Here is a 57671-nt window from a genome sequence, read left to right as displayed (position 1 = left end):
ATAACTTACCCAGGAGGCAATATCACCGCCGGCCCCGGGCAGGATACCAATCAAAATACCGATAATAGAAGATCGCCAAATGGTATTCCAGATACTCTTAAACTCCTGCCAGGTAAGGAGCACGCTGCCCTTCAGTTCGCCGATAACCAGTTCTCCTTTCTCATGCATTTTCTCTACCTGGATCATCACCTGGGAGAGGGAAAAGAGACCGATCATGGCAGGGACAAGGGAGATTCCGCCTTCCAAGGCAGAGAAGCCGAAGGTATAACGGGGAAAGCCGGTCATGATATCTACACCGACGGTACCAACCAGTAAACCGAAGCACCCGGAAGCCAGACCTTTAATCATCGAGTCTTGAGCTAAGCTGGCGATTACAGTCAGGCCAAAGACAGCCATCAGGAAATATTCAGGAGCATTAAACTTCAAGGAAATCAAGGCTAAGGGCGGGGCTAAGAGTAACAAGGCAAAGGCACTAAGTAATCCGCCAATCATGGAAGATATTGTACTTACACCTAAAGCCTTCAAGCCTTTGCCCTGGAGGGTCATCTGGTAACCGTCCAAGGCAGTGGCGGCCGAAGCAGGGGTACCGGGAGTGTGAATCAGGATAGCAGAAATGGAACCCCCATAAACGGCCGAGGTATAGATGGCTGTAAGCATAGTCAGGCCGGCTACAGGGTCCATACCAAATGTCAGAGGTATCAAGAGAGCAACCCCCATGGTAGCACTTAGACCGGGCAGGGCTCCTATAATAATACCACCGACTACGCCCACGAGTAAGGCAAGTAATACTTCTAATGAAGCTAATCTTTCAGCTACATGGGCTAAAGCGGAAAAATTAATAAGCATCAACAACTTTCAAGCCCTCCCTTCTTTAGAAAAATAACCCTTTAGGCAGCGGGACATTTAACTGGTAGACAAAGAGAAGATAAATAAAAACATTGGTGCCAACTAAGGTAAGGAGTATTGTTTGCACTTTCCGCACCTGGTAAAAGTACATAAAGCCAAGGATAAACAGCGTTGTGGCTGTGAAAAAGCCGAGAATATTTATCAAGGCAGTATAAACAACAACGATCAGGAAAGTGGCCATGGGAAGGGTTAGTTGAGGAAGTCTGATAACCTTATCGGCTCCTGTACCGTCAGCATTAATGGCTTTAGTCTTCTTAATTCCTTCATATAAGGTCCACAGGGTAAAAACGATAAGGAGTCCTAAGATTAACCTTGGGAAATGAGCAGCGTCGGCAGGAAATACACTTGTCCTGGCCAGGGCAACTATAGCGAAGATAAGCATGGCGATACTCATATACACGTCTTGATGTATGAGCCGTTTCTTCATGTGTTTCCCCCTTTCAAAGTTTTAGATTGGGCCACATAGCTGTGGCCCAATCTAGATTATTTCTTCCAGCCCAGGAGATCGCTAACTTCGATAACACCCTTCTCGTCATCTTTGAGGAATTTTACGTATTCCTCACCTTTCATGAATTTGGGTGCCAGGCCCATGTCCTTCATCTTCTGGATGTGTTCCTCATTCTTCATAGCTTTTTCAAAAGCTGCAACCAGCTTTTCTAATTTAGCCGGGTCAATGCCTTTAGGAGCAGCCAGGCCGCGTCCGGACCAGGAAGTAACATCAGCGCCGGCTTCTTTTAATGTGGGAATATCAGGGAAGAATTCAGAGCGCTCCGGTGCCATAACACCAATGGTCTTCAACTCACCGCTCTTATGAGGAGCCAGAACTTCCCCAACGTTAGCGAAATAGGTGTCTACGTGCCCGCCCATAACACTGGCTTTGCCTTCAGCAGCACCTTTAGTATGCACAGGTACGAACTTGGTCCCCAGGGCCTTATTAATTTTTAAGATGGCAATATGGTCGTCACTGCCCACCCCTGTAGTAGTAGCTGTTACTTCATTCTTTTTAGCGTATTCCAGGAGTTCCTTCAGGTCTTTAAAGCGTGTCTCCTTGGGATTGATAGCAATGGCGCCGTAGTCAAGGACGTGGTTAGCGATGACAGCAAAGTCATCGATAGTTTTATCCCGCTTATACTGGGGGTCGAGGTAACCGGTCATTAAGTTGGGTGTGTTGATGTAGCCTATTGTATAACCGTCCGGATCTGCCTTAAGCAGGTCGGTCCAGCCTACCCAGCCGCCGCCACCTGGTTTGTTGATAACGTTTAGAGGAACACCTAATTCTTTTTCTACATAAGGTAAGAGGATGCGGGCGCCTACATCAGTTCCGCCGCCGGCAGCGTAAGAAACGATGACGTTAATGGGCTTAGAGGGGTACTTGTCATCTTTTTTCGCAGCACCTTTTTCTCCGCCGCCACAACCGGCTAAAATTGCTAACGTAAAAAGACAAATAACTGCAAGGGCCAATAACTTACTATTTTTCCTCATCATTTTTCCTCCTTTTACCCTTTTCACTTAATTGTTAAAAATTACAAATTCTCTGATCTCACCTCCGTTGTGGAACCTCTTATCGAGGCAACCCTTTGACTTTCGCGGGCGAAAAAAATGATTATAAAGCTCATATATATATAATACCTGTTAAAAGACATTAGAAATAATGTCTGTATTGCCTAAAAAAAAGGCCTTGTCCGGGGCATTTTTTTGTACATATTTTTGTAGGATGATACCCCTCCTTTCCAGAATAATAAGACATAATTGTTTGAAAGGAGAGTAAGTCATGCCGGTAATAAAAAACATGCATATTGTGGAACAAGCAGTAGATGATGTGATAATTCCTCGTTTTGTCAAGGTTCGTCAGGTATTTCCTGCCCCTGTATTAACGGATATACCAGGTACGTTAAGAAACGAGTTAGCAAAGCATGAAATCAAGGAGAGAATAAAGCCCGGCCAAAAGGTAGCTATCTGTGTAGGGAGCCGGGGAATTGCCAATATTGCCACAATAACCAGGGAAACCGTTTCATATGTGAAGGAGTTAGGAGCCACGCCGATAATCATTCCTACCATGGGGAGTCATGGTACAGCTACTGCAGAGGGCCAAAGGGCAATACTTGCTGAATTCGGAATTACAGAAGAGGCTATGGGAGCAGAAATTGTCTCCTGTATGGATGTGGTAGAAGTGGGCAGAATCGCCGATGGCACTCCTGTCTTCGTAGATAAGCACCTCCCCGGGATGGATGCCGTAATTATTGTAAACAGGATCAAACCACATACTTCCTTTAGCGGCCCTATTGAGAGCGGTATTATCAAAATGTCCGTAATCGGCCTTGGAAAGCACAAAGGAGCGGAAACATGCCATCAGCTGAGTTTTAAAAATTTTGCCAACCGTCTATTGGAAATGAGCAGGATTGTTTTCAAGACAGTCCCTATTGTTTTTGGCGTAGCCCTCATTGAAAACCCTTATGATGAAACTGCGGAAATACACTGTGTGCCCGCGGAAAAAGTTGAAGAGATAGAGCCCGTACTTTTGGAGAAAGCAAAATCGTATATGCCGAGAATTCTCTTCAACCCCCTCGATGTCCTGATTGTTGATGAAATCGGGAAAAATATCAGCGGCAGCGGAGCAGACCCTAACGTGACAGGTAAATTTACCTCAGAACATAAAAAAGCTGACTTCACACCGCCCCGGCGCATAGTCATACGAGATCTTACCCCTGAAACCGAAGGAAGTGCCGTCGGTATGGGACAGGCTGATTTTGTTACCCAAAGGCTTTATGATAAATTTGACCTGGCAAAAACATATATCAATTGTATTACTTCAACCCTAACCATAAATGGTCTCCTGCCTATGGTGATGCGCAATGATTATTACGCGATCAAAGCGGCTATGAAGACATGTAATCTACTCAATTTGAACGATGCCAGAATAGTCCGTATCAAAAATACTTTAAAAATTGAAGAAATCTATATTTCCGAAAACCTTTTGCCGGAAGCAAAGGTCAATCCTAACATTGAAATACTAACGGGTCCATTTGAACTTAAGTTTGATGAAGAAGGGTACATTGTAGATTGAAACTAATATTAATTACTGATGGAAAGAGGTCCTGGGCTGTGCAGCCCAGGACCTCTTTTTTCATACAGAAACTATGCTATTTTTCTAATAGGTCATCCCCAGAAGCTCGATGGTATGAACCACTTCAGTGGGTAAACCAGCCTCGCTAAAAGTATGAGACAACTGCATCATGCAAGTGTGGCCACCGGTGGCAAGGTATTGGACTTGGAGGTTTTCCACGGCCTTAATTTTTGCTGGTACAACTTTTTGAGTAACACAAGAACACTACCTTAATTAATTAACTCAACCAACAGTCTAAAGGTACAAATAGTGTAGTGTGACACAACAGTTTTATCTATTGCCTCACACTACCTGATCAATTTGTACTCTACTACCCTAATGCGCCTAGAGAAGTCCTCGCATTTTTACATTATCGAGATGTTTCCTCATAGCCTCACGTGCCGCTTCAGCTTCTCTATTTTTGATATGTTCATAAATCAGGCGGTGCTCCTCTAGAACTACTAATCTAGGCCCGTAACTGGCTCTGAAAATCTGGTGGCTGGACCTTAATCCTTCGTGAAACACATTAGCTATGGTTTCAAACACCTTTATAAAAAGTGGATTACGAGTAGATTGGACAAGAACATGATGGAATTGAAAATCTTCATTAGCAGCAGTACCGCCGGACTCTACTTCAAAACTCATTTTTTCTAATACATCTTCCATTTTGGCAATATCTTCCTTCCCGGAACGGATAGCAGAAAGATACGCTGCTTCTGTTTCCAGACCCATACGCAGTTCCAAAATATTTAAAAGGTTCTCCTTTCCGGTTAATAGTTTTAATGTTATTGGATTCGTCAAGTTCTCATTGATATCCCTAATATAGATACCCGAACCATGTCTAACCTCGAGTAAACCCACTGACTGAAGAGCACTTAAGGCCTCCCTTATGGCCATTCTGCTTACACCGAAAAGAGTTGCAAGTTCTTTTTCCGATTGCAGCCTATCTCCTTCCTTCATGCCGTTTGCTCTAATCATTTCTTCAATTTGCAGCATAACTTCTTCATAAAGTTTTGTTCGTTTAATACTTTTCAACTTGCATCGTTTCCTTTCTCATGTAACCAGGTGATAATATAAGAGTTTATTTTTAATTAATTCGCTCTAATTTAAAATTATCCTTTTTCCGATTCTTTTTTCAAGCATAACAGTAGTTAACAAACCTTTCCCTCTTACCGAATCATCTCCCTCTATAATCTCCTTATCTAATTTAGGGGACTCCGTCCCCTAACCTAAGAGAGTCGACGGGGACGGTTCTTGAAGGGGTCAATCGGAAGTTTTGCGTGCAAAAAAGGCTCAACAACCATATAGAGCTAATTGATGAGCCATCATTATACCGATATTCCTACTGACAAAATTTTCGATGGCCCCAGAACCGTCCCCTATGTCTCACGCTGACGTACCGCCTCCCCTGTCCATTACTTCCAGGTTGATGTGAATATGGGCATCGGCATAGACTTCATAGATTTTCTCTTTAATTTCCCGAGCCAGTTCGTTACCTTCTTTGATGGTGGTATCAGGGGAAAGACAGAGGTGAAAATCTATGAACCGCTGGTTCCCTGCTTTCCTCGTCTTAAAATACTTTATTTGCAGGCTTTTGTCTCTTCCATAATTTTCAAGAACCTCCTGGATAGGAGACTCTTCATCCTTATCCAACCGGGAGTCCAACAAGGGACTAAAGGCAACAATACAGAGGTGCCAGGCTTCCTTAATAATTAATAAAGCTACAAGGATGGCAATCAGGGGATCAAGAACCTGTATTCCCGTAAGCCTGATAGCCAATAACCCCACAGCAACACCTAAAGAAGTGTAAACATCGGTTTTGAGATGGAGAGCATCAGCTTCCAGGGCCACTGAATCTTCCTCTTTCGCGATTTTATATAACCGGTAAGCCACAAAAGAATTTAATACAGCGGAAAAGAGCATAACGCCCATACCCAAAACCGTGTCATCAATGGGAACAGGATGCAAAATCCTCTCCACAGCTTCTTTAATGATTAGCCCTGCCGCAATAAAGATCAGCACTCCTTCTACCACGCCGGAGATATTCTCAATTTTTCCATGGCCATAAGGGTGACTATCGTCGGCCGGTTTTCCGGAAATGCTGACAGAGATGTAGGCTATAAAGCTTGCCAGTAAATCCATCCCTGAGTGAATGGCCTCGGAAATAATACTTACGGAACCGCTCATAATGCCCGCGATTACTTTAAGGATAATTAAAGTAATATTCGAAGCTATCGACAGCGCCGCGACTTTTTGTTTTTTTGATAAACTCATTATGCATTGCCCCTTTACTTTTTAGCCAAAGATAAAAGCCTGCGGGACTCTTAGAAGTCCCACAGGCTTTTGCCTGCTGCGTAATGCCCAGCCCCACCACCGGACAGCCACATCCGGTGATCGCCTGCTCTTCATCAAAAAGCAAGAAAATTATCAGTTTTTACTTCCTTTGTATTATACACAAAACTATAAAGAAATGTCAAACCTAACGATGAGAACTTATAAAATTAACTGAAATTCCCAGCCCCATGAAAATCTACGAAACATGCTACCCAGTGTCCCGGTGATTTTTCTACCAAGGGCGGTGTTTCCAACCGGCACTGGTCCACAGCGTACTCACACCGGGGCTGGAAACGGCAGCCCGGCGCCGGATCCACAGGAGAAGGAACTTCACCCAGGAGAATTTTCCTCTCCCGTCTCTTGAAAGGGTCTTCCACAGGGACGGCATTCAACAAGGCTTCTGTATAGGGATGATACCTGTGGACAAAGAGTTCCTCTGTTTCTGCGTATTCTACCAGTTTTCCCAGGTACATAACAGCAATATGGGTGGCTAACCAGCGCACCACCCTGATGTCATGAGAGATGAAAAGATAGGTCAGGTCCTTTTCTTCCTGGAGGTCTTTCAGCAAATTAAGGACCTGAGCCCTCACAGAAACGTCCAAGGAGGAAATGGGTTCATCGGCCACCACGAATTCCGAATTTAAAGCAATAGAACGGGCCATCCCCACACATTGTTTTTGCCCGCTGGATAAAGTGTGGGGAAATTCCCTCATCAGCTCAGGTTTCAACCCTACGGTTTTCAAAAGGTCTGCTACTCTGTCGGTAAGTTCCGAACCGGAAGCGAGGCCATGGACTTTTAAGGGTTCTCCCACAATATCTCCTACGCACTTGCGCAGATCGAAGGAACTAAAGGCATCCTGGAAAATAAGCTGAGCTTCCCGGCGAAACTGTTTCTGTTCCAGCTTATTGAAATTAAAAATATTTTTTCCTTTATACTCCACTTCTCCTGAAGTTTTTTCTAACAGGCGCAGAACCAAACGGCCTATGGTGGTCTTGCCACAGCCGCTTTCCCCCACTAAACCCATAGTCTGTCCTTTTTTAATACTAAAGCTTACATCGTCCACAGCATGAACGAAGGACTTAGGCTTACCGAAAAAGCCCGCTTTCACAGGAAATAACTTTCTTAAATTTCTCACTACCACCAGGTTTTTATTCTGTATCATACTCTTCCCTCCTCTAATGTTTCCTGGAAAGGGGGTCAAATTCCTCTCTGACCCAATTACCGAAGAGGTTCAAGCATAACAGGGTAAGACCAATCATGATGCCGGGGAAGGTGACAAGCCACCAGGCCGAAGCAATATATTGCCGGCCTTCGCCAATCATTAATCCCCAGGAGGATTTGGGAGGCTGAACGCCAAAGCCCAAAAAGCTCATGTTGGCTTCGGCTGCAATCTGGTGACCTAAATCCAGTACAAATACGGTAATCAAAGGAGAAATGATGTTGGGTAAAATATGACCAAAAACCATACCCGGTACACTCACACCAATAGCCCTTGCCGACTCCACCATGGCCGATTCCCGTAAAGCAAGGACCTGGCTGCGGGCCATCCGGGCATGAATCATCCACCCGTTAACCGTCAGGGCAATAATCAGGTTACGTTCACTGGGCCCCAAGACCATCACAAAAGCCAAAGCAACTAAAAGCCCCGGAAATGAGGAAACAACGTCCACCACTCTCATCAGGACCATATCCACCCAGCCCCCAAAATAACCGGAGATGAGCCCCAGCACCGTCCCAAAGATGAAACAGATACCTACCACAGTAAAGGCTACGGTTAAAGAGACGCGCCCGCCGTACATGATCCTGGTCAAAACGTCCCGCCCCTGCTGGTCCGTACCGAAAATATGGGGAAAACCGCCGCCGGCGGGCCTTTCCAGGGTAGGAGGCCTTAATCGTTCAGTCAATACGCCCTTGGCGGGGTCGTAGGGAGCGATATAGGGGGCAAAAATACTGATGGCAAAAATGACTATTAAAATGATTAAAGCAACCAGGGCAATTTTATTATATTCAAAACGGGCAAAAAATCTTATTATACCCTTGGGTTTATAAATCTGCCGTCCGGGGGAAGGCATTGGCTTTAAGTCCTGTAGCCCGGTTTCACTCATTTCTCTTCCCCCTTAACTAATAGGTAATTCTTGGATCGAAGTAAGCATAAAGCAAATCAACAATCAGGTTGATTAAACAGATAATTACAGCCACCACAAAAATCTCGGCCTGCAGCAGTGGAAAATCCTGGCGGCTGATGGTATCCACCACCAGGCTCCCAAAACCAGGCCAGCCAAATACGACCTCCACGGCAGCCGCTTCACCCGCCAGGTACATGGCCAGATCCATGCCGCCAATGGTTAGGACAGCTGTCATAATATTCTTGAGCGCATGTTTTAAAAGCACGGCACTTTCTTTAACTCCTTTGGCCCTGGCTGTGACAGCATACTGAGCATTGAGCTGTTCCGCCATGGAAAAACGGACAATCTGGGCGATATGGCCGGCAGGCACCACAGCCAGGGTAACTGCCGGTAAAACAAGATGCCTGATGGTTCCATAGCCCGAAGTATAAAACCAGCCCAGTTTTACCGCAAAAAACAGCACCAGCATCAGGGCTACCCAGAAGGAGGGCAAGCAAATGCCTATTAAGGAAGCCGTCGTGAGTATCCTGTCTAAGAGGGAATCAGGCTTATAAGCAGCAATAATACCCATGGGAAAGGCGATAATAATGGCAATGACAAAACTGGCGCCTACCAATACCAGGGTTGTGGGTATTTTTGACAAGACAATGGACAGGCAGGATACCTGCTGCCACCAGGACACGCCGAAATCCAGGCGGATCATGTTTCCCAGAAACTCCGTCAGCTGTTCCCAAATAGGCTTATCCAGGCCCAGTTGATGGGCTAACTGGGCCCGCTGGGCATCGGTAGCCTGGAGAGGCAGCATGGCTTTAACGGGGTCACCGATCAGATGGGTAATGACAAAAACCAGTATGGAAACGCCAAATATTACCACAACGGTGAATAAGAGCCGCTGAATGACGTATTTGAGCATAGGTTAATAACCTCCAATCCCTGGAGGACATTGCTGTCCTCCAGGCTTTTGCACAAAAAGAGCATTAACTCTTGAAGGACATCTCATAAACAGTAATCATGGAGTCTTGCCTGGGAGTCCATTCCAGGTCTTTGGCCAAACCATAAATATCCTTGAGGGTCAAAAGAGGAATGGCAAAGGGATCGTCATAGAAGTAAAGGGCTAATTCATCATACATAGCCTGGCGCTTGGCAGGATCGGGCTCTTTTCTGGCAGCTTCAATCTTCTTATCCATCTCCGGATTCTTCATCACAGACTGGGAGCCTTTGGAATGTACGATGGTGTTATACATGAGTCCGATATCAAAGAAACCGTTTCCGTTGGAACTGAACTGGAGAGCAGGGGCCTTGGCCTGGGTGAAGAGGGTATCCAGCCATTCCTGCCAGCTTAAGAACTTAATCTTCACATTAAATCCGGCATCAGTAAGCATGGCGGCAACAGCTTCTGTGACCTCACCGTCTTTCAGCCAGCGGCCGCGCTCAGAAACCAGTTCAATAACCTCACCGTTGTAACCGGCTTTTTTGAGGAGTTCTTTGGCTTTTTCCTTGTCATAGGGATAGGTTTTTACCTTGCTGCTGTAACCAAAATATCCTTCTTTTCCCATCTGTCCTTGGGCCGGGCTGGCAGCACCTAAGAAGAGGGCTTCGGCCAGGGCCTTCCGGTCAATGGCATAGTTGGCGGCCAGGCGCATCTCTTTCTTCACCATAGGCCCGCGCAACTGGTTAAACCTGATCCAGTAGGTTTCCGCTCCTGTTTCCATTTTGACATTGGGGATATCCTTCATGTATTCAGGCAGCATGTTAACGGCAAAATCAATTTCCCCGGCCTTCAGGGCGGCCAACCGGGTGGAACCTTCCTGGATAAAACGGTATTTGACGTTCTTAATGGCGGGTTTTTTACCCCAGTAGCCGTCAAAAGCGGTGGCCTGAATATCCACACCGCGGTTCCAAGCTATTACCTTATAGGGACCAGTCCCTACCGGCTGGGTATTCACTTTGTCCTTGTTGGCTTCTACATATTTTTTGCTGACCATATCCAGCCTGGCCATCCGCTTGGGGAAGAGGGCATCAAAACCATCAGTAGCGACCTGGATTTTGTTTGGCGCTACCACTTTAGCATCTTTGATAGTGGAAAAATAACTTACCTGCTGTGATTTATAAGCCGGGTCAATGATTCTCTTAATAGAGAATACGGCGTCTTCCGCAGTAAAGGAGTCACCGTTATGAAATTTTACACCATCACGGATGGTTAGTTCCCAGGTGGTGTCATTGATCTTTTTAATGTCTGTAGCCAAACCGGGCTTGGGCTGGAGTGTCTTGCCGTCAAATTCCAGCAGTCTTTCAAAGACGTTATCTGTTACCGCCCTCATATTGCCGTCATCGGGAAATTGTGGATCCAGAGTAGTGGGTTCCCCCTGTAAGGCAATAATTACAGTATCTCTAACTTTGGCCGGGGCAGGGGCAGGGGCTGGTGCCGGTTTGGGCTCTTCTTTCCTGGCACCACATCCGGAGAGTACCAGTGTAAACATCAACATACAGACCAGCAATACCGTCAGGAAACGCTTCATCATCATCTCATCCTTTCTCAAAGTTAAATTGTCTTGTTTAGAAAATTATAAATTCCCTAAACAGGGGTGTTAGAGCAAGTACGTACGTGCTTTTGTTCATCTGTGAGGGGAAAATGACATTTCACCCATCTCCCTGCAGACCCCGGTATGTTTGTATAAACAGGTTCTTTTTGGGCGCAAATCTCCTGAACCTGAAAACACCGGGGGTAAAAGCGGCAGCCCTTGGGCGGGTTCAAGAGATTTGGCGGATCTCCGGGTATGACTCCCAGCCTCTTCCCTCCCTTCATATCCATAATTGACCCTATAATACCCCTGGTATAGGGATGGGCAGGATTACGGTAAAGCTCAAAGACATCTGCTGTTTCTACCATTTGTCCTGCATACATCACGGCGACCCTGTCGGCCATTTCCGCCACTACCCCCAGGTCGTGGGTAATCAAGATTACTGTGGTACCGATCTCTTTTTTTAACTGTTTCATCAGTTCCATAATTTGGGCCTGGATCGTCACATCCAGGGAACAGGTGGGTTCATCGGCGATTAATATTTGCGGGCGACAAGAGAGGGCTATGGCAATCATAACCCGCTGCTTCATACCGCCGGAGAGTTCATGGGGATAGTTATAGAAGCGCTTTTCCGGCGCCGGTATCCGTACCAGTTCTAACATCTCCAGGGCTTTTTTCCTGGCGACTTCTCCTTTCAGCCCCTGGTTTATCTCCACAGCCTCCATGATTTGCTGCCCAATGGTGTGAGAAGGATTGAGGGAAGACATGGGTTCCTGTAAAACCATGGCAATACCTGAACCCCGTACTTTCTGCAGCTCATGGTTTTTCATCTTTAAAATATCTTTGCCATTCAGCAGTACTTCTCCGGAAATGATTTTACCGGGCGGTGATTTAAGCAGGCGCAACATGGAAAGGGCCGTCACTGTTTTTCCACTGCCGCTTTCCCCCACAATAGCCAGGGTCTCTCCTTTCTCCACCCGGAAAGTGACCCCGTCTACCGCTTTTACTTCTCCTTCCCTGGTAAAAAAATGGGTGGATAAGTTTTGCACCTTAAGAATAATGTTCTTGTCTTCTGCTGCCTGTGCCAGTCCCATGAAGCAATCACTCCTTGCAAAGGTTACGGTATATTTATACGTCTCCCGACCTGTAGATATGAAAAAACCTGCAGGCCCAGTATGTACTGGTCATGCAGGTTTTCAATTGAATACTTATGTTATGCAAAAAAGGCATTTCCCAAAAGGTTAACCACTCATCAGGAAAAACAGCTTTTAGCTATTTTTGGCTATTATCCTTAGCAAACTCCCAGAAGGCCTGGGCAGTACATCCATGGTAGTGGTTTAACACCCTGGCACAGTAGATCAAGCGTTGAATCCCTTGCGCCACATAGGGAATCTCTTTCACCTTACCCAGCAGTAGGGCTTCTTCTGCGGCCCAATGGGAAACAAAACTAAACCCCCACCCGGCGGCCACAGCGTTGATAATGGCTCTGGTACTGCCGATTTCCATGGCCCCGGCAGTTTTCTCAACACTTCTTCCCTGCTGTTTAAAGAACTCCTCCACTACCTGCCTGGTCCCTGAACCTTTTTCCCTGAGGATCAGCTGATCCCAGGAAAGGTCTGTGACCCTGTCGGGATAGTGGGGCGGCGCTATGAGGATAATCCTGTCTTCACTAAAAGGGTAGGCCTCAAAGATGGGTTCAACGGGAGGAGCGCCCAAAAAACCTATCTGGACTTCACCGGACTTCAGGGCATTGATAATCTCCCGGGTATCTGCCACTTTGATTTCCACATCGATACCCGGGTATATTTTACGAAATTTACCCACCAGGGCAGGCAGCAGGTATTCGCCCGGGAGCGTACTGGCCCCTAAAGACAGTTTTCCTCTTTTAAGGCCTTGCAGTTCTGCAATGGCCCCTTTGGCCTGGGTTAAGGTATCCAGTATCCTTTTGGCCTCTGGATAAAAAAGTGCCCCTGCATCGGTGAGAGTTACCTCTTTCTCGCTCCTGTCCAGGAGAACTGCACCCAAATAATTCTCCAGGGCTTTAACCTGTTTACTGAGGGCAGGCTGGGTTTGATAGAGGACCTCCGCAGCCCGGGAAAAACTTTTTTCCCGTACTACCGTCACAAAGGCCTGCAGGTGCTTCATGCCGATCATAACTTCACCAACTTTCGCCCCATTATAAGCTACACAATTTTCCAGGACAAATTTTTTCTGAACATGCGACACAGGGGGACGGTTCTTGTTGTCGCATAATCTAGAAAGAAACGAAAAAGCGCCCATCTCTATTATACAAAAATATACAAAAACAAAGATTCATTATTGAAAAAATCCCACTCGGTGCCGGCAACCCCCAATTTGAAATTGCTCAAAATCATCACTTTTTTTGCTAACCCCTGGTAAATTCCTTAGCCTGGCTAACATAACGGGTGGACTAGCCTTTAATTTTTCCCGAACGGTTGTAAATCTTAGGGTATAGAAAAAGATTTGCGACAAGGGGGAACCGTCCCCTTCTGTCGCAAATACCCATTTCAAGTACTATTTTCAGGTTAATTTGGTATCAATGATTTTACTTAAGCATTTCCAAAAATGCTTCCACCCGCAGCTTGATCTGTTCAGTATCGGACTCGCTGTAATCCGTTTCAATCTGCAAAAGGGGTATGTTATGGTTTTTGCGCAGGTGCTCCTTCACGCTGTAGGATTCAATATTATAAGTATGACAGGCCTGCAAAGTAATATCCACCACCCCGTCAACCCGGAAATCTTCCACCAGCTTGCTTAAGAGGGACAGCCGGCCTTTATTGGGTGAAACACAGGCACAGGGGATCTTATTGTATTTCTCAGCCAGGGCCAGGAAGGGATCTTTTGCTTCGTCCACCAGGTCTACAAAGCCCTTGATGCCGCTGCAAGACTCCTGGAGGACTACTGCACCCCCGCATTCCTGGATAATGCCCATGACCTTCTCCTGACCTACCCCCGTGGGACATCCTGTCACCAGGATACGGGGACTGTCAGGAGAACAGCTAAACTGTCCATTGGCCACCATCTCTTTAAGCTCAGTGATCAATGTTTTCACCTGGTCAAGAAACTCCTGGCGGTTGAACTGGAAGGACCTGCCCCACAGCACTTTCAATAAATCCGTTCCTGTAATGGGCGTGGGATGATGTTTATTAAGACTCACCAGTTCCATGATGAGCTTGCGCTCCTCATTGTAAACCTTAATCACTTCCCTTAATTTTTCCCGGGAAATCTCTGTACCCAGGTTCTTCTCGAAATACTCTTTGGCCCGGTAAATTTGCTTTAACCAGTGTTCATTCAGATCCTCTAATGTTGCAGAATTGGGTATATCCAGGACAATCATGGGCTTATGTTCGCTTAATAGTTCATACATTTTTTTCTTGCCGTCACAGGTGGTTTCGGCCAGGACAAAATCAGAAAAATGGAAAAAGGGACATTTGCCGCTGATGGCAAAGCCAAAGCTTGATTTCACCAGGGGACACAGGTTTCTGGGCAGAATTTTTTCCGCCTCGGCGATAGGTTCCTGTTTGGTGGCACATAAACCCACAGGGATGGCCCCTGCCGCTTCAATGAGTTCAATGGGTGAAAAAACACAGTAGTAACCTACCACAGGTTTGCCCTGCTCTTTGGCTTCCTTAGCCAGGACCATTCCTTTGGGAATAAGCTGGTCAAAATACTCCATAGTTTTTGCGCGCATTATTTACCTCCTCCACATAATTCATAACCAATAATGGCCGCTCCTAGAGCTCCTACCAGTTGGGGTTTTTCGGGGGCTTCCATCTCCCAGCCTGTTTGTTCTTTTAAAAAACGTTGTAAAATCTGGTTTTGGGCCACACCTCCGCAGAAGGTAACATGAGGCCCCAGGTTTAGTTTAGTCGCCATGGTACCCACCCGCCTGGCTATAGAGAGAAGAACTCCGGCTACGATTCGTTCCTGGGAAACACCTTGGGCCAGAAGACCAATAATTTCCGACTCGGCAAAAACGGCACACATGCTGCCAATTTCCACAGGCTCCGTCGTTCCACACCTTTCCCCCAGTTCAGATACCTCATAACCTAAAACCTGGGCCATTACCTGCAGGAATCTTCCTGTCCCGGCGGCACATTTATCATTAAGAATAAAATCTTTTACCTTTCCCTCAGAATCAATGGCAATAGCCTTGCTGTCCTGCCCCCCAATATCAATAATCCCCTGAGTCTGGGGAAACAAATAGTGGGCACCCCTGGCATGACAGACAATTTCACTGAAAGTTTTATGGGTAAAATCCAGGTTAACCCGACCATAACCGGTACCCACAATTATACCCACATTATCAAGACCAATATCTGCCTTCCTTAATAACTGGTCTAAAACTTCTTTACCTGCCTGGCGAGGCATCCAGCCTGTGGGAATAACAACGTAATCCCACTTTTCACCATTAAAAATTACTCCTTTGGCCGATACTGAACCTACATCTATGCCAATGGACCAAGTCATTTTCTCACCTATCCTATAGTAATCACTTTTCCCGCCCAGGCCAGGATATCACGGGTACCGTACATATTGCCTATCTCGCCTACTTTGACCTGGTCTTTAATCTGGAAATAGTCCAGGCAGGTGCCGCAGGCCAGGATTTTTACACCCTTGGCAGCTAAACTTTGCAAGAGAGTGAGGACAGGCGTTTCCTCCACTACCAGTTTCACCCCTTCATGGAGAAAGAGAATATGGCTGGGTAAATCCTCACCCTCATTGAGACAGTGGAGATAGGAAGTCATGAGTTTTTTCCCCAGTTTTTCCTCACCTTTGCCAATGCCTGGACTGGTGATCAAAAGGACATAATCTTTATTCATACTTACTTTCCCCGCTTTCTAAAGATTGACGACTTTCACCGGAGAGAACCCTTTTTCCTCCAAATATTGAAGAACTGCTACCACCTCGTTTTCTTCTATTTGAATTCCCAGACCACAGCCTTCGTTAATATGAGGCGGCACAGGAACCACCAAAAAATGCCAGGTTGTTTTCATCAACTGTTCCTCTGCACCAAGGGTATGGTGAACCGAAGAGAATATCAGGATAACATCTTTCACCCTATTCCCCCCTTAATAATTCCTCAAGGGCAGCCAGTAGGGTCTTTATATCTTCCTCGGTATGGTAGATCCCCAGACTGATCCGCAGGGCTCCCTGCGTATCAGTTCCTGCTGTTTTGTGGGCCAGGGGCGCACAATGTAATCCTGCCCGGGTAATAATGCCATACTTTCTATCCAGCAAGGAAGCAATCTTATCAGCAGAATGGCACAAAAAGACACAGGAAACCAGACCTACCCGTTTTTCAGGCTCCCGGGGTCCTAATATCCTGATACCGGGGATACTCTCCAGTCCAGACAGCAGTAAATTCATTAGTTCCAGCTCATGCCGGCGAAGGGAAGCTATTCCCCGCTCAAGAATGTACTCCACACCTGCATTGAGCCCGGCTAAACCCGGTACGTTTCTTGTGCCGCTTTCCAACCCTTCAGGCCACAATTCAGGCTGGGACAAAGAAGCGGAATGGGTTCCCGTTCCCCCGTAAATTAAAGGCCGCAAGACAATTCCTTCCCGCACAAACAAGCCTCCGGTACCCGGCGGTCCCAAAAGTCCTTTATGACCCGTAAACGCCAGCAGGTCAATGTTCATCTCCTCTACATCAATGGGAATAACCCCTGCGCTCTGGGCCGCATCCACCATGAACAACAGTTCATGCTTTCTGGCGAACCGGCCTAATTCACGAACCGGGAGAATGGTGCCCAGGACATTGGAAGCATGGGTAAAACACATCAGTTTCGTTTTAGGCTTTATGTATTGCTCGCATACTTGCAAATCCAGTTCACCCTCGGGTGAACAGGGTACTACGGAATAACTAACCCCCCGGCTTTTCAAGTATTCCAGGGGACGAATCACCGCATTATGTTCCAGGGAGCTAACCAGGACATGGTCACCGGGGTTTAAGATCCCCTGGAGAGCCAGATTTAAAGACTCGGTGACATTTTGGGTAAAGATAATCCTGTCTCGCTCTTTGATCTTAAACAGCCGGGCCAGGCTATCCCGGGTACGAAAAAGTGTCCGGCTTGCAGCCAGGGAAGCCTGGTGGACTCCTCTTCCCGCATTGCCGCCCTGCCTTAATGCCTGGTCATGGGCCCGGTATACCTCCTCCGGTTTGGGCCAGGTGGTAGCCGCATTATCAAAATAGAGCAATTTTGCTCCCCCCTTGCCTTTTAACAATACTATTGTCAGACAGTTCCGGGTATACGTCAAATAACAATATATTATAATTGGAATAGGCATTATGAATTTTTTTCATAGAAATTCCATTAAAAAAGAGCCCTCCCTAAAAAGATGGCTCTTTGAAAATCTCTATTGAAATATAAACCTGGTAAGTATAACCATAGCACCCATGCCGGTAAAAACAGTTAAAAAAAGATTTTTGCTGGTTGCGGCCACCAGTAAAGATGGTAAAGCAGCCAGAAGATAAGTGTTATTTAAAGATAGATTTAGGGTATTATCTGCAAGGAGGATTTCCGGTCCCAAGAGGGAGGCTAACACAGCCACCGGGATAAATTTAAGCCACCTTAACACAAGAGGCGGGATGTCACATTTAGAGAGCACAACCAGGGGAAGCATACGGGGAATATAGGTGACTAACATCATGCCGAGGATGATTGCGAAGACTTTAGTATCCATTCTTCTATAATCACTCCTATCGTTGCCGTAATGACTGTAGCTAAAATGACATTCCAGTTGCCTGGTATAAGATACTTAAAATAAAGGGATAAAATGATGGCAATGACAGCAATGACACTGCTGATTCGCTCACGCATCTGCATCACCAGTAAACCGATAAACATGGCCGGTAAAGCAAAATTAAAACCGAAGGCTTCGGGGTTGGGAATAACATTACCCACTACAGCGCCGGAAACGGTGCTTACAATCCAGGCTAACTGTGAAGCAAGATTCAAACCCAGGAAATAGCTGGGACCTTTGCTTTCTTTCACAAGATCACCCATGGCCACAGCAAAAGTTTCATCGGTAATACCAAAACCGATAACCGACAGAATAGGGCTGGTAAACTTTTTAAGATATGGTACTAAGGATGCGCTCATTAAGATATGCCGGGAATTAACGAGAAAAGTTGTGAAGACAATGGTCCCCCAGGATGCTCCCGCCCCTATTAAGCCCACGGCGATAAACTGGGAAGAACCGGCATAGACAAGCAAAGACATAAAAAACACATCCCAGGGAGAAAGACCGCCCTGGGCCGCTAAAACACCGAACGCTAATCCTATAGGGACATAGCCTAAAACGACAGGAACTGCCGCTTTCATCCCTGTACTGAATTCCTTGTTGGACATTTCCCCACCACCATACAAAACAGTATAATAAAAATATCATAACATATCACACAAAACATTCCTATTAAGAAAACTTATAAGAACCATTAAAAGGGAACCTGACATAAAAGATTGTCCCACTGGCAGAGGTTTCCACGCGAATTGTAGCGTTGTGGCGGCCAGCTATGCTGTAACATAAGGCTAACCCCAGTCCCGTACGTCCATCCTTGGTAGTTAGAAAAGGAGTTCCCAGTTTCTCCATAATCTCCGGGGCCATACCAGGCCCTTCATCCTGGATTACCAGGACAACCTCCCCTTCATCACGGAAAGTTTTTATGGTAAGGTTGCCCCCTGCCTCCATAGCTTCCAAACCATTGCGGGCCAGGTTAAAAATTAGCTCCCGGATTTCATTCTCATCTAAGGTAAGGTCGGGAATATCACCCAATTCAACCTTCAGATATTTATTGCTAAATACCGCTTCCACCTGGATGAGGGGAGCTACTGCCGCCACGATGGCGTTAAGGTTCTGTACCTTGAAATCAACAGGCTTATGCCGGGCACAGGCAAGAAAATCATTAATAATCAGGTTAATCCTTTTTATTTCTTGTAACATCAATTCAAAATTGTTTTGATAACCTTTGAATTCCGGTTTGGTTTTCAAGAATTGTAAGAAACCGGCAATCGTCGTCATGGGATTTCTAATTTCATGAGCGATACCGGCAGCCATCTCTCCCACTAAATTAACACGCTCTAAATAGAGGTCGTCTCTTTCTATCTGCTTTCGTTCAGTAATATCAAATAAAACGGCCATAACTCCCATATCCCCGCGGGGTAAGGCGGTTGCCTGGGCATCCAGGGAGAGGGTACGCTTACCTTCCACCGTTAAAATATTAAGTTCTCGATTAATATGCATTCCTCTCCTATGTATTTCGAGGGGGAAATTTCCCGTCTCCGGAAAAAGCTGTTCCTTCACAGCTTCTTTCACGCTGTTATTCTCCTTGAGATTTTCGCTCAAAAAAAGCGGTCGCCCCCGGTCATCGAAGACAGCCAGATAAAGATTACTCTTTTTTAAAGACTCATCTAAAAAAAACACCCTGCACAGTTTTTCCTGTACATAAAAGAAAAATTTAAGACTAAGATAGAAACCCAGAAAAATTAAAAGAATGACATAGCTGATCTGGGCCGGGCCCATTTGCCTGTAATTATCCCACCGGATTTGCAGAAGAACAATGGCCTGAATGACTGTGAACCCCAGCCAAAGCCCCGGAGGCCATTTCCTGATTTCCGGATAAAACTTCCGCAGCACAGTTCCACCTAGACCAAAGAGAAACAATAGGATAAACTCATAAGATGAAAGGGTTTCCTGTCCCAGTCCGTAACCCCCGGCAATCAGACCGGTTACGAGAACGGTCATCCATCCGCCCCAATAACCTGAAAGAAACATGATCAGGTAAGTAAAATCAAAAAACAAGCGGTTTCCAACACCTATCTTGTTATTGAAAACAAAGATGGCCGTCAAACCAAAAATGAGACCCCATATCCAGACAGCAAACTTTCGTGGGCAGTATAGTACGATAAAGCCGCCTGCGGCTCCGAAAACAATGACAAAAAGTATACTGCTGACAAAGGCTTGTACTATACTAAACCAGTTCATTTTTATCCCCCATATTTCTACATGCTCCATAACGCCACTGCTATATACTACCATTAATTACATTTTTCTACACCATTTTCCGTATTCCTCTATTTTAGTTAAATTTTATAATATAAAATATTTTCACTCCTCCAACAACTGAAATTTTACAGAGGAAAAAGGAATTCAACACATAAAAGTAGAAAGGTTAATTGAATAATTTGGTTAAGGAGCGGAAAGAAATGATTGGTGCTTCCAGACTTAACAAACTGCAGCCCGGTATTTTTTCAAAAATCAGCGAAGTGAAAACGCAGGTTCTCCAGTCCGGTAAAGATGTGATTGACTTAAGCGTGGGCAGCCCCGATATGCCTCCTCCTCCCCATGTCAAAAAAGCCCTGATTGAAGCAGCAGAAAACGATAAGAACTATGGGTATACCTTAACGGAAGGCATACCTTCTTTAAAACAAACTATAGCAAATTGGTATAAAACCTATTACCAGGTTAACCTTGATCCGGATAAAGAAATTTTATCGTTGATGGGTTCCCAGGATGGTTTAGCCCACATCTTCTGGGCTGCCGTAGACCCGGGCGATATAGTTCTCGTACCTGATCCTGGCTACCCCATCTACCAGAGTGGGGCTTTATTGGCGGGAGGAATTCTCTATCCCATGCCTCTCAGGGAAGAAAATAATTTTCTGCCGGATTTAAGTGAAATTCCCCAGGACATTTGCCAAAAAGCCAAAATCATGATCCTGAACTATCCCAGCAATCCCCTGGCTGCCACAGCTAATAAAGACTTTTTTGCCGGTGTCGTATCCTTCGCCAGGCAGCATGATATTATCGTGTGCCACGATTTTGCTTATTCTGAGCTCTCTTATGACGGCTTTAAAAATGTAAGCTTTTTAGAGGTTCCCGGCGCTAAAGAAGTTGGCGTTGAATTTCATTCCATTTCCAAGACTTATAACCTGGCAGGCTGCCGTTTAGGTTTCATCGTGGGGAATGCCGCCGTCATTGATGCCCTGCGTCTGGTAAAAAGCAACATCGACTATGGTATCTTCCGCCCGGTGCAATTAGCGGCAGTAGAAGCGCTCTCGGGTTCCCAGGAATGTGTCAGGGCTAATGCCAAAGCTTATGAACACAGGAGAGATGTCTTGGTGGAAGAGCTGGCGAAATACGGCTGGAAAATCAATAAACCCAAAGCCTCCATGTTCGCCTGGGCTAAACTGCCCTCATTTTTCAATTCTTCGGAGAAATTCGCCATGGATTTGTTACGGGAAGCAGGGGTAGCGGTGGTTCCCGGAATTGCTTTCGGCCAGTGCGGTGAGGGCTATATTCGTATTGGCCTGGTACAGGAAGGGGAAAAAATACGGGAAGCCGCCCGACGCATGGGTGAATTTGTAACAAGACACAAACCCTGAATACGGGTTATGCCACCTCGCACTTCCCTCTTTCTAAAATAAAATGCTTATCGCAAATGTTCACTGCGACAAAATAGAACCGTCCCCATTGTCGCAAAAATGTTCACTGCGACAAAATAGAACCGTCCCCATTGTCGCAAATGCAAAAGACTCCGTGCCTCTAAGCCGGAGTCTTTTTATGCGCAAGGTACCCTATTCAGTTTAATGTTCGGCAACAAGATTCCGCTCCATTTCCGCCAGGTAAATTTCTTCCATCACTTCATTGAAACTGTGTTCATCGGCGTTTTGCATAATTGTATACATGTTTTATTGCCTCCCGTCATACAGTGATTTATGTATAGTATAACACCATAATTTCATTTTTACCAGGTTCTTTCGCAAAAATATTGTATACGTGTTTACAATAACTTTTCAAAAATTAAAGTCCGGCAGTGACCGGACTAACTCCTCAATTAACCATTTAGTTTTAGTGCTCTGCTCCCAGGCAGCGTTCCATTTCTGCCAGCATTAGTTCCCACATCAGCTCATGCTCTCTATCAGCAGCAATTACATCTTTATGTGTAATTGTATACATGTTTTCCTGCCCCCAGTCATACTGTTATTTGTGTATAGTATAGCACCGGGGTTAGTGTTTTGCTACTGTTTTGGGCAAAAAATATTGTATACATCAAGCTAATGCTGAAAAGTCAATACCAAAAGGAGCCAAAGCCCTGGGTAAAATACCGTGGATATGGGCAATTAACACTCCGTAATTAACAATAGGCTTACCAGCCTCCTGTACTTTTCTGATGCGGTTAAGCATTTCCTTACGGTTTAACATACACCCGCCGCAGTGGACAATAAGATTATACTCGCTCAAGTTTTTGGGAAACTCCGTACCCTGGGAAAAATCTATTGTTAATTCTCCACCTACCGTTTGCCTCAGCCAGCGGGGAATCTTCACCTTGCCAATATCATCGGGCTGTTGATGATGGGTGCAGGCTTCCGCGATAAGGATTTTGTCTCCCGGCTTTAAATGATCGATCGCCTTGGCCCCCTGGGCTAAAGTAAGCAAATCCCCTTTATACCTGGCCATTAGAATGGAAAAAGATGTCAGACTTACATCAGGGGGAGTGTCTGCTGCCACCTTCATAAAGACCTGAGAATCGGTAACTACCAGTTTGGGCGGTGCTTTCAGTTCCTGTAAAGCTTTCTTCAGTTCGTGCTCTTTACAGACCAAGGTAAAACAATCGTGGTCCAGGATATCCCGAATAGTTTGTACTTGAGGTAAGATCAGACGTCCCTTGGGAGCAGCCATGTCAATAGGGACCACCAGTACCACCAGGTCCCCGGGCTGCAACAAATCCCCGACAATGGCCGGAGCCACCCAATCACCCGGGCTGATTTTCAGGAGGTGCTGTTTTAACTGGGGTATACCTTTTTTAGTGGCCGCACTAACCCAGTAGCAGGGAGTATCACCAATATCCTTTTGATACTCCTGTAAGAAAGTTTCCTTTGCAGCATCGTTGAAAAGATCTTCTTTATTTAACACCAAAAGAAGGGGTATGGCCTTCTCCTTACAAATTTTTAACAGACTGTTTTCGTATTCACTCATACCCTGAACTGCATCGATAACCAAAAGGGCAACATCCGTCTTGTCTAAAACTTCATAAGTCTTCTGCACTCTCATGCTACCGAGAATACCCTCGTCATCAATACCTGCCGTATCAATAAACAACACCGGGCCAAGCGGCAATAATTCCATAGCTTTATAGACGGGATCCGTGGTAGTTCCCGGTATTTCCGAAACCAGGGCAACTTCCTGGTTGGTTAAGGCATTAAGTAAAGTCGATTTGCCCGCATTGCGACGCCCCAATAAAGCGATATGAAGCCGGGTTCCCTTGGAAGTACTCTGCATTACACTTCACCACCTAGAGACTTCATTTTTAATTTATGATAGGCTACCCCAGGACGGGTAAGCTCACGATAATCCAAAAGTCTCTCGGCTTCCTCTTCTGTCATAAGCTGTGATTCGAGGAGAGCCGAGCGAATCGGTATGTTTTTTTGCCTGGCTTCCCTGACTATGGCGGCAGTTTTCTCATACCCCAAATAGGGTAGAAGAGCGGGAGCCATGATCAAACTGTTTTCCACTAAGAGCTGGCAGTGATCTTTATTGGCTCTAATACCCCTCACACATTTTTCCGCCAAGACCTGTGCGCTGTTTGTTAAAAGCTCAATAGCATGCAAAAGATGATGAGCTACCAGAGGTAAAAAAGCATTTAATTCCAGTTGCCCGCTCTGGCAAGCCAGCGTAACGGCCAGGTCGTGAGCAATCACCTGAAAAGCTGCCTGGTTAACGGCTTCCGGTATCACAGGGTTTACTTTTCCCGGCATGATACTGGACCCAGCCTGGACTTCAGGAAGTTGAATTTCGCCTAAACCTGTATGGGGACCGGAAGATAACAACCGCAGGTCAGAGGCTATTTTCCCCAGGTTGACGGCTGCTGCCTTCAAGAGCCCTGAAACTTCCACAAAGACATCAGCATTCTGGGTCAGGTCTATCATATTTTCCGCCCTGGCTAAGCCCAGGGAGGTATACTGTCTTAACTTTTCTATCACCAGATAAATATACTCCTTAGGCGTATTGATGCCCGTTCCAACGGCGGTCCCCCCCAGGTTTACCTGTCGCAGTCTTTCCTCAACCTTGTAGAGTCGCCAGCGGTCCCGGGCTATGGCCTGGGCATAAGCGCTGAACTCTTGCCCCAAGGTAATAGGCACAGCATCTTGCAGTTGAGTCCTCCCGGGCTTAATGATCCCCGCAAACTCAGCCTCTTTCTCCTGCAGGGCATTCTGCAATTCAGCCATGGCCTGGCTTAAAGGTAACAGCAGTTGAATGGCAGCAATCCTTAAGGCGGTGGGAAACACATCATTAGTAGATTGATGCATATTAACGTCATTACAGGAATCTACCAGATATGTCCCTTTCTGCCCGCCCAGTAATTCCGTAGCCCGGTTGGCCAGGACCTCATTAACATTCATGTTCGTGGAGGTGCCTGCTCCTCCTTGCAGGGCATCAAGGGGAAACTGGTCTAATAATTTGCCTGCCGCAATCTCCATTCCTGCTTCTATAATGGCCAGAGCTTTTTCTTCTTCCAGGTAGCCCAGTTCAAGATTAGCCTGGGCGGCCGCCACTTTTACCAGGGCCAGGGCTTTAATCAACTGGGGATGAACCCGCTGGCCGGAAAGAGGAAAATTGTCCAGCGCCCGCTGGGTATGAATTCCCCAATAAGCCTCTTTATTAACCTCTTTTTCACCTAAAAAGTCTTTTTCTGTTCTCATTCCCAGGCCACCTTACAAATATAAATCCCTTTCGCCCTGCTTAATCCTTTCCAGGTATTGAAGGGTCAACTTTCTTATTTTCTCATCAGGTATGAGTTCCAGGTGTTTTTGGATGGCTTCTTCTCCCAGCCTGCGTGTGGCCAGAGAGGCATAATCCAGCAAGTATTCCTGTAAAGTTAAAATGGCATTGGGTTGACAGACATTGGCTATTCTCCCCGTTTTAGCCAGTTCCATGAACCTGTCGCCAGTCCTGCCCTGACGGTAACAGGCTGTGCAGTAGCTAGGCAGATACCCGTCACAGCACAACTGGGCCAGGATATCATCGGGTGTCCGGTGGTCACCCACCTCAAATTGCGAAGTGGTACGGGCCGACTTCTGGCCGTATTCTTCCTTATAGGCCCCCACCCCCGTACAAGAACCGGCGCTGATCTGGGATACCCCCAAAGCTATAACTTCATCACGAAACCGGGCTTCTTCCCTGGTTGAAAGAATGATACCTGTATAAGGGACTGCCAGCCTTAAAACCGCAACAATCATCTTAAAATCTTGGTCGCTTACCAGATAGGGAAAATTGTTTAAACTTACTCCCGTGGCCGGTCTCAGCCTGGGTACGGAAATGGTATGGGGCCCTACACCGAAAGCCTCTTCCAGATGTTGCGCATGGTGCAATAAGGCCAGCACCTCAAATTTGTAATGATAGAGGCCAAACAGTACACCAAAACCCACATCATCAATACCGGCTTCCATAGCCCTGTCCATAGCTGTAGTGTGATAGTAATATGACGCTTTAGGCCCGGCTGGATGCATCATCCGGTAAGTCTCAGGGTGGTAGGTTTCCTGGAACAAGATATAGGTTCCTATCCCTGCCTCCTTTAACTTCCTGTATTCCTCCACACCGGTAGCCGCAATGTTGACATTTACCCTGCGAATGTTCCCCTTTTCTTCTGTAGTATCATAGATGGTTTGCATGGCTTCCAGCACATAGTCAAGGGGACAATTGACCGGGTCTTCACCGGCCTCAATGGCTAGCCGTTTATGTCCCATTCTTTCCAATATTTTTACTTCTTCAACTATTTCCTGGGGCGACAGCCTCCTGCGGCTTATCTCATTATCATGACGGTAGCCGCAGTAAAGACAGTTGTTGACACAGTAATTGCTTAAATATAAAGGGGCGAAAATGACGATGCGTTTGCCATAAATTTTTTCTTTGATTTCTTTGGCTGCACGGAAAATTTGTTCCTGCAGTCTGGGATCGGACACTTCTAAAAGTATAGCAGCTTCCTGGAGCGTGAGGCCCCTGGCCTGCCGGGCTTTGGCAATAATGCCCTCCACCTGTTCCCCGGTGGCTTTTTGAGCCTGCTCCAACTGGAAATTGATCTCTTCCACCTTGATAAAATCAACGGTTTTCAACGTGTAATTCCTCCTTTCGGACTATGCCCCCGGGTAGTACTCACCACCCGCCCTAAGGCTTTTATTTTCCCCGTAATACAACTGCGGCAGTGGACCGGTTCATCCCGGATACAGATTTTATTGGGATAAATTTGATACAAAGCTCTATACTCCGAGGGACTTACATTAGGCATCACCACATTGGCTCCAGCCTGGAGAGCCTTCTCCCGTCCTTCAGGATGGATGGTACCCAGAGCCGTAGTGGCGGGCAAATGGACCAGGGGCATGATAATGCGGGCCAGAGCCACCATTTTTAAGGTCATTTCCAGGGTCCCCTGCTGGGCCGAAGCCAGAGGGGTTTGGGGATGGGGGATGAAAGGACCGATGCCTGCCATGTCCACATCCATTTTTTTCAGTAACAGGAGGTCTTCCGCTAAGGTATCCAGGGTTTGTCCAGGCAGCCCAACCATACACCCGGAACCCAATTCATACCCCAGCTCTTTCAACCAGCTTTGACACTGCAAACGCTGCTTTAGTCTCTTCCCCGGTCTAAGATGTTCATATAAATGGGGATCTGCTGTCTCATGCTTAATAAGGTAGCGGTCTGATCCGGCCTCACGCCAGAGTTTGTATGTGTCAAAGTCGTGTTCCCCCAGGGAAAGGGTCACGGCCACATCCATTTTTTTGATTTCTTTTACCAGCTCATAGATATCCCGGGCGGAAAAATACGAATCTTCTCCTCCCTGCAAAACCAGGGTTTTATAGCCCAGGGCCACCGCTTGCTCCGCTGTAGTCAGAATCTCCCTGTAAGTTAAACGGTAGCGTGAGAGTTGTTCGTTTCCCCTGCGCAGCCCGCAGTAATGACAGTTTTGCTTACAGTAATTTGTCAATTCGATAATACCCCGCAGATGAACTTCCTTACCCAGGTATTTTTCCCTCACGGCATCGGCATGTTTGAATAATAAGGAAGCTTCTTCCCCATCAGCAGACAGGAGGACTTTAAGATCATCTTTATTCAGTTCCTCTTGAGCCTGGGCCTTGGCTAAAGTGTCAATAAAAATGCTCCTCATCCTATTCCTCCCCGACAGTATGACTGGTTAAGGCCGAACGGACTTTTACCCCTTTCAGGCTTCCCAGTTTGCCAGTAAGAGCGCCAACTTCCTCATTGCTCCCTTCCACAATCAAAGCAATAACACTCACAGAGCCTCTGCGGGGTATTCCCATCCTGCCCACAATCAAATCCCCATGTTCACTCAAAATTTGATTCAACCTGGGCACATGCTGTCTATCCTCCACAACAATGCCCACCACACCAATTCTCTTTTCCATTGCTTAACGACCTCCCTTTTTTGGTGACCAGTGACCAGTGTCCGGTGTCCGGAAACCGTTAACCGTGAACCGAATTCCGCTTTTCGATTTCCGACTACCGACATCCGACACCGACTCCGAGAGTAATAACAAATGCTGCAAAGATAATACACATTAATTCGGAAATCGGAAAGCGGATATCGGAAGTCGTATAAAAGTGATATCGGATATCGGGAGGCGAAGCTGTATTCGCCAAAAAAGACGTGGGATATCGAAAAACGGATATCGGATGTCGGGTTTCGGTAAGCGGGAAGCGCCGGTTACTAACAACTAACAACTAACAACTACCAACTACCAACTAAAAAGGCCCGTCAGCACCTGGAAATAGGTACAAACGGGCCTATACTTTTCGTGTTAGGACGTTATTGCTTACCCCTATTTCCTCAGACTATCCCTTGGATTCAGGTGAACAATTATTCACTTATGCCTACCCTTCCACCAGGACAATCTCCCGGTCAGTCAGGTATTTCTGTTTATATTATATGTGATTTTTTTTACAAGCTCAACACCAAGTATACATAATATTTTCATAAAACCTGTTGCATGAAACGTATTATTGTATACAATGATACTTATATACTTACATTCAAGAGGTGATTTATATGGCAGCTGCCGAATTAGTCAAGGAAAAAAAGAAGGTTTATATCGTGGACACAACATTACGGGACGGTGAACAAACAGCCGGTGTGGTTTTTGCTAACCAGGAGAAAATCACTATTGCCAAAATGCTCTCCGACCTGGGCGTTGATCAGATTGAAGCAGGGATACCTGTCATGGGCGGGGACGAAAAAGAAGCCCTCAAGGCTATCGTCAAGGCTAACTTGAAATCCAGTATCATGGCCTGGAACCGGGCTGTAATTTCTGACCTGGAATCCTCCATCGATTGCGGCGTAGACGCCGTGGCCATTTCCATTTCTACCTCCGACATTCATATTAAACATAAACTCCAGTCAACCCGTGAGCGCGTCCTGGAGCAAATGGTTAAGGCAGTGGAATTTGCCAAGAAACACGGCCTGTACATTTCCGTTAATGCCGAAGATGCCTCCCGTTCTGATGAAGATTTCCTGGTCCTTTTCGCCAAGACAGCCAAAGAAGCCGGGGCTAACCGCCTGCGCTACTGTGATACCGTCGGAGTCCTCGAGCCCTTCACGACTTATGAAAAAGTAAAGACTCTTAGGGACAAAGTGGATATCGATATTGAAATGCATACTCACAACGATTTTGGCATGGCCACAGCTAACACCCTGGCCGGTATTAAAGCAGGCGCCAACTATGCCGGGGTTACGGTAAACGGCCTGGGAGAAAGGGCCGGCAACGCAGCCCTGGAGGAGGTAGCCATGGCCCTGAAACACGTCATGGGTTACAATCTCGTTATGGACACCAAGGGATTCCTGGAGTTATCCCAGTACGTAGCCAAGGCCTCCAACCGTAAGCTGCATGTCAGCAAGCCCATTGTAGGTTCCAATATGTTTGCCCACGAATCAGGCATCCATGCCGATGGCGCCTATAAAAATCCCAAGACTTACGAAGCCTTTGAACCAGAGGAAGTGGGACTGGTACGCCAGATTATTATCGGAAAACACTCGGGATCAGCTTCTATTATTAAGAAATTCAGTGAATTCGGTATTGAACTGGACAATGAAAAAGCCAATGAGATCTTAAATAAAGTCCGCAAACTGGCCGTGGAATTAAAACGCCCCTTATTTGATAAGGAGCTGATCCAACTCTATCAAGGTTAGGGGGGAAACCCATGTCCAAAAGTCTTGCCGTAAAAATTATTGAACAGCACCTTTTATCTGGAAAACCTGTGGCCGGTGAAGAGATAGCACTCAAAATTGACCAGACCCTGACCCAGGATACAACGGGTACCATGACCTATCTCCAGTTTCAGGCCCTGGGTTTTCCCAAGGTCAAGACTAAAAGGTCCGTAGCCTATATTGACCATAATACCCTGCAGGTAGGTTTTGAAAACGCCGATGACCACCGCTACATCCAGACGGTAGCCGCCAAACATGGGATTTATTTCTCCCGCCCCGGCAACGGCATCTGCCATCAAGTCCACCTGGAACGTTTCGGCAAACCCGGCGAAACCCTGCTGGGTTCTGACAGCCATACCCCCACCTGCGGCGGACTTGGCATGCTGGCCATAGGCGCCGGGGGATTGGATGTGGCCGTAGCCATGGGTGGCGGTGCCTATTATCTGACCATGCCCAAAATTGTTAACATTGAGCTCCTGGGTAAACTGCCCCCCTGGGTTACAGCCAAAGACATCATTTTAGAAGTACTGCGCAGGCTCACGGTAAAGGGCGGTGTGGGAAAAATCTTTGAATACACCGGTGAAGGGATCACTTCTCTCTCCGTTCCCGAACGGGCTACCATTGCCAACATGGGCGCGGAATTAGGGGCAACCACCTCCATCTTTCCCAGTGACCATGTGACTTACGAATTCCTTAAAGCCCAAAACAGGGTGGAAGACTGGCGGGAACTATTACCGGATCAAGGTGCCTGCTATGATGAGAAAGTCACCATTGATCTTTCCCAGCTGGAACCCCTGGTGGCCTGTCCCCACAGCCCCGATAACGTGGTACCCGTGAAGTCGGTAGAACATATCAAACTGAATCAGGTCTGTATCGGCAGTTGTACCAATTCCTCTTATATGGATTTGATGAAAGTAGCCAAAATCCTGGAAGGCCATACTGTCCATCCCTCTGTCAGCCTGGTCATTGCCCCGGGATCTAAACAGGTCTTTACCATGCTGGCGGAAAATGGCGTCTTAAGCTCCCTTATTCAGGCCGGAGCCCGGATTCTGGAATGTGCCTGCGGCCCCTGTATCGGCATGGGGCAGGCCCCTGTTACCGATGGTGTATCCTTAAGAACCTTTAACCGCAACTACCAGGGAAGAAGCGGGACAGCCAGCGCCCAGGTGTATTTGTGCAGTCCTGAGGTGGCAGCCATCTCAGCCCTTACGGGCCATATCACCGACCCCCGCAGTTACCCCCCTGTTTCCGTAGAAATGCCCTTCTCGTATCATATTAATGACAATCTTATTGTGCCGCCTGCCCGTCCCGGGGAAGAAGTGGAAGTCATTTTGGGGCCCAACATCAAACCCTTTCCCCAGAACACCAGGCTCCCTGAAGTCATCAAGGGACGCGTTCTCTTAAAAATGGGCGACCATATCACGACGGACCATATCATGCCCTCTCCTGCCTGGCTTTTACCCCTCCGTTCCAATATCCCGGCCCTCTCTGACCACTGCCTCACCCCCGTGGACAAAGAGTTTCCCAACCGGGCGCGTAACTTTAAGGGAGGCTTCCTCGTAGCCGGTGAAAACTATGGCCAGGGTTCCAGCAGGGAACACGCCGCCCTGGTCCCCCTCTACCTGGGTATCAAGGGAGTCATCGCTCTCTCCTTTGCCCGCATTCACATGGCTAACCTCATTAACTCCGGGATCTTACCCCTGACCTTTGTCCATAAGGAAGATTATGAGCGCATTTCCCTGGAAGATGAACTGGTGATAGATGACCTGCATAACCAGGTTCTTAGCGGTAATACAATAGCAGTTAAAAATATAACCCAGAATTTCTCTTTCAAGGTAAGACTGGATGTATCTGAGCGCTTGAGGCATATCCTCCTGGCTGGCGGGCTGCTGCCATATACCAAAGGGACGGCACACTGATTTGCTTCGACAATCCACTTTCCGATTTCCGACATCCGACTTTCAGTATTTGTGATCAGTGACCGTTGTCCGGAGTCCGGTGACCAGTATACAGAGTCCAGTTTTAAGAGTACGAAGTCCAGGGTACCCGTTCTCTGATCACTGGTCACCGGTCACAAAACAACCACCAACTAACAACTACCAACTACCAACTAACACGAAAGGAGCCATCTTATGCATACCGTAACACTCATCCCTGGCGACGGCATCGGTCCGGAAGTTACCGCTGCCGCCGTAGAGGTTATTGCCGCAGCCGGGATAAAAATAAACTGGGAAATAGCAGACATGGGGATAACAGCCCTGGAGAAATACGGTACACCCCTGCCTGATGAGGCCATTGCTTCAGTAAAGAAGAATAAATTTGCCCTCAAAGGTCCTGTCACTACTCCCGTAGGAAAGGGTTTTCGCAGTGTGAATGTGGGGCTGCGCCAGGCCTTAAATCTATACGCCAATCTCCGTCCTGTAAAAAGCTTTCCGGGTATCCCCTCTCCCTTCTCTTCCGTTGATTTAGTAGTAGTCAGAGAAAATACGGAAGACCTTTACGCCGGAGTAGAACATAATATCGGTAATGTGGCAGCCGAGGCCGTAAAAATAATTACTAAAGAGGCAAGCAACAGGATTGCCCGTTTTGCCTTCCAGTATGCCCTGGAACATCGGCGTAAGAAAGTTACCGCAGTTCATAAAGCAAATATCCTCAAACTAAGCGACGGTTTATTTCTCAATACCTGCCAGGCAGCAGCCCGGGATTACCCCGACATTGAATTCTCCGACAGGATTATTGACGCCCTGTGTATGGATCTGGTGCTTGCCCCCCATAAATACGATGTTCTAGTACTCCCCAACCTCTACGGCGATATCGTCTCCGACTTGTGTGCAGGTCTGGTGGGGGGTCTGGGCCTGGTGCCCGGTGCCAACATCGGTACGGAAGGAGCCGTCTTTGAAGCTGTACATGGAAGTGCCCCTGATATCGCGGGTAAAGGAATAGCCAATCCCACTGCCCTCATGCTTTGTGCGGCCATGCTCCTGGACCAATTGGGAGAAACGACTGCCGCCGAGAAAATCCGCAGGGGAATAGAGCAGGTCATAGAAGAAAAAATCGCTTTAACCCGTGACCTGGGAGGGTCAAGCAGCACCCGGGAATTTACGGAAGCCATTTGCCGGGCAATTGTTTAAATCAGAAAGGTGCTTGTTTTTGGAAGAGAGTTGTAATACAATATGTACGAATTTGAAATCTCCTTACAGGAGGGAACAGCATGGCCAAAGACTTCGAACTTTCTTCCACCAACGATGCATCACTGCGCACTAAAGTTTTCAAATATGTAAAATCACAAATCATCAACGGTGTTTACAGCCCGGGGGAAAACTTGGTGGAGTCAAAACTAGCGGAAGAATTAAAGGTAAGCCGTACCCCTATTCGTGAAGCCATCCGGCTTTTAGAGGTAGAAGGACTGGTGGAGACTACCCCTAATAAAGGTGCCATCGTTTTGGGGATCTCCTCTAAAGACGTTGAAGATATCTACGCTATCCGTCAACTCGTGGAAGGGCTGGCCGCACGCTGGGCCGCAGAAAAAATTAGCCCGGCCGAAATCAAAGAACTGCAAAAACTGACTGACCTTATGGAGTTTTATTCCCAAAAAGGGGATCAGGAAGAGGTAGCCAGTCTTGATACAAAGTTTCATGAAATCATCTACGAAGCCTCCGGCAGTAAAATATTAAACCTGACCTTAAGTAACCTCCACCAGTTCGTACAATTATCCCGGGTAGAATCACTGAAAGTTCCCCACCGTATCGAAAATACCCTGGCAGAACACAGGGCAGTATTAAATGCTTTTCTGGAAAAAAATCCTGATAAAGCGGAAAAGGCTTTAACTGAACACGTGAAACAGGCCTATTTAAATATCATGAGTCATCGAGCTAAAAAATAATAAAGTAAATCTAAAAAAAACAAGGCACTGTGGGTACAGTGCCTTGTTTTTTTTATTCTTCTATTTTTGCCAGTTTCCTGGCCAGTTTTACGGCTTTATAACTTTATTGATCCCTTTTTCCAGAGTTTCCTTAGTTGTAAAACCTTCATATTTCTCAATGATCTTACCTTCCTGATCGTGAATAAACACTGCCGGAATCCCCCGGACCCGGTAAAACAGCGCCAGTTTTCTTGCTTCTTCATTATTCCCGGTATTGGCGATAACAAATTGGATCTGTTCGCCATATTTATCCTGTAATTCTTTAATGATAGGCTTCATCTTTACACAATAGGGACAATCATCCGAAGTAAATTCTACAAAGATAGGCTTTTTTCCTAAAATCTCATTCATTACCTGGAGGGGATTGGCCGTCTCCACAGGTCCATCATTTTTCACCTGGGTCTTTTTCCAGACAAACCCTCCCAAGAGAAGAGCACCAATTAACAGGACAGGCAGCCACTTTTTCATATCTAACAACCCCTTTATCATATGGTCCAAAACATATAGATACCGGCTCCAATTAAAAGGAAACCGGATATCTTCTGTAGATAAGTACTGTAACGCCGCAGCACCTGTAAAGTTTTAACAAAACCCGTGGAAATACCCAGCAGTAATAAAAGGATTCCGTGACCCAGGCCGTAAACAAGGAGCATGGCTGCACCTTTCAATAAATTCCCCTGTAAGGAGGCATAACCTAAAATACTGGCCAAAATAGGTGTAGAACAAGGAGAGGCCATGATACCGTAAATCATTCCCACCAAGAGCGCCCCACTTAAGCCTGTCGCTTTTGGCATTTTCATATTTAATTGCACATGGGGTATAGGTAATAACTCCAGGAGATTGAGGCCCATCAGAATAATGAAGGTGGCTAAAATGTAGCGCCAAACCGGACCGATGCTGCTGCCGAAAATTGTTCCCAGGAGTACCGCGGTAAGACCCAAAACGGCAAAGGTCAGAGACATACCCAAAACAAAGAAAATGGTTAACAGCAATGATCGTTTGATATCATCATTTTTCTGGGCACCGATATAGCCGATAATCAAGGGAAAACCTGCCAAACTGCAGGGGGTTAGGCTCGCTATCAACCCACCCATAAAACTTAATGACAAATCCATCCTGCAACGTCCTCATATTTTATAGTTGTGATTATATTGTACTATACCCCTAGGGGGTAAGTAAAGATGCTAAATATAACCTTTTCTTATCCAAAATCCAGGTAATTTTTAGTAATAAAAAAACTCCCTCAAACGAAGGAGTTCTACGACTTCCGAAGTCCGAATTAGTGACCAGAGACCAGTGTCCCTATTCGTAAACCGCAAACCGTGAAAAGTCGACCGTTTTTTATAATTTCCTGGTGTTTCATATTTACGGTTCACGGTTAACAGTTAACGGTTCACGTTAAGAATTACTAACAACTACCAACTACCAACTACCAAATACCAAATACCAACTACCAACTACTTCTGGTAGCTAATCACTTCCAACAAAGCATTTTCCGCACTCTCAATGTGATCTTTGGCCATCTGCTGGGCTAACTGCACATCCCTGGCGGCTATTGCTTCCACAATCCTTCTATGCTCTTCCAAAGCGAATTTTAGTCTTCCGGACACAGCCAGGGTAGTAGTCCGGAATCTTTGGACCTGTTCCCGCAAATTGCTGATCATCCCTAATAAACGGTCGTTTTTGGACGCTTTAAAAATAAGCTCGTGAAATTTAGTATCGACTTCGATGGTTTTAATCAGATCATTGCTTTCGAAGTGACTGGCTTCCAAAACAATATTGCGTTCCATCTCTTCAATTTCTTCCTGTGTGGCTCTTTCGGCCGCAAGCCCGGCAGCCAATGATTCCAAGGCTCCTCTTATCTCAAAGACTTCATGAATATCTTTAATGGAGAGTCCTGCCACGTAAGCTCCCTTACGGGGGATCATTACGACATAACCTTCCTGTTCTAATTTTCTGATGGCTTCTCTTACAGGTGTTCTGCTGACCCCCATTTCTTCCGCCAGTTCAGTTTCCATCAATCTTTCGCCAGGCTTTAAAACCTGGTTTATAATAGCATCCCTTAAAGATTCATATACCATTTCCCCCAGGGGCCGGAAATTGTCCAGTCTGATACGCAAGAGAGTACGTTCCGCCATGAATTTCCCTCCAATCATACTTGTATGAAACAATTCCTATTAAACTAAAGTATATTATAACAGCTCATATTGTCAAACCCTTTTTTAATTTACCCACCCTTATCACTCGTAACGGAAACTAATAAATTAAGGAAGAATATAGTTTCCTACTCGTAATAAAAAAAGTATAATAAATAGTAAATAAAATATTAAACAAATATACTGATGACGGGAAGAAACAAAGATGAAACGGGCACACTATTGGTTATTAATCCTGGCTCCTTTTTTCTGGAGTTTTAATTTTGTAATCGGCAAAACCATCGTCACCGTTATTCCGCCCATTACCCTAAACCTGTTGCGTTGGATTATACCTGTCGCTTTATTCCTTTTATTAACCTGGAAAGACCTAAGAAAAAACATATCCCTCTATTTAGCAAACTGGCCTTTACTCTTATTGCTTGGCGCTACGGGTTATTTCCTGAACACCATATCCGTTTATTACTCTGTCCGCTATACCACGGCAATCAATGCTTCTTTACTTGCCTCCTTCAGCCCCGCTATCTTTGCTCTCTTTTCCTACATATTTTATAAAGACAAAATCTCCCCGCTGCAAGGCGTCGGCATTATATTTTCAATATTTGGTGTTTTTTGGATCGTTTTCAAGGGTGAGGTCAGAGGTTTTGTAAACCTAAAGCCCAATATAGGGGATATGCTGATGCTCATCAGTGTCGTTAGCTGGGCCATTCACTCCCTTGTCTTTAAAAAAAGAGTACATGCCCTCTCCTCCAACTCCCTGTTCACCCTGATGATGTTAAGTGGTGTTCTTCTTACCCTTCCCTTTTCCCTGTGGGAAAACCGGCAGTCCAACTGGTCCTGGCTCCCACAAATGGATAAGAATTTGTTTTTAAGCATTGTCATCCTTAATATTTTTCCTTCATTACTGGCCTTTTTCCTGTGGAATAAGGCACTCCTGAAGGTAAGTTCCAATCAAGCCGCTATCTTTTTAAATTTTTCTCCCGTCTTTACCACATTAATATCTATACTCTTTCTAGGGGAACATCTAATGTTATATCATTTTACCGGTGGGATACTGATCTTTACCGGTGTTATACTGGTTACCAACAGTCCGGTATTAATAGAGCTGTTGAGTAAGAAAGTAAACCTAAAGGAAAAACCGGTAAAAGCGGAAGAATAGTCCAGAACAAAACCCTCACGCGGGGTTTTACTTATTACAGCGAATTTATTTCGGGCACGATTTTTCCTGTTTTGCATTCTTCCAATAGCCTGGCACAGTAATCAATAATATCGCTTCTTTTTACAATCCCGATAAAAACACCCTCATCATCAATAACAGGAACAAAATTTTGTGTCGTAGCCAGGCTGATCAGGTCTTCCATTTTAGCCTGGATATGAACCGGTTTATTTTGCATGTGCTGGGGTACTTCTGTTAAGAAAATCTTATGGGTATTTTCGAAACTTAAACCCGGGGTGTTTTTAATTTTCCAGAGCAGGTCACCTTCTGTAATTGTACCCACATATTTCCCTTCTTCGTCTATCAAGGGCACTGCCGAATATCGATGATACTCCATTTTTTCTAAGGCCTGGCGCATGGTGGCACGATGGGGTAAGACCACAACGTCTTGTTTGGGAGTAAGAAAAAAGGGAACATTCATGTCATACACTCCTTCCGCTGCTGTTTTAAAGAGACCCCCCTCCGAGAAAGAAGGTATTAGACCATATCTATTTTATCATAAGTTCACTATGTAAAAACAAAAGGCTGGCTTTTGCCAACCTAAAAAATTCCTTACCCCCCCAGGGTGATATCCTGTTCTTCATACCAGTGGAGAGCCTGGTACAAATGCTCCGGCAGAAAATCCGGCCACAAATCCTCCAGGATATAAAAGTCTGCATAGATTGTCTGCACCGGTAAAAAGCCGCTCAGCCTTCTTCTTCCTCCCCAGCGGATAATTAAGTCGATACGGGAGATATCAGCCGAGGCAATATTTTCCGGAAAGCTTGACTTGTTAAATGTTCCCTCCAATCCGAGTTTTTTTAAAGCCGTACTTAAATCCCACTGCCAGCTATAGTTGACAAGGAAATTAATCTTCATCAGACCCCTGCCAAAAATTACCCGTTTTGGGGTAAATGGCAGTAACTCCCGGGGAAAGAGGGGAGATTCGGTATTACCCACCACCAACAGGGCAGCATCACCCTCGGTCAATTTCATGACGGCATCCACACAGGCCTTCTGGAAGGCGCGGCATTGTTCATGGGGCCGTTTGGTATTATCCTGGGTAAAGCCATAGAAAGTTATCTCTTCTATCCCCAGTTCCAGGCATTGCCTGTATAAGGCGAAACCGGGATCTATGCCATAATGATAGCCCGCTTCTTTGGGTAATCCCCGCTGCTGTGCCCATCTCCTGTTGCCATCGGGTATCACACCGATGTGACGGGGAATCCTTTTGAATTTATGTTGCACCAGAGCCATTTTTTCCATAAATTACCTCGACTTATGAATATCTATTAGAATAATTTCCATTAAACCCGCACAGTATTCATAAATTATCCGGCTTTAATTATGTAACTCTGCAAACTAAAGTTGATACAATGATAAAGTAAATGGTACACTATGTAAGAAATTTATCTTAAATACGGGAGCAGAACCATGGAGAAAAAAACTATCGACTTTACCCGGGATAGTATTCCCCGCCATTTAATAATGTTTTCCATCCCCATGTTTTTAGGGAATCTCCTGCAAGCCCTTTACAATACCGTAGACAGTATTTGGGTGGGAAGGTTTCTGGGGCCCCAGGCCCTAGCCGCAGTCTCCGTAGGGTTTCCCGTCATCTTTGCTCTGGTGGCACTGATTATGGGAGCAGCGATGGCCATGACCACTTTGGTCTCCCAGTATTACGGCGCCAAAAGGCAGGACATGGTGGTAAAAACCATAGGAAACTCCCTGATTACTTTAACTGTCCTCGGCCTTATTGTCTCCGTCATCGGGGTAGTATACCGGGGGGAATTGCTTTCACTGATCAATACACCCCCTGACATCATGGAACAGGCTTCAGGGTATCTGGGCGTGTTCCTCAGCGGATTGATAGGTATGTTCTGGTATAACGGGATTAGTGCTATCCTACGGGGTTTAGGCGATTCGCGAACTCCTTTGAAATTTTTGGCGTATGCCACTGTGATTAACATCGTTCTCGACCCCCTCCTGATCTTTGGCCTGGGTCCTCTCCCGGCCATGGGTGTAAAAGGAGCTGCCCTGGCTACCGTTATTGCCCAGGGAATATCCTCACTACTGGCCTTAAGATATCTTTTTCAATCCTCCGGTCTGGTAACACTTAACAAAGAATTCTGGATTATAGACTGGTCCCTCATTGGTTTAATCTTTAAAATTGGTTTACCCGCAGGTCTTCAGCATACCCTTGTTTCCTTAAGCTCCTTAGCTGTAGGCGCTATGGTTAACCGTTTTGGCAGTACAGTAGTCGCCGGCTTTGGGGCTGCCGCCCGTATCGAACAGTTCGCCTTTATGCCTGCCATGAGTATCAGTTTGGCCGTCTCAGCCTTAGTAGGCCAAAACCTGGGAGCACAAAAAGAAGAACGGGTGAAGGATTCAGTAAAGTGGAGCGGTATTTTGGCCATTGCCATTAACTTTGTGGTCTCTTTGGCTATCCTTTTTATTCCTACCCTGCTCCTGGCCCCTTTTACCAAAGACACCGGGGTTTTAGAGGCTGGCGCCCTGTACCTGCGCTACCTGGGCTATGCCTATATACCCTTCGCCCTGATGTTTACCCTGGGAGGTGTTTTAAGGGGGGCAGGGGATACCGTCACTGCCATGCTGCTAACACTTATCTCCCTTTGGGTGATTAGAGTTCCTCTGGCCGCCTATCTCTCAGTCAATCCCTACCTGGGTGTAAAGGGAATCTGGCTAGCCATTGTCATCAGTATTTATACGGGATTAATTATCAATTATCTTTATTACCGCACGGGCAGGTGGAAAAAATTTGCCGTGGTGAAAGGTCCTGCCTTTGAGCAGGAGATAAGTGCTGAACCCGCCACAGAAAACTAACCATCTTCACCCCGGTTAGATTACAGATTCCGTAATATTTAATAATATGGTACAATCTTTACGGTTACTTATCTAACATCGTGGGGTGAGAATTATGAAGAAGCTTATTGGTTCCCTCCTCATCGTTCTTTTACTGTTTTCCATCCTCGGCTGTAGTAAAGCTGGGAATAATAAAAAGGTCTCTCTTAAGTTAGGCCTGCTGAGTATCGAAGATAACCTTCCCTTTTTTGTAGCGGAAAAGGAAGGTTTATTTGCCAAACACGGTATAGAGGTGCAATTAATCCCCTTCAACAGTGCCAGGGATAGAGATATTGCTCTGGAGGCCGGCGAAATACAAGGTGAATTGGCTGACCTCCTGGCGGCAGCTCTCTTTAAAAAAGGCGGAACTCCCGTTAAAGTTGTGTCCCTGGGCTTAGGAGCCACGCCCCAGGAAGGCCGTTTTGCCATTCTCTCCTCTCCCGGGAGCGGTATCACCACTCCCCAGCAATTAAAAGGCATACCTATCGCTATTTCTCAAAACACCATTATCCATTACCTGGCTGAAGAAATGTTAAAAGAAGTAGGTATTGCTCCCAGTGAGCTAAACTTTCAAAGTATTCCCGACATGAAAATCCGGCTGGATGCTTTGCTGGCCGGAAAAGACGTGAAAGCTGCTCTCTTACCGGACCCCTTGGCCACCCTGGCGGAAAAATCCGGCGCTGTCGTAGTAGTAGATGATGCTAAACTAAAGAATAACCTTTCCCAAACAGTAATCCTTTTCCGTGAAGATACCCTTAAGAAATATCCCGAATCCGTAAAAAGAATCCTCCAGGCTTATGAAGAAGCGGCAGGTAAATTAAACGAGTCCCCGGAAAAATATAAAGAATTAATTATCGAAAAAGCGCGTATTCCTAAACCATTGGAAAATTCCTACACCATCCCCAAATATTCACCCCTGGTTTTACCCACCAAGGCTATGGTGGAGAGGGTGATGAACTGGATGCAAAACAAAGGATTAATTGACAAAGCCTACAGTTATGAAGAGATTGTAGCCCCCGGTTATCTGCAAAGATAAATTGGGCTGAACACCTCGATTTCCGCTATCCGACATCCGACTTCCGACATTCAATATCAGATACCAAAAACCTGGTTACATCATGGGACACCTAAAGTGTCTCATTTTTGTTTTTCTAACACTGGCGAAGTAAAAATATGATACAATTTTAAGGTAAGCAAAATAACCAATCTCATTTTCCCATGTAGGGGGTAAAAGCTTGCTGTCATTAGATAACGTATCTCTCTCTTATCAACCCCATAATGGATTGGAAACAGAGGCGCTGCAGAATGTTAACCTCTCTTTCGTTCCCGGGGAACGCTGGGCTGTGATTGGTCCTTCAGGCTGCGGGAAAAGTTCTCTCCTCCTGCTCCTGGCAGGGCTCTTATCCCCCACTTCGGGAGAAATTAAGTTAAATAATAAGCCTTTCCAAAAACCACAGCCTGAAATAGCCCTCATCTTACAAGACCATGGTCTCTTTCCCTGGAAGACTGTCCTGGAAAACGCCATGCTGGGGCTCGTCTTACAAAAAGTACCCAAACCTGCTGCCAGGAAGAAAGCATTAGGCATCCTTACCTCTTTAGGCATCGGAGAGCAAAAAGACAAATATCCCACGCAGTTATCCGGCGGTCAAAGACAGCGTGTAGCCATCGCCAGAGCCCTGGCCCTGGAGCCTAAATACCTTTTAATGGACGAGCCTTTTTCCGCCCTGGACGCCCTGACACGGGAGCAGTTGCAGGCCATGGTCTTTGAGTTATGGAAATCCCTGGGGTTCACCATGATTTTAGTCACCCACAGCATCGAAGAAGCTGTCTTCTTAGGCGGCAAAATTGCCGTCTTCTCCCCTGCTCCGGGAAAAATCATAAAAATCCTTGATAATACTACTTCAGAAGAGCCCCTGTCCCGTAATTCCCCCGAATTTTACCGGCAGTGCTCCCGGGTACGCTCCCTTTTGGAAGGGGGGAACAAGCCAGGATCATGTTAGGAAAAATGCGCGATTATTTGTTAGCCCTGGTTGTCATCTTTGGCAGCTGGCACCTTGGTTCTTCAATCATGGCCAAGCCTTTTCTGCCTACTCCTCTGGCTGTAATCCAGGAGTTTTCTCTTCTGTTGATAAAAGGTCAACTCCTTTCCCATTTCCTAATCAGTTCTTACCGGGTCTTTTTAAGTCTCGCCATTTCTTTTTTGCTTGCTGTTCCCCTGGGTCTGGTCATGGGCAGAACCCCCGCCCTGGACAGGATAGCTGCCCCTGTCATCTACGTTTTATATCCTCTGCCCAAGAGTGTATTTTTACCCATTATCGTTGTGTTCCTGGGCCTGGGTAACTTGCCCAAAATCGTCCTGATTTGTTTGATTGTTTTCTTTCAAATTGTCGTTACCGCCCGTGATGCTGCCAGGAATATTCCCCTGCAAAGCCTGCTTTCCCTAAAATCTCTCCATGCCACCACCTGGCAGACCTACCGTCACCTGGTTTGGCCCTACTGCCTGCCCAAAATTTTGACCTCACTGCGGGTAAGCCTGGGTACGGCCATTGCTGTGCTTTTCCTGGCTGAAACCTTTGCTTCCACCGATGGGCTGGGCTATTTTATCCTGGATGCAATGGAAAGAAAAGAATACCCCGCAATGTATGCGGGAATCTTGGCCATGGGCTTACTGGGTGTTATCACGTACGCCCTTGTGGATTTAATTGAAAACCGTTTCTGTAAATGGACAAAGTATTAAAAAGCTCTCAACAGCCTGGTGAGAGCTTATTCTTTATCAATCATTTATTTGTGTTATTTTTAACGAGCCTTTAAGGCTTTTCTAAGGACTAAAATGAATAACAATATCCACAACTTCGGGCCTGTTTCCTACCCGGATGGGAGGCCCCCAGGTGCCGAACCCGGAAGAAACGATGACCTGGAGCTCCTCTTTACGGAGATAACCCCAATCCTTTTCGAAAATCCTCGAGGTAATTAACTGGTTAGGAAACAACTGTCCCCGATGGGTGTGGCCTGAGAGCTGCAGGTCCACCCCTTCTTTTTTGGCTTCTTCCAATTCCACAGGCTGGTGATTTAACAATATGATGGGCAGGGAATAGTCTATGCCTGTCATTACCTCAGCGAGACTCTTACGTTTTCTACCGCTAAAACGTTCACTGGCCCGCTCGTCCCGGCCCACTACATAAAAACTGTCTTCTACCTTGATATAGCTATCCCGGAGGACTTGGATTCCCGACTCCTCCAAATAGTGTATAGCCTCTTCCACTTTGCGGCCAATGTACTCATGGTTACCCAAAGCCGCAAATTTACCGTATTTGGGGTTGAGCCTGCGAAAAGTAGCCATCATATTCTGTTCAACAAAAAGCCCTACATTTTCATCAATCACATCACCCGGGAGCAAAATCAGGTCGGGATTAAGGGCATTAACTATTTCCACCATCTTCTCCAGCCGTCGGTTATCCATAATCTTGCCCAAATGAAGGTCGGAAACCATGACCACATGAAGCTTGTCTAGCTGCCCTGCCTTCTTGGGGATAGTAATATCGTAATGCACTACCTGGGGGTTCCGGGCATTCCAGAAGCCATAGCCCAGGATAACTATCACCAAAAGCAAGGCGGTCAGGCCAGCTGCCGGGGGGAATCCCTTTACGCCGCCAGGCCATAGTTTTAATACGTTCATTAGAGCCCTTATTAAATCCATGACCACCAAAATCTGAAGAAAATAAAACATGGCACCCAGCCAGTAAGACCCCACCAGGGATAACAGTGTACTTACACCGGCAGGGAGATATTTTTCCCCCATTCTTCCCATAAGATAAGACAAGGCTACGGACCAAAAAATTAGCCAGTAAAGCGAATGATTTAAAGAGACATAAAAACTAAGGGTTTGCCAGAGACGCCGACCGATGTAATAATTGAGGCACCCATAGACCAAGAGAATGATACTAAAAACAAAAAGAAACTGCCTCACAAAATACTCCTTTCTCTCCTTGCATGTTGCTCCTTTATATTTTAGCAAAAATTGCCTAGCAGTTCCCAAAGAAAAGGTAATACTAAGGGAACTTTTCTCCGCCTATTTCGTCTAAATTAAGAAAGCATCACCAACCTTTCATTTTAAACGTTAGCCGCTACCTGTTGAATGTTAACCGTAAACCGAATTTCGATTGGACGACTTCCGACCACCGATTACCGACATCGGATATCGGAAAGCGGATATCGGAAGTCGTAAAAAGAAATACATGCAGGAGGTACATCAATGAAAAAAAGACTTCTCACCTGTCTCTTACTATTTGTCTTCATCTTCGGCAACTTATTACCCCTGCCGGCCAAAGGCATCGACCCTGCATCCAACGCTTTTACCTTTATACATATTACCGATACCCATGTAGGTTCTGCCGTAGGTAACAAGAACACCCCCAAAGTCCTGCAAGAGCTGCTCAAAAGTTATCAAGATGCCGCTTTCCTGGTGCATGGGGGCGATCTTACCGAACTGGGGACCCCCGACCAGTATGCGTATTATAAAGAATTAATGGCTCCTTTTCAGATGCCCCTTTATCATACTCCCGGCAACCACGAAAGCCGCTGGATAGATGCCGGGAAGAGCTATTTTAAAAAGTATTTTGGTATGCCTTATCATTCCTGGAATTATCAAGGCATTCATTTTGTGGCTCTGGATTCCTCCATGGCCAACGGCCAGCACGGGCATTTTGAGAAACAGATGCTGGAGTGGCTGAAGGGAGACCTGGCTAAAACAGGTAAAACCACACCTGTCATCATCTTTACCCATCACCCTGTTTTTTACGACGAGGTCCATCCCGACAGCAAATTTATGGATAATGAATGGGATCTCTGGACAATTATTAAGGATTACAACGTCCCGGCCATTTTTACGGGTCATGGGCATAGAAGCGAAGTCTGGCGTGCAAACGGAACTGCTGTCTTTATGAGCGCCGCCGCTATGGATGCCGGTTTTAGTATTGTGGAAGTGGACAAGACCAGGCAGGAATTCACCGTCTACCGGGGAGTAGCCAACGAGCAGCCTATTAAAGAACTGCTGGCCCGGGTTCCTCTCACCAAACCCTCCACTATTCCCTCCTTGAAAGTTCTGTCTCCCGCCTGGAACCAAAGCCAAAAGGGCAGCTTTCTTTTAAAAGTATCCTTAGAAAACTGGAAAAGCTCTATTCCACCCCAGGTTGAATACCGGTTAGAGGATAATCGCTGGAAACCTCTAGACATGGTCGGCACCACCTATCAAAAAGAGATTGATTTAACAGAGGTGGACGATGGCATTAGGGCCATTTGGGTACGGGCAACGGCTGATGATGGCCAAATATATTTCTCGCGGATTCAGTTCAAAGTGCAAAAAGGCACCGGTCCCCAGATCCTGTGGGAGTTTAACGCCGGGGGCGGTATCCAGCATGCCCCGGCCTTAGGAAACAAATATTTATACATGGGGGACAACAGCGGTAAGTTGTATGCACTGGACCAAAAGACAGGCCGTAAGGTCTGGGAGTTTAAAACGGGAGGGGCCATCATCGGTTCCCCCTCCTATGCCAATGGTATGGTTTATATGGGTTCAGCCGATGGTAAGATCTATGCCATTAAAGCCATTGACGGCAAAAAAATCTGGGAATACAAGACAGGGGGGGCCGTCATTGCCCCGCCCTTAACAGCAAACGGCAGAGTTTATGTAGGTTCCAGCGACTACAATATGTACGCCCTGGATGGAAAGACAGGAACAGAGTTATGGCGCTTTGCCACAGGGAATACCATTGCCAGTCAAGCAACTTTGGCTGAGGATACTGTTTTCTTCGGGAGCTGGGACGGCAAATTTTATGCAGTGGATGCAGCCACAGGCCAAGAAAAGTGGAAAAAAGAGTTAGGCTCGCAAACTTATTATGCACCGGCAGCCAGCACACCCCTCTACCTTAACGGGAAAATCTATATCAGTACCCCCGGCGCTTACGTCTATGCTTTTAAAGCTCAAACAGGAGAAGTCGTGTGGGAGATCAAGGAATCTTCCGGCCTCTCTACACCCGTCCTCTTCAACGACGCCCTGTTATACGGCACTCTTGGCGGCCTTGTATATGCCCTGGACCCGGAAACGGGGGAGCGGGTATGGCAGGTGGAAAGCGGTTTGGCAAGCTACTCTCCCTCCCCCGTAGCCCAGGCGGGAGATGTGATCCTGCCGGGTATCATCGGTAAAGTCAGCGCCTTAAATACAGGGAATACCCCCCAAAGCTGGAGCATCAAACTTGGTGAAGCCTATCTTTTCTCTAACGGTGCAGTAAAGGACAACTTGTTATTCATCGGCTCCCTGGAAGGAAAACTTTACTGTCTTTCCACGCAACCCAGCGCCAAAGCGAAACCCTTTCCCCTCTTGACTGCCTTCAGCGATACGGGAAACCACTGGGCGAGAAGGGACCTAAACAAGTTACACAAACTGGCCCTGATCCGGGGATATGAGGATGGTTCTTTCAGGCCCGATGAGCAGGTAAGCCGGGCACAAATGGCCTCTATTCTCAGCCGATACTTACAATACGAACAACCCTCTCCCGGTTATAAAACAACCTTCAACGACATCAGCAAGCACTGGGCGGCTCAAGCCATTGCGGCCATGCAGGAAAAGGGCATTGCCGGCGGCTATAAAGATGCCAGGGGTAACGTGCTCTTCAAACCCGATAGTAAGATGAAGCGCGGCGAGGCCATTGTCATGCTGGCCAGGGCCCTCAACCTCACCAAGCCTTCTGCCGGTTTTGTTTCCAAATTCAATGATATCAGCAGCTACTGGGCCAAGGACGCCGTCATGGCCCTGGAAGAAAAGGGCATCATTGGCGGCTATACGGAAAACGGCAAATACCTCTTTAAGCCCGAGAAGGAAATCAGCCGGGCGGAAATCGGGGTGCTGCTGGTACGGATCGTGGAAAGCAATATTAAGCAGTAAAAAGGGGAACAGAAAAACCCGAGGCTTTCATTTGGATATATGGGCACAGCATAGGGAGATGATTTAACAGTAAAGCCTTTATAATGCTGATGAGAAGCCCGGCCCTCTCCCGGTCGTATTTCCTCAATAACGACGGCTTCGCGCATCTAATTTACACCCCATTTTTATGGCTTGACTTGCTTGGAAATAACCCTGAAAACCACATCCTTTTACCTTAAATGTATATTCTCCTATGCGTACCGTAACTAATAACTTAATATGAAGGTGCCAGGCACCAACCAACTAAGTTATGCTTCCTGAATAATACAACGGCCCTTCCCTCAGGGAAGAGCCATCACTGTATCAAATCTTCTCAATCCTCACGGCACAGATTTTCAGCTCGGGAATCTTGCAGCTTTTATCCAGAGCCCTGTTAGTCAAAACGTTGGCTGCCCCTTGGGCGTAATGGAAGGGCATAAAGATCACATCCTCTTTCACTTTCTCCGCAACTTTAGCCTTTGTGGTAATAGCACCTCTCCGGGACACAACTTTCACTATTTCCCCGTCGCTAATACCTAATTTATCCGCCGTTGTGGGGTGTACCTCCATGTAGCTTTCGGGAGCGATTTCATTTAGTCCTGTCACCCTTCCCGTCATGGTCCTGGTGTGATACTGGTAAAGAATCCGGCCCGTGGTCAAAAGATAAGGATACTCAACGTCGGTTTCCTCGGCGGGTCCCTGGTAGACCACTGGCATAAAGAGCCCTTTACCCCTGGTAAACCGGCCTTGATGCAGGAATTTGGTGCCCGGGTGGTCTTTGCTGGGACAAGGCCACTGGAGACCTTGTTGTTCAATACGGTAGTAATTTATGCCTCCATACTGGGGTGTTACCCTTGTGATTTCCTCCATGATTTCATAGGGGTGACGGTATTTCACCTCATACCCTAGCCTGTTCATCAATTCCGTGATAATGATCCAGTCCGGTTTGGCTTCTCCTACAGGCTCCACAGCCTTTCTAACCCTCTGCACCCTCCGCTCCGTATTGGTAAAAGTACCATCCTTTTCTACGGCGGAAGCGGCCGGTAACACTACATGGGCAAATTCCGCCGTTTCCGTGAGGAAAATATCTTGAACCACCAGGAAATCCACACTGGAAAGGGCTTTCTTGACATGATTGAGGTCAGGGTCGGAAACCATGGGATTTTCGCCCATGATATAAAGGAATTTAATGTTGCCAGCCTCGGCGGCATCGAGAATTTCGGGCAGCGTTAGCCCTTGCTCATGGGGCAGCTTTACTCCCCAGGCCTTTTCAAACTTTTCCACTATTTCCGGTACATCCACTCTCTGGTAGCCGGGAAAGACATTGGGCAAAGCCCCCATATCACAAGCTCCCTGGACATTGTTCTGACCCCGGAGAGGGTTAACGCCTGCTCCTTCCTTACCGATGTGTCCGCATAATAGAGCCAGATTGGAGATGGCCATGACATGCTCGGTCCCCGCACTGTGCTGGGTGACACCCATGGCATAATAAATGCTGGCTTTGGCCGCCCTGGCATACAGCCTGGCCGCCTTCCGGATATCCTCAGCCTCTACCCCACATATTTCGGCAGCCTTTTCCGGAGTAAAACCGGTTAGGGCTTTTTTAAACTCTGCAAAATTTTCCGTCCGTTCATCGATATAAGTCTGGTCCTGCAGTCCTTCTTCCAGGATAACGTGCATCATCCCGTTCATTAAAGCCACATTGGTGCCGGGTTTGATTTGCAGGAATATTTCGGCATCCCTGGCCAAGTCTATTTTTCGCGGCTCTGCCACAATGAGCCTGGCACCATGATACCGTACGGCCTGCCTGATCTTGGAACCGATGACAGGGTGTGTTTCCGTAGTATTAGACCCGGTAACAAAGATGACATCAGCGGCTGTAACCTCTTCAATGCTGTTGGTCATGGCACCGCTCCCCAGGGTAGCGGCCAGACCGGCTACCGTAGAGGCATGACACAGCCGGGCGCAGTGGTCAATATTGTTGGTGCCGATGACAGCTCTAAATAATTTTTGCATTAAATAGTTCTCTTCATTGGTACACCTGGCTGAAGAAAGCCCGGCCAGGGCATCACTGCCATATTGCTCTTTAGTTTCCTTAATTTTAGACGCAATAAGTTCATAGGCTTCTTCCCAGGTTGCCTCCGTTAACTTCCCCTCTTTCCTGATCAAAGGCTTTTTCAGCCTGTCAGGATGGTGAACGAAAGAAAAACCAAACCTCCCCTTGACGCACAAGAGTCCCTCATTGGGTGGTTCATTGAGCGGCAGGACTTCCATAATTCTGTTGTTTTTCACACGGAGTTCCAATTGACAGCCCACGCCACAGTAAGGACAGGTGGTCTTAACCCCCGTAGTCTCGTAAAAGCTAAATTTTTCTTTCCTCTTGGGCATGAGCGCTCCCACTGGACAAGCAGCTACACAGTTGCCGCATGAAACACAGGCTGAGTTCTTAATATCCTTTTCAAAGGGAGGTGTAATGTGAGTAGTAAATCCCCTGTCGGCCACGCTTAAAGCATCAGTACACTGGAGCTGGGAGCAAACCATTACACATTTACGGCAAAGTATACATTTGTTAAGGTCTACATAGTAAAAAGGATTGGAATCATCTATTTTGTACTTATTTTTTTCCCCATCATAAGCAGACTGGTTCACATCATATTTACTGCATAAAGCCTGTAGTGAACACCTGCCTGCTTTCTCACAGACCAGGCAATCACCTTCATGGGTGGAAAGAAGCAGCTTAAGGATTTCTCTTCTCGCTTCTACTACAGCAGCACTTTCCGTCCATACTTTCATTCCTTCTGCCACAGGAGTAGAACAACCTGTCTGCAGGCTCCTGGCTCCTTCCACTTCTACAACACATATACGGCAGGAGCCATGGGCCTTGAGACGCGGATCGTGACAGAGTGTGGGGATTTCAATGCCTATACTCCTGGCAGCTTCCAGGATAGTTAACCCTTCCCTAACCTGCGCAATTTGCCCGTTAATTGTTAAAGTTACCATCAGTTTCCCCCTCAGCTCAATCATAGTACAGACTGAAAATTATATAAATTAATAAACAGTATAGCAGACAACTTTCTAACATTCAAATCATTGATCCTAGATGTTTAAAGCTTCCGTCACCAGCATAAAATGTATTTAATTAGTCTTATTTTTGTTTTTAAAGGTGGCGAAAAGATTTATGTTCAAAAACAGAACCCATGCCGGTTCCCTGCTGATGCCTTTGCTTCAGGACCTACAGCTTAAAAACCCACTGGTCATCGGCATTCCCCGGGGTGGTGTCGAAGTAGCTTCTCCCATTGCCCGGGGAATCCAAGCACCACTTTATGTGATTATCCCCCGTAAAATAGGCGCTCCCTTTAATCCCGAATACGCTGTAGGAGCAGTAGCACCTGATGGAACAGTTTCCTACGACGAAACTCTTTTAAACTATTTAGGCCTCATACCACAGGACATGGAAAAAGTGATCCAACGAGAAAAGCAGGAAATCGCCAAACGTACTCATCTCTATGGTAAATGGGGTACTCTTCCGGATTTGAAAAACTACATGGTAATTCTGGTAGATGACGGTATTGCCACAGGCTACACCGTAAAGGCCGCCCTCTCCTCTTTGAGGAAGCAGACTACAAATCCTATCATTCTGGCCGTCCCTGTCTTGCCCGAAGATGTAGTTTCCTCTTTTGAATCCCTGGTTGACAAACTCATTTATTTACACGCTCCCATTGATTTTAGAGCTGTCGGTCAATTCTATGAAGACTTTTCGGAAATATCCCATGAAGCCGTACTTAATATATTGGAGGAGACTAATAAAAAAGTGACGTGTCACGAGTAGCGAGTCGCGAGTATTTTCTCAGTATTTTTTAGGTCCACTCGGCACTCGTTACTAGGGTACTCGGTACTTATTGTGAACAGTGTCCGGTGATCAGTAACCTGGGACAACCTGTCCCAATCGGCTGATTCCAATATACATATATGTGCAAGAATATATTATATCATCTTAAAAAATGTTAAAGCGACACACCTGGTGTCATTTTCCATTGAAATATCTAGTTACTGTAATATAATAGTTAGGGGTTCTCAAGTATGTGATATGAATAATAAATTCACTAATAGTCATGCTTAGCCATACATAATGCAAATTTATTGTTTTTGAAGAATATTTATGAATATTAAGAGTTTACCAATTATTTTATGAAGAAGTTCTTTTACCAAGAAGGAAATACCATGTACATATTGAATTAATACCTGGTTATATTTCTTTACTCATATTTAGGCTTTCTTTAAATTTTCTTTAATAATAAATAATTATTGGAGGATGGTTTAATGTTCAAATTTATACTCAACAGGTTAGCGACATCAGCGATCACCATTTTCCTTATCGTCACCATCACTTTTGTATTGATGCATGCCATACCCGGTGGCCCCTTTACCCGGGAGAAAGCCCTCCCTCCCGAAGTGCAGAAACAAATTGAAGAAAAATACCATCTCAACGACCCACTCTGGAAACAGTATACAGATTATTTAGTAAGTTTAGCCAAAGGTGATTTAGGCCCCTCTTTTAAATACCCCGGTCTTACGGTAAACGACATCATCAAAAAAGGCTTTCCTGTTTCTGCCCAGCTTGGTTTAATCACCCTAGTTATCATGCTGGTGGTAGGTATCCCGGCAGGGATCATTTCCGCCCTGAGGCAAAACAAGTGGCAGGACCACCTGGCCATGTTCCTGGCCACCATCGGTGTGGCCATACCCAACTTCGTAGTGGCTACCCTCCTCATCTATATCTTTGGTGTGAAACTGGGGTGGCTCCCCACTTCCCGCTGGGTTTCCTGGAAAAGCACCATTATGCCGGCCATAGCCCTGGCAGGTTATTCCACAGCCTACATTGCCCGTTTGACCCGCTCCAGCTTTTTAGAAATTATCCAGCAGGACTATATCCGGACAGCCCGGGCCAAAGGTTTGCCCGAACGTGTCGTTATTTATAAACATGCTTTAAAGAACGCCCTGATCCCTATCATCACTTACCTGGGACCTGTGATTGCCACACTCTTGACCGGTACCTTTGTCATTGAAAAGATTTTTGCCATTCCCGGCCTGGGACAACACTTCGTCACCAGTATCGGGAACAGGGATTACACCGTTATCCTTGGTACCACCGTTTTTTACGCCACTTTTATGGTTCTTATGAACCTACTCGTTGACATCATTTATGGGTTTATCGACCCCCGTATCCGCATTGGTAAATAGGGAGGAGGTAGAGAGAATGGCAAATTTACAGCTTTCCAAGATCAGTCCTGAAAAATTCAGTCCCCTGCCCGCCAGCCAGAAAAGAACCAACGAAATTGTCAGACCTACGGTGACTTACTGGCAAGATGCCTGGCGGAGACTGAAGGAGAACAAAATGGCCATGCTGGGTCTTTATACCATTATCTTTATCATCCTGCTGGCTATCTTTGGTCCCATGTTCTCGAAATTCTCCTACTCCGACCAGTTCCTGGATAAACAAGGGTTACCCCCCAACAGCGAATTCTGGTTCGGTACCGATACCCTGGGTCGTGATATGTTTGTCCGCGTCCTCTACGGCGCCAGGATTTCCCTGGCCGTGGGTTTCGTGGCCAGCTTCATCAACCTTACCCTAGGAGTTTTATACGGCGGTATTTCCGGTTTGGTTGGCGGAAGAATTGACAACATCATGATGCGGATTGTTGACATCTTTTACTCGGTGCCCCTGGTCTTGTACGTAATCCTCCTAATGGTGGTTGTGGGGCCAGGTTTAAAAAGTATCTTTATTGCCCTGGGCGCTGTTTACTGGTTGGAAATGGCCCGGATCGTGAGGGGGCAGGTCCTTAGCCTGAAAGAACAGGAATTCGTACTAGCGGCACGGACCCTGGGCGCCAATAATGTGCGCATCTTATTACGGCATCTCATCCCCAACTGTATGGGCCCCATTATCATCACCGTAACCAACAGCATTCCCCGGGCTATTTTTACGGAAGCCTTCCTGAGCTTTATCGGCCTCGGTGTCTCTGCCCCTATGGCCAGCTGGGGTATGTTAGCTTCCGACGCTGTGCCAGCCATCAGATCCTATCCCCATATACTTTTCTTTCCCGCTCTGGCTATCTCCATCACCATGCTGGCTTTCAATTTTTTTGGAGATGGCCTGCGAGACGCCCTAGATCCTCGTCTGAGAAAGTAGGAGGAAGAGAATGAAAAACATCTTAGAAATCGAGAACCTGCAGACATCTTTCTTTACCCATGTGGGTGAAGTTAAAGCCGTCGGTGGCGTTAGCTTTCAGGTAGGGGTGGGTGAAGCTATCGGTATTGTTGGCGAATCAGGTAGCGGTAAAAGTGTTACCTCCATGTCCATCATGAGGCTGTTGAGCTACCCGGGCCGGATTATCGGCGGCTCTATTTACTTCAAAGGTAAGGACCTGGTTAAGTTGTCAGAACGGGAAATGCAGAAGATCCGGGGTAATGAAATCAGTATGATTTTCCAGGACCCCATGACTTCCCTGAACCCCGTCTTTACTGTGGGCAACCAGATCATGGAACCTCTGATGCGCCACCAGCAACTAAGCCGTAAGGAAGCCAAAGCCAAGGCCATTGAGATGCTGCGCTTAGTGGGTATACCCAGCCCGGAAAAAAGGGCAGCCCAGTATCCCCACGAGTTTAGCGGCGGTATGAGACAGCGGGCCATGATCGCCATGGCTTTAAGCTGCCAGCCCAAACTTCTTATCGCCGACGAGCCAACAACAGCCCTGGATGTTACCATCCAGGCCCAAATCATGGAGTTGATGAAAGAACTGAAAGAAAAAATCAATACCTCCATTATTTTAATCACCCATGACCTGGGCGTGGTGGCTGAGATCTGCAGCAGGATTATCGTCATGTACGCCGGTATCATCGTCGAACAAGGAACCAGGGAGGATATTTTCTACAATCCCAAGCATCCCTATACCTGGGGACTCTTAAAATCTATCCCCCATATCGAAACAGAAAAGAAGGAACGTCTCATTCCCATTGACGGTCAACCCCCTGATCTACTTAAACCACCCGCAGGTTGTCCTTTTTACCCGCGCTGTGAACATGCCATGGAAATCTGTGTGGAGCAGCGCCCCCTATATACGGATCTGTCTCCTGTCCATAAGGCTGCCTGCTGGCTTCTGCACCCCAATTCACCCAAGGTTGAAAGGGGGAACTAAGCGTGTCCGAAGGTAAAGTTTTATTGGAAGTAAACAATCTTAAAAAATACTTTGAGATGACCAATGGCTTCTTCGGTAGAGAAAAAACCGTACTCAAAGCCGTAGATGATGTAAGTCTTTACATTAAGAAGGGGGAGACCCTGGGATTAGTGGGTGAGAGCGGCTGCGGTAAGACCACCATCGGCCGCACCATCATCAAGCTGTATGAAGCCACCGACGGAAGGATTATTTTTGACGGAAAAGATATTACCCATCTCTCCCAGACGGAAATGCTCCCTTACCGTAAGAGAATGCAGATGATTTTCCAGGACCCTTATGCCTCCCTTAACTCCAGGATGACTGTGGGTGACATCATTGGTGAACCCCTGGACATCCATGATATCGCCAGGGGACAAGAGCGTAAAGAAATCATTCAGGAACTCCTGCGTAAAGTTGGTCTTAACTCTGAGCATGCCAACAGGTACCCCCACGAATTCAGCGGCGGTCAAAGGCAGCGGATTGGTATCGCCCGCGCTCTGGCGGTACAGCCCGAATTTATTATCTGTGATGAGCCTATATCCGCCCTGGACGTATCCATCCAGGCCCAGGTGGTAAACCTGCTGGAGGATTTGCAGAATGACCTGGGTTTGACCTACCTCTTCATTGCCCATGACCTGTCCATGGTGAAGCATATCTCCAACCGGGTGGGTGTCATGTACCTGGGCAAACTGGCTGAATTGACCAGTAGTCGAGAGCTGTATAAAAGGCCTTTACATCCCTACACCAAGGCTTTGTTATCAGCCATACCCGTTCCCGACCCTAAAACAGCGGATAGGAAACAGCGGATTATCCTGGAAGGTGACGTACCAAGCCCTATGAATCCTCCCAGCGGGTGCCGTTTTAGGACAAGATGCCTTTATGCCGAGGCCATCTGCGGTGAAACAGTACCCGAGCTGCGAGAAGTAGCTTCCGGTCACTGGGTGGCTTGCCACTTAGTCCATAAAATTAATTAAGGTTGTGGGGGTGCAGAAAGAGGTAAAAGAGTTGTTTGGCGAAGTGAAGTGGTGTCAATCACAAATCCAAATTATGGGAGGTAGAACTGATGAAGAACAAGCTAGTAGTTTTTGTGCTGGTCCTTTCTCTCATGGTCACTTTAGTAGCCGGCTGCGGCAGTGACAAGAAACCCCAGGCTGAAGCTCCTAAAGAGCAGCCGAAATCCCAGGTTCAAGGCAAATTTATTAGACATAACCACGGCCAGGAACCTGAAACCATTGATCCTGCTCTTAACACAACCGTTAACGGCGGTACCATCATTCTCTCTGCTTTTGAAGGTTTAACAACTTTAGATGAAAACGATAACCCAGCCCCTGGCGTAGCTGAAAAGTGGGATATCTCCCCCGACAAGACCAAATACACCTTCTACTTACGGAAAAACGCCAAATGGTCTGATGGTAAGCCTGTAACTGCCAATGACTTCTACTATGCCTGGAAGCGGGCTTTAAATCCAAAGACTGCTGCCGAATATGCTTACCAGCTTTTCTACATCAAGAATGCCGAAGAGTTCAACTCTGATAAGACTGGTAAGGTCAATTTCGAGGATGTAGGTATTAAGGTTAAAGATGACTACACCCTGGAAGTCCAATTAAAATCACCCACTCCTTTCTGGCTCAAACTGACAGCCTTCCCCACCCTGGCTCCTGTTCGGGAAGACATTATTACCAAGTACGGTGACAAGTGGGCCCTCTCCCCTGAATCCTATATTGGTAACGGTCCTTTCAAGATGGTAGAGTGGAAATCCAAGGACATGATGAAGTTCGTGAAGAACGAACACTACTGGAACAAAGATGCCATCAAGATTGACGGCTATATTGAAACCTTCATCGCTGAGGCCAGCACCATGCTGTCTGCTTTCGAAGCAGGCGAAGTGGATGTCATCGATGAAGTACCTCTCGAAGAGATCCCCAGGCTGAAGAAGGAATCCAAAGAATTTAAGATTCTTCCCCAGTTAGGCACTTACTACTACTGCTTCAACGTCAAGAAAGCTCCTTTCAATAACTTGAAAGTTAGAAAAGCTTTTGCCCTAGCCATTGACAGGGAAGATATCGTTGATAAAGTTAGAAAATCAGGTATTCCTGCTACGGCCTTCGTTCCCCCCGGGGTACCCGATGCCGAACCCGGCAAGGACTTCCGTACCGTTGGCGGCGCCTTCTTCCCCATCAAGGCTCAGCCGGAAGAAGCTAAGAAGCTCTTAGCTGAAGCAGGATATCCTGAAGGTAAAGGCTTACCCCCCATTACTCTTATTTACAACACCAACGAAGGTCACAAAAAAATTGCCGAAGCTGCCCTGGAAATGTTCAAGAAGAACTTGGGCATTAGCAATATCACCCTCACTAACCAGGAGTGGGCTGTCTTCGTGAACACCAGGCAAAAAGGTGACTTCCAGATTGCCAGACACGGCTGGCTGGGCGACTATAACGACCCCATGACCTTCATCGACCTCTTTACAACCGGCAACGGTAACAATGATGCCCAGTGGAGCAACAAGGAATTTGACAAGTTAATCCAGAAAGCAAGATTAGCAGCTAATGAAAAAGAACGCATGGAGATTCTCCACAAAGCCGAAAAACTCTTCCTGGATGATGTGATCATGATTCCTATTTTCCACTACACCGAAAACACCATGATTAAGTCTTACATCAAGAACCTGCACAAGTCTCCTCTCGGCTTCACCTACTTTGATAAGGCTGAAATTGTGAAGTAATTTAGACACAACCCGCTTCCCGTTACCCGTTATAGGGAAGGAAACCGAGATAAATAATAACCGAACCCCCCTGGACACATTTTTCAGGGGGGTTTTACTTTAGATTTATTTTTACGTATTTACATTTCTTGATATCCAGCTGCTGCAGGAATTATAATAAAATAAATGTTTCTTTTTGTTGCTAGGGGGTTTTTATGGATATATATACAAAAACCGCAGAGAGACTTAAAGCCATGGCTGAGCCCACACGCTTAAAAATCCTGAAAATGTTATCCCAGGAAGAGATGTGTGTCTGTGAAATCATTGAAGGCCTGCATCTAAGCCAGCCTGCGGTGTCCCATCATTTAAAAATTCTCCGTCAGGCAGAGCTGATTAATGACCGCAAAGAAGGCAAATGGACTTTTTATTCCCTCAACAGGGAGGAATGTCATCATTTGCTGGAGGATTTACAGCATGATTACCTACAGGACCATCCGGCCAGAGAAAAACATGCTCCCAGCATCTGCTGTAACATTGATACTTCCACTTTAGAAGAAATTTAGCCTTGTAAAACACCCAGGATGCCAAAGACGGCCCCTATGACCAGGTTCCCGGTAACAGAGGCCACTACGGCCGCCGGCAGGGCCTTTCATAAAATACTGGACTGCAAATCCCGGTGGGGTGCAGGGATGACCAGTTGATCCACCAGCATTCCCGCATCCTGGGCAATTTGGCTTGCCGCTGCCACCGCTGTTTTCACGGCACCCACATCCCCAGTAAGGGAAACAAGGGCTTTGCCCCCCATACCGCGGGCTAATCTAACCTCAATGAGCTGGACGTAGGCCGATTTGACTGCCGCATCCGCCGCCATGATAGCCGCAGCCACAGAATAGGTTTCCACTATGCCTAAAGCGCCCAGTTCTTTAACCTGGCTCGTGGCGCACAGGGCAGGAAAGACATTTTCATTGACATTAGGAATGACATATTTGTCTATGACTGCTCCAGGACTAATTTGACTACCGCTCTCTACCGCATTCTTTACCGCTCCCACATCACCGGCCACGATAATCATAAACTTTCCGGGGCAGACAGGTGTAGCTTGCAGAAGTTCCACATGGCTTGCTTTCAGCATGGTATCGGCCGCTAAAATGCCCTGCGTAATATTTTTAATTTCCAGTATGCCAATGGCTTTTTTCATCACTTTCACCAACTTTACAGCCTTTTGATGGTTATAGACGAGGTAACGGACTCCACAATCCCTCTAATACTGGCATGAAGATTGGCCCCTACGGCATTATGGTCCGGTATGGTTCCGATCAACTGTCCCCTATCCACTTTCTCTCCTGCCTGGACTACGGGCCTTGCCGGCTGGCCCAGGTGCTGCTGCAAAGGAAGTATAACTTCCTGGGGATTCACCTCTATCTCAAGCAAAGGGG

At 46.6% G+C, this 57671-nt stretch carries 52 protein-coding genes and 1 riboswitch (2 of these 53 cut by a window edge); of the genes, 19 read left to right on the top strand and 33 right to left on the bottom strand.

Annotated features, from left to right (window positions below):
- The 3 genes in view from BR63_RS18435 to BR63_RS18425 are tightly spaced (at most 56 nt apart) and all read right to left on the bottom strand, a layout consistent with a single transcriptional unit that may run on beyond the window.
- On the bottom strand, positions 1–846 hold the 5' portion of the coding sequence (locus BR63_RS18435) for a tripartite tricarboxylate transporter permease (RefSeq protein WP_051965463.1). 684 nt of this gene lie to the left of the window's left edge; 846 of the gene's 1530 nt are visible here — the first part of the coding sequence; the start codon lies at positions 844–846; its stop codon lies beyond the left edge, outside the window.
- A 25-nt stretch (positions 847–871) separates the two neighbouring features.
- Positions 872–1333 (bottom strand): tripartite tricarboxylate transporter TctB family protein, encoded by a 462-nt coding sequence (locus BR63_RS18430; RefSeq protein ID WP_034420458.1) that lies wholly within the window; start codon positions 1331–1333, stop codon positions 872–874.
- A gap of 56 nt (positions 1334–1389) precedes the next feature.
- Positions 1390–2391, bottom strand: a complete 1002-nt coding sequence (locus BR63_RS18425; protein ID WP_081908030.1) for a tripartite tricarboxylate transporter substrate binding protein — start codon at positions 2389–2391, stop codon at positions 1390–1392.
- A 286-nt stretch (positions 2392–2677) separates the two neighbouring features.
- On the opposite strand from BR63_RS18425, the gene BR63_RS18420 reads away from it, so the two are divergent.
- Positions 2678–3970, top strand: a complete 1293-nt coding sequence (locus tag BR63_RS18420; RefSeq protein WP_207724736.1) for a nickel pincer cofactor-dependent isomerase, group 22 — start codon at positions 2678–2680, stop codon at positions 3968–3970.
- 384 nt (positions 3971–4354) lie between these two features.
- Here the strand turns inward: BR63_RS18420 and BR63_RS18415 are convergent, their stop codons facing one another.
- The 16 genes from BR63_RS18415 to BR63_RS18335 form a co-directional block, all read right to left on the bottom strand.
- Positions 4355–5044, bottom strand: coding sequence for a FadR/GntR family transcriptional regulator (locus BR63_RS18415; RefSeq protein WP_034420459.1), 690 nt, complete (start codon positions 5042–5044; stop codon positions 4355–4357).
- A gap of 351 nt (positions 5045–5395) precedes the next feature.
- Complete coding sequence (locus tag BR63_RS18410) at positions 5396–6283, bottom strand: cation diffusion facilitator family transporter (protein WP_338055996.1); 888 nt, start codon at positions 6281–6283, stop codon at positions 5396–5398.
- A gap of 52 nt (positions 6284–6335) precedes the next feature.
- A riboswitch (NiCo riboswitch) is annotated at positions 6336–6425 on the bottom strand.
- Between the two features lie 85 nt (positions 6426–6510).
- Positions 6511–7506 (bottom strand): ABC transporter ATP-binding protein, encoded by a 996-nt coding sequence (locus tag BR63_RS18400; RefSeq protein ID WP_034420461.1) that lies wholly within the window; start codon positions 7504–7506, stop codon positions 6511–6513.
- 13 nt (positions 7507–7519) lie between these two features.
- Positions 7520–8449 (bottom strand): ABC transporter permease, encoded by a 930-nt coding sequence (locus tag BR63_RS18395; protein ID WP_051965449.1) that lies wholly within the window; start codon positions 8447–8449, stop codon positions 7520–7522.
- A 16-nt stretch (positions 8450–8465) separates the two neighbouring features.
- Positions 8466–9383: an ABC transporter permease gene (locus BR63_RS18390; RefSeq protein WP_034420462.1), complete on the bottom strand. Its 918-nt coding sequence runs from the start codon at positions 9381–9383 to the stop codon at positions 8466–8468.
- Positions 9384–9447: 64 nt separating this feature from the next.
- Entirely contained in the window at positions 9448–10995 is a 1548-nt protein-coding gene (locus tag BR63_RS18385; protein WP_081908031.1) for an ABC transporter substrate-binding protein, read from the bottom strand.
- Positions 10996–11045: 50 nt separating this feature from the next.
- Entirely contained in the window at positions 11046–12086 is a 1041-nt protein-coding gene (locus tag BR63_RS18380; RefSeq protein WP_034420463.1) for an ABC transporter ATP-binding protein, read from the bottom strand.
- Positions 12087–12264: 178 nt separating this feature from the next.
- The gene (locus tag BR63_RS18375) at positions 12265–13146 is read right to left on the bottom strand and encodes a selenium metabolism-associated LysR family transcriptional regulator (protein WP_207724735.1); all 882 of its coding nucleotides are present in this window, start codon (positions 13144–13146) and stop codon (positions 12265–12267) included.
- Between the two features lie 412 nt (positions 13147–13558).
- A complete protein-coding gene (locus BR63_RS18370; protein WP_034420465.1) occupies positions 13559–14704 on the bottom strand; it encodes a double-cubane-cluster-containing anaerobic reductase in 1146 nt (381 codons plus the stop codon).
- The gene (locus BR63_RS18365; protein WP_034420466.1) at positions 14704–15483 is read right to left on the bottom strand and encodes an acyl-CoA dehydratase activase; all 780 of its coding nucleotides are present in this window, start codon (positions 15481–15483) and stop codon (positions 14704–14706) included. The genes BR63_RS18370 and BR63_RS18365 overlap by 1 nt, the downstream gene beginning before the upstream one ends.
- 8 nt (positions 15484–15491) lie before the next feature.
- Complete coding sequence (gene yedF, locus BR63_RS18360; RefSeq protein ID WP_034420467.1) at positions 15492–15836, bottom strand: sulfurtransferase-like selenium metabolism protein YedF; 345 nt, start codon at positions 15834–15836, stop codon at positions 15492–15494.
- Positions 15837–15854: 18 nt separating this feature from the next.
- Complete coding sequence (locus tag BR63_RS18355) at positions 15855–16073, bottom strand: putative Se/S carrier protein (protein WP_034420469.1); 219 nt, start codon at positions 16071–16073, stop codon at positions 15855–15857.
- Position 16074: 1 nt separating this feature from the next.
- Positions 16075–17214 (bottom strand): aminotransferase class V-fold PLP-dependent enzyme, encoded by a 1140-nt coding sequence (locus BR63_RS18350; RefSeq protein WP_034420471.1) that lies wholly within the window; start codon positions 17212–17214, stop codon positions 16075–16077.
- Positions 17215–17373: 159 nt separating this feature from the next.
- Positions 17374–17700, bottom strand: coding sequence for an AzlD domain-containing protein (locus BR63_RS18345; RefSeq protein WP_034420473.1), 327 nt, complete (start codon positions 17698–17700; stop codon positions 17374–17376).
- On the bottom strand, positions 17664–18368 hold the full coding sequence (locus tag BR63_RS18340; RefSeq protein ID WP_034420475.1) for an AzlC family ABC transporter permease: 705 nt from the start codon (positions 18366–18368) through the stop codon (positions 17664–17666). Before BR63_RS18340 ends, BR63_RS18345 begins: the two co-directional genes overlap by 37 nt.
- A 64-nt stretch (positions 18369–18432) precedes the next feature.
- The gene (locus BR63_RS18335; protein WP_051965452.1) at positions 18433–20001 is read right to left on the bottom strand and encodes an ATP-binding protein; all 1569 of its coding nucleotides are present in this window, start codon (positions 19999–20001) and stop codon (positions 18433–18435) included.
- Positions 20002–20222: 221 nt separating this feature from the next.
- Between BR63_RS18335 and BR63_RS18330 the strand changes: the two genes are divergently transcribed.
- Positions 20223–21398: an aminotransferase class I/II-fold pyridoxal phosphate-dependent enzyme gene (locus BR63_RS18330; protein ID WP_034420477.1), complete on the top strand. Its 1176-nt coding sequence runs from the start codon at positions 20223–20225 to the stop codon at positions 21396–21398.
- A 667-nt stretch (positions 21399–22065) separates the two neighbouring features.
- Here the strand turns inward: BR63_RS18330 and hydF are convergent.
- From hydF to BR63_RS18305, 5 genes are read right to left on the bottom strand one after another with little or no spacing between them, the layout of a single operon-like run.
- On the bottom strand, positions 22066–23295 hold the full coding sequence (gene hydF, locus BR63_RS18325; protein ID WP_034420478.1) for a [FeFe] hydrogenase H-cluster maturation GTPase HydF: 1230 nt from the start codon (positions 23293–23295) through the stop codon (positions 22066–22068).
- The gene (locus BR63_RS18320) at positions 23295–24716 is read right to left on the bottom strand and encodes an aspartate ammonia-lyase (protein ID WP_034420479.1); all 1422 of its coding nucleotides are present in this window, start codon (positions 24714–24716) and stop codon (positions 23295–23297) included. Before BR63_RS18320 ends, hydF begins: the two co-directional genes overlap by 1 nt.
- 12 nt (positions 24717–24728) lie before the next feature.
- Positions 24729–26126 (bottom strand): [FeFe] hydrogenase H-cluster radical SAM maturase HydG, encoded by a 1398-nt coding sequence (gene hydG, locus BR63_RS18315; RefSeq protein WP_034420480.1) that lies wholly within the window; start codon positions 26124–26126, stop codon positions 24729–24731.
- Positions 26123–27175, bottom strand: a complete 1053-nt coding sequence (gene hydE / locus BR63_RS18310) for a [FeFe] hydrogenase H-cluster radical SAM maturase HydE (RefSeq protein ID WP_034420481.1) — start codon at positions 27173–27175, stop codon at positions 26123–26125. The genes hydG and hydE overlap by 4 nt, the downstream gene beginning before the upstream one ends.
- Position 27176: 1 nt before the next feature.
- A complete protein-coding gene (locus BR63_RS18305; protein WP_034420482.1) occupies positions 27177–27434 on the bottom strand; it encodes a TM1266 family iron-only hydrogenase system putative regulator in 258 nt (85 codons plus the stop codon).
- 641 nt (positions 27435–28075) lie between these two features.
- On the opposite strand from BR63_RS18305, the gene nifV reads away from it, so the two are divergent.
- The 4 genes from nifV (at position 28076) to BR63_RS18285 (ending at position 33113) form a co-directional block, all read left to right on the top strand.
- Positions 28076–29212 carry a homocitrate synthase gene (nifV, locus tag BR63_RS18300; protein ID WP_034420483.1) on the top strand — a complete coding sequence of 379 codons (1137 nt, stop codon included), beginning with the start codon at positions 28076–28078 and terminating at the stop codon, positions 29210–29212.
- A gap of 11 nt (positions 29213–29223) precedes the next feature.
- Entirely contained in the window at positions 29224–31149 is a 1926-nt protein-coding gene (locus tag BR63_RS18295) for an aconitate hydratase (protein WP_034420484.1), read from the top strand.
- A gap of 213 nt (positions 31150–31362) precedes the next feature.
- Positions 31363–32361: an isocitrate/isopropylmalate dehydrogenase family protein gene (locus BR63_RS18290; RefSeq protein WP_034420485.1), complete on the top strand. Its 999-nt coding sequence runs from the start codon at positions 31363–31365 to the stop codon at positions 32359–32361.
- An 80-nt stretch (positions 32362–32441) separates the two neighbouring features.
- Entirely contained in the window at positions 32442–33113 is a 672-nt protein-coding gene (locus tag BR63_RS18285) for a GntR family transcriptional regulator (RefSeq protein WP_034420486.1), read from the top strand.
- Positions 33114–33200: 87 nt separating this feature from the next.
- Here BR63_RS18285 and BR63_RS18280 read toward each other — a convergent pair whose 3' ends face one another.
- From BR63_RS18280 to BR63_RS18270, 3 genes are all read right to left on the bottom strand, one after another.
- Positions 33201–33620 carry a thioredoxin family protein gene (locus BR63_RS18280; RefSeq protein WP_034420487.1) on the bottom strand — a complete coding sequence of 140 codons (420 nt, stop codon included), beginning with the start codon at positions 33618–33620 and terminating at the stop codon, positions 33201–33203.
- A 17-nt stretch (positions 33621–33637) separates the two neighbouring features.
- Positions 33638–34267: a cytochrome c biogenesis CcdA family protein gene (locus BR63_RS18275; protein WP_051965453.1), complete on the bottom strand. Its 630-nt coding sequence runs from the start codon at positions 34265–34267 to the stop codon at positions 33638–33640.
- A gap of 342 nt (positions 34268–34609) precedes the next feature.
- On the bottom strand, positions 34610–35290 hold the full coding sequence (locus BR63_RS18270; RefSeq protein WP_034420488.1) for a GntR family transcriptional regulator: 681 nt from the start codon (positions 35288–35290) through the stop codon (positions 34610–34612).
- 223 nt (positions 35291–35513) lie between these two features.
- Here BR63_RS18270 and BR63_RS18265 point away from each other — a divergent pair, with 223 nt between their 5' ends.
- Entirely contained in the window at positions 35514–36464 is a 951-nt protein-coding gene (locus tag BR63_RS18265; RefSeq protein ID WP_034420489.1) for a DMT family transporter, read from the top strand.
- A gap of 34 nt (positions 36465–36498) precedes the next feature.
- Here BR63_RS18265 and BR63_RS18260 read toward each other — a convergent pair whose 3' ends face one another.
- Complete coding sequence (locus tag BR63_RS18260) at positions 36499–36942, bottom strand: CBS domain-containing protein (RefSeq protein WP_034420490.1); 444 nt, start codon at positions 36940–36942, stop codon at positions 36499–36501.
- A gap of 131 nt (positions 36943–37073) precedes the next feature.
- Positions 37074–37766 (bottom strand): undecaprenyl diphosphate synthase family protein, encoded by a 693-nt coding sequence (locus tag BR63_RS18255; protein WP_420825484.1) that lies wholly within the window; start codon positions 37764–37766, stop codon positions 37074–37076.
- A 168-nt stretch (positions 37767–37934) separates the two neighbouring features.
- Here BR63_RS18255 and BR63_RS18250 point away from each other — a divergent pair, with 168 nt between their 5' ends.
- The 4 genes from BR63_RS18250 to BR63_RS18235 all read left to right on the top strand — a co-directional run bounded on the left by BR63_RS18250 (position 37935) and on the right by BR63_RS18235 (position 42099).
- The gene (locus BR63_RS18250; RefSeq protein WP_034420491.1) at positions 37935–39344 is read left to right on the top strand and encodes an MATE family efflux transporter; all 1410 of its coding nucleotides are present in this window, start codon (positions 37935–37937) and stop codon (positions 39342–39344) included.
- A 94-nt stretch (positions 39345–39438) separates the two neighbouring features.
- Complete coding sequence (locus BR63_RS18245; RefSeq protein ID WP_034420492.1) at positions 39439–40398, top strand: ABC transporter substrate-binding protein; 960 nt, start codon at positions 39439–39441, stop codon at positions 40396–40398.
- 199 nt (positions 40399–40597) lie between these two features.
- A complete protein-coding gene (locus BR63_RS18240) occupies positions 40598–41362 on the top strand; it encodes an ABC transporter ATP-binding protein (protein ID WP_034420493.1) in 765 nt (254 codons plus the stop codon).
- A complete protein-coding gene (locus BR63_RS18235) occupies positions 41356–42099 on the top strand; it encodes an ABC transporter permease (RefSeq protein ID WP_034420494.1) in 744 nt (247 codons plus the stop codon). The genes BR63_RS18240 and BR63_RS18235 overlap by 7 nt, the downstream gene beginning before the upstream one ends.
- A gap of 81 nt (positions 42100–42180) precedes the next feature.
- On the opposite strand, the gene BR63_RS18230 is transcribed toward BR63_RS18235, so the two are convergent.
- A complete protein-coding gene (locus tag BR63_RS18230; protein WP_034420495.1) occupies positions 42181–43329 on the bottom strand; it encodes a metallophosphoesterase in 1149 nt (382 codons plus the stop codon).
- Positions 43330–43614: 285 nt separating this feature from the next.
- Here BR63_RS18230 and BR63_RS18225 point away from each other — a divergent pair, with 285 nt between their 5' ends.
- Positions 43615–46302, top strand: coding sequence for an outer membrane protein assembly factor BamB family protein (locus tag BR63_RS18225; protein WP_034420496.1), 2688 nt, complete (start codon positions 43615–43617; stop codon positions 46300–46302).
- 342 nt (positions 46303–46644) lie between these two features.
- Here BR63_RS18225 and fdhF read toward each other — a convergent pair whose 3' ends face one another.
- Positions 46645–49320 (bottom strand): formate dehydrogenase subunit alpha, encoded by a 2676-nt coding sequence (fdhF, locus tag BR63_RS18220; RefSeq protein ID WP_034420497.1) that lies wholly within the window; start codon positions 49318–49320, stop codon positions 46645–46647.
- A gap of 178 nt (positions 49321–49498) precedes the next feature.
- On the opposite strand from fdhF, the gene BR63_RS18215 reads away from it, so the two are divergent.
- The 7 genes from BR63_RS18215 (at position 49499) to BR63_RS18185 (ending at position 56798) form a co-directional block, all read left to right on the top strand.
- Positions 49499–50149, top strand: a complete 651-nt coding sequence (locus tag BR63_RS18215; RefSeq protein WP_034420498.1) for a phosphoribosyltransferase — start codon at positions 49499–49501, stop codon at positions 50147–50149.
- Positions 50150–50640: 491 nt separating this feature from the next.
- A complete protein-coding gene (locus BR63_RS18210) occupies positions 50641–51561 on the top strand; it encodes an ABC transporter permease (RefSeq protein ID WP_034420499.1) in 921 nt (306 codons plus the stop codon).
- A gap of 16 nt (positions 51562–51577) precedes the next feature.
- Positions 51578–52510: an ABC transporter permease gene (locus tag BR63_RS18205; protein WP_034420500.1), complete on the top strand. Its 933-nt coding sequence runs from the start codon at positions 51578–51580 to the stop codon at positions 52508–52510.
- A gap of 10 nt (positions 52511–52520) precedes the next feature.
- Positions 52521–53516 carry an ABC transporter ATP-binding protein gene (locus BR63_RS18200; RefSeq protein WP_034420501.1) on the top strand — a complete coding sequence of 332 codons (996 nt, stop codon included), beginning with the start codon at positions 52521–52523 and terminating at the stop codon, positions 53514–53516.
- 2 nt (positions 53517–53518) lie between these two features.
- Entirely contained in the window at positions 53519–54508 is a 990-nt protein-coding gene (locus BR63_RS18195; protein ID WP_034420502.1) for an ABC transporter ATP-binding protein, read from the top strand.
- 89 nt (positions 54509–54597) lie between these two features.
- Entirely contained in the window at positions 54598–56256 is a 1659-nt protein-coding gene (locus BR63_RS18190) for a peptide ABC transporter substrate-binding protein (protein WP_187142752.1), read from the top strand.
- A gap of 194 nt (positions 56257–56450) precedes the next feature.
- The gene (locus tag BR63_RS18185) at positions 56451–56798 is read left to right on the top strand and encodes an ArsR/SmtB family transcription factor (RefSeq protein WP_081908035.1); all 348 of its coding nucleotides are present in this window, start codon (positions 56451–56453) and stop codon (positions 56796–56798) included.
- 86 nt (positions 56799–56884) lie between these two features.
- Here BR63_RS18185 and BR63_RS18180 read toward each other — a convergent pair whose 3' ends face one another.
- Together BR63_RS18180 and BR63_RS18175 are read right to left on the bottom strand one after the other, a co-directional pair.
- On the bottom strand, positions 56885–57433 hold the full coding sequence (locus BR63_RS18180) for a BMC domain-containing protein (RefSeq protein ID WP_034420504.1): 549 nt from the start codon (positions 57431–57433) through the stop codon (positions 56885–56887).
- 14 nt (positions 57434–57447) lie between these two features.
- Positions 57448–57671 carry the end of a 4Fe-4S dicluster domain-containing protein gene (locus BR63_RS18175; protein WP_034420505.1) on the bottom strand. Its footprint extends 1093 nt past the window's final position, so 224 of the gene's 1317 nt are visible here — the last part of the coding sequence; its start codon lies beyond the right edge, outside the window; its stop codon occupies positions 57448–57450.

Origin of the sequence: Thermanaerosceptrum fracticalcis (assembly GCF_000746025.2) — a bacterium.
In the GTDB taxonomy this organism is placed as follows: Bacteria; Bacillota; Peptococcia; order DRI-13; family DRI-13; genus Thermanaerosceptrum; species Thermanaerosceptrum fracticalcis.
Note: the sequence above shows the minus strand (reverse complement) of the source record. Positions and strands in the feature narration are given on the sequence as shown.

Coding starts and splice junctions, on each gene's coding strand:
- BR63_RS18255 (WP_420825484.1), bottom strand. CDS start 37,766: ATGGAAAAAATGGCTCTGGTGCAACATAAATTCAAAAGGATTCCCCGT.
- BR63_RS18225 (WP_034420496.1), top strand. CDS start 43,615: ATGAAAAAAAGACTTCTCACCTGTCTCTTACTATTTGTCTTCATCTTC.
- fdhF (WP_034420497.1), bottom strand. CDS start 49,320: ATGGTAACTTTAACAATTAACGGGCAAATTGCGCAGGTTAGGGAAGGG.
- BR63_RS18400 (WP_034420461.1), bottom strand. CDS start 7,506: ATGATACAGAATAAAAACCTGGTGGTAGTGAGAAATTTAAGAAAGTTA.
- BR63_RS18375 (WP_207724735.1), bottom strand. CDS start 13,146: ATGATCGGCATGAAGCACCTGCAGGCCTTTGTGACGGTAGTACGGGAA.
- BR63_RS18425 (WP_081908030.1), bottom strand. CDS start 2,391: ATGATGAGGAAAAATAGTAAGTTATTGGCCCTTGCAGTTATTTGTCTT.
- BR63_RS18275 (WP_051965453.1), bottom strand. CDS start 34,267: ATGGATTTGTCATTAAGTTTTATGGGTGGGTTGATAGCGAGCCTAACC.
- BR63_RS18370 (WP_034420465.1), bottom strand. CDS start 14,704: ATGCGCGCAAAAACTATGGAGTATTTTGACCAGCTTATTCCCAAAGGA.
- BR63_RS18210 (WP_034420499.1), top strand. CDS start 50,641: ATGTTCAAATTTATACTCAACAGGTTAGCGACATCAGCGATCACCATT.
- BR63_RS18285 (WP_034420486.1), top strand. CDS start 32,442: ATGGCCAAAGACTTCGAACTTTCTTCCACCAACGATGCATCACTGCGC.
- BR63_RS18245 (WP_034420492.1), top strand. CDS start 39,439: ATGAAGAAGCTTATTGGTTCCCTCCTCATCGTTCTTTTACTGTTTTCC.
- BR63_RS18390 (WP_034420462.1), bottom strand. CDS start 9,383: ATGCTCAAATACGTCATTCAGCGGCTCTTATTCACCGTTGTGGTAATA.
- BR63_RS18420 (WP_207724736.1), top strand. CDS start 2,678: ATGCCGGTAATAAAAAACATGCATATTGTGGAACAAGCAGTAGATGAT.
- BR63_RS18200 (WP_034420501.1), top strand. CDS start 52,521: ATGAAAAACATCTTAGAAATCGAGAACCTGCAGACATCTTTCTTTACC.
- BR63_RS18330 (WP_034420477.1), top strand. CDS start 20,223: ATGATTGGTGCTTCCAGACTTAACAAACTGCAGCCCGGTATTTTTTCA.
- BR63_RS18335 (WP_051965452.1), bottom strand. CDS start 20,001: ATGAACTGGTTTAGTATAGTACAAGCCTTTGTCAGCAGTATACTTTTT.
- BR63_RS18185 (WP_081908035.1), top strand. CDS start 56,451: ATGGATATATATACAAAAACCGCAGAGAGACTTAAAGCCATGGCTGAG.
- BR63_RS18280 (WP_034420487.1), bottom strand. CDS start 33,620: ATGAAAAAGTGGCTGCCTGTCCTGTTAATTGGTGCTCTTCTCTTGGGA.
- BR63_RS18215 (WP_034420498.1), top strand. CDS start 49,499: ATGTTCAAAAACAGAACCCATGCCGGTTCCCTGCTGATGCCTTTGCTT.
- BR63_RS18295 (WP_034420484.1), top strand. CDS start 29,224: ATGTCCAAAAGTCTTGCCGTAAAAATTATTGAACAGCACCTTTTATCT.
- BR63_RS18250 (WP_034420491.1), top strand. CDS start 37,935: ATGGAGAAAAAAACTATCGACTTTACCCGGGATAGTATTCCCCGCCAT.
- BR63_RS18265 (WP_034420489.1), top strand. CDS start 35,514: ATGAAACGGGCACACTATTGGTTATTAATCCTGGCTCCTTTTTTCTGG.
- BR63_RS18320 (WP_034420479.1), bottom strand. CDS start 24,716: ATGAGAACAGAAAAAGACTTTTTAGGTGAAAAAGAGGTTAATAAAGAG.
- BR63_RS18270 (WP_034420488.1), bottom strand. CDS start 35,290: ATGGCGGAACGTACTCTCTTGCGTATCAGACTGGACAATTTCCGGCCC.
- BR63_RS18385 (WP_081908031.1), bottom strand. CDS start 10,995: ATGATGATGAAGCGTTTCCTGACGGTATTGCTGGTCTGTATGTTGATG.
- yedF (WP_034420467.1), bottom strand. CDS start 15,836: ATGAATAAAGATTATGTCCTTTTGATCACCAGTCCAGGCATTGGCAAA.
- hydF (WP_034420478.1), bottom strand. CDS start 23,295: ATGCAGAGTACTTCCAAGGGAACCCGGCTTCATATCGCTTTATTGGGG.
- BR63_RS18235 (WP_034420494.1), top strand. CDS start 41,356: ATGTTAGGAAAAATGCGCGATTATTTGTTAGCCCTGGTTGTCATCTTT.
- BR63_RS18190 (WP_187142752.1), top strand. CDS start 54,598: ATGAAGAACAAGCTAGTAGTTTTTGTGCTGGTCCTTTCTCTCATGGTC.
- BR63_RS18305 (WP_034420482.1), bottom strand. CDS start 27,434: ATGGAAAAGAGAATTGGTGTGGTGGGCATTGTTGTGGAGGATAGACAG.
- hydE (WP_034420481.1), bottom strand. CDS start 27,175: ATGAGGAGCATTTTTATTGACACTTTAGCCAAGGCCCAGGCTCAAGAG.
- BR63_RS18345 (WP_034420473.1), bottom strand. CDS start 17,700: ATGGATACTAAAGTCTTCGCAATCATCCTCGGCATGATGTTAGTCACC.
- nifV (WP_034420483.1), top strand. CDS start 28,076: ATGGCAGCTGCCGAATTAGTCAAGGAAAAAAAGAAGGTTTATATCGTG.
- BR63_RS18410 (WP_338055996.1), bottom strand. CDS start 6,283: ATGAGTTTATCAAAAAAACAAAAAGTCGCGGCGCTGTCGATAGCTTCG.
- BR63_RS18180 (WP_034420504.1), bottom strand. CDS start 57,433: ATGAAAAAAGCCATTGGCATACTGGAAATTAAAAATATTACGCAGGGC.
- BR63_RS18380 (WP_034420463.1), bottom strand. CDS start 12,086: ATGGGACTGGCACAGGCAGCAGAAGACAAGAACATTATTCTTAAGGTG.
- BR63_RS18395 (WP_051965449.1), bottom strand. CDS start 8,449: ATGAGTGAAACCGGGCTACAGGACTTAAAGCCAATGCCTTCCCCCGGA.
- BR63_RS18290 (WP_034420485.1), top strand. CDS start 31,363: ATGCATACCGTAACACTCATCCCTGGCGACGGCATCGGTCCGGAAGTT.
- BR63_RS18340 (WP_034420475.1), bottom strand. CDS start 18,368: ATGTCCAACAAGGAATTCAGTACAGGGATGAAAGCGGCAGTTCCTGTC.
- BR63_RS18205 (WP_034420500.1), top strand. CDS start 51,578: ATGGCAAATTTACAGCTTTCCAAGATCAGTCCTGAAAAATTCAGTCCC.
- BR63_RS18430 (WP_034420458.1), bottom strand. CDS start 1,333: ATGAAGAAACGGCTCATACATCAAGACGTGTATATGAGTATCGCCATG.
- BR63_RS18365 (WP_034420466.1), bottom strand. CDS start 15,483: ATGACTTGGTCCATTGGCATAGATGTAGGTTCAGTATCGGCCAAAGGA.
- BR63_RS18260 (WP_034420490.1), bottom strand. CDS start 36,942: ATGAATGTTCCCTTTTTTCTTACTCCCAAACAAGACGTTGTGGTCTTA.